The organism is Brevibacillus laterosporus, assembly GCA_007833815.1.
Taxonomy (GTDB): domain Bacteria; phylum Bacillota; class Bacilli; order Brevibacillales; family Brevibacillaceae; genus Brevibacillus_B; species Brevibacillus_B laterosporus_D.
Genome location: CP033464.1, coordinates 492,501 through 550,171, shown reverse-complemented (window position 1 = coordinate 550,171; position 57,671 = coordinate 492,501). Strand labels below are relative to the sequence as shown.

The 57,671-nt window shown below is 41.5% G+C and carries 55 protein-coding genes, 2 tRNA genes and 1 pseudogene (2 of these 58 cut by a window edge); 53 read left to right on the top strand and 5 right to left on the bottom strand.

Features of this window, described 5'->3' with window-relative positions; translation table 11 throughout:
• The 11 genes and pseudogenes from flgM to EEL30_03860 all read left to right on the top strand — a co-directional run.
• On the top strand, positions 1 to 173 hold the 3' portion of the coding sequence (flgM, locus tag EEL30_03910; protein ID QDX91586.1) for a flagellar biosynthesis anti-sigma factor FlgM. It extends 106 nt beyond the left edge of the window; only the last 173 of its 279 coding nucleotides appear in the window; its start codon lies beyond the left edge, outside the window; the stop codon is at positions 171 to 173.
• Between the two features lie 18 nt (positions 174 to 191).
• The gene (locus EEL30_03905) at positions 192 to 695 is read left to right on the top strand and encodes a flagellar protein FlgN (protein ID QDX91585.1); all 504 of its coding nucleotides are present in this window, start codon (positions 192 to 194) and stop codon (positions 693 to 695) included.
• A 13-nt stretch (positions 696 to 708) separates the two neighbouring features.
• Positions 709 to 2,184, top strand: a complete 1,476-nt coding sequence (gene flgK, locus EEL30_03900) for a flagellar hook-associated protein FlgK (protein QDX91584.1) — start codon at positions 709 to 711, stop codon at positions 2,182 to 2,184.
• Between the two features lie 135 nt (positions 2,185 to 2,319).
• Positions 2,320 to 3,197 (top strand): annotated as a pseudogene (gene flgL / locus EEL30_03895) (flagellar hook-associated protein FlgL).
• 21 nt (positions 3,198 to 3,218) lie between these two features.
• Complete coding sequence (locus tag EEL30_03890; GenBank protein ID QDX91583.1) at positions 3,219 to 3,797, top strand: hypothetical protein; 579 nt, start codon at positions 3,219 to 3,221, stop codon at positions 3,795 to 3,797.
• A gap of 13 nt (positions 3,798 to 3,810) precedes the next feature.
• Positions 3,811 to 4,230, top strand: coding sequence for a flagellar assembly protein FliW (locus EEL30_03885; protein QDX91582.1), 420 nt, complete (start codon positions 3,811 to 3,813; stop codon positions 4,228 to 4,230).
• Positions 4,231 to 4,239: 9 nt separating this feature from the next.
• A complete protein-coding gene (gene csrA, locus EEL30_03880; protein ID QDX91581.1) occupies positions 4,240 to 4,485 on the top strand; it encodes a carbon storage regulator in 246 nt (81 codons plus the stop codon).
• Between the two features lie 349 nt (positions 4,486 to 4,834).
• Positions 4,835 to 5,191, top strand: a complete 357-nt coding sequence (flaG, locus tag EEL30_03875; protein QDX91580.1) for a flagellar protein FlaG — start codon at positions 4,835 to 4,837, stop codon at positions 5,189 to 5,191.
• Between the two features lie 12 nt (positions 5,192 to 5,203).
• Positions 5,204 to 6,802, top strand: a complete 1,599-nt coding sequence (locus EEL30_03870; GenBank protein QDX91579.1) for a flagellar hook-associated protein — start codon at positions 5,204 to 5,206, stop codon at positions 6,800 to 6,802.
• A gap of 28 nt (positions 6,803 to 6,830) precedes the next feature.
• Positions 6,831 to 7,223 (top strand): flagellar export chaperone FliS, encoded by a 393-nt coding sequence (gene fliS, locus EEL30_03865; protein QDX91578.1) that lies wholly within the window; start codon positions 6,831 to 6,833, stop codon positions 7,221 to 7,223.
• A complete protein-coding gene (locus tag EEL30_03860; protein ID QDX91577.1) occupies positions 7,223 to 7,594 on the top strand; it encodes a flagellar protein FliT in 372 nt (123 codons plus the stop codon). Before fliS ends, EEL30_03860 begins: the two co-directional genes overlap by 1 nt.
• A gap of 54 nt (positions 7,595 to 7,648) precedes the next feature.
• Here the strand turns inward: EEL30_03860 and EEL30_03855 are convergent, their stop codons facing one another.
• Positions 7,649 to 8,209: an N-acetyltransferase gene (locus tag EEL30_03855; protein ID QDX91576.1), complete on the bottom strand. Its 561-nt coding sequence runs from the start codon at positions 8,207 to 8,209 to the stop codon at positions 7,649 to 7,651.
• Between EEL30_03855 and EEL30_03850 the strand changes: the two genes are divergently transcribed.
• From EEL30_03850 to cls, 9 genes are all read left to right on the top strand, one after another.
• Positions 8,174 to 8,314, top strand: a complete 141-nt coding sequence (locus EEL30_03850; protein QDX91575.1) for an acetyltransferase — start codon at positions 8,174 to 8,176, stop codon at positions 8,312 to 8,314. The two genes, EEL30_03855 and EEL30_03850, sit on opposite strands and share 36 nt — an antisense overlap.
• Before the next feature lie 31 nt (positions 8,315 to 8,345).
• Positions 8,346 to 9,464, top strand: coding sequence for a DegT/DnrJ/EryC1/StrS family aminotransferase (locus EEL30_03845; GenBank protein QDX91574.1), 1,119 nt, complete (start codon positions 8,346 to 8,348; stop codon positions 9,462 to 9,464).
• Positions 9,465 to 9,627: 163 nt separating this feature from the next.
• Positions 9,628 to 10,458, top strand: a complete 831-nt coding sequence (locus EEL30_03840) for a chemotaxis protein (protein QDX91573.1) — start codon at positions 9,628 to 9,630, stop codon at positions 10,456 to 10,458.
• Positions 10,448 to 11,206, top strand: a complete 759-nt coding sequence (locus EEL30_03835) for a chemotaxis protein (GenBank protein QDX91572.1) — start codon at positions 10,448 to 10,450, stop codon at positions 11,204 to 11,206. Before EEL30_03840 ends, EEL30_03835 begins: the two co-directional genes overlap by 11 nt.
• 762 nt (positions 11,207 to 11,968) lie before the next feature.
• Positions 11,969 to 12,157: a hypothetical protein gene (locus EEL30_03830; protein ID QDX91571.1), complete on the top strand. Its 189-nt coding sequence runs from the start codon at positions 11,969 to 11,971 to the stop codon at positions 12,155 to 12,157.
• 106 nt (positions 12,158 to 12,263) lie between these two features.
• Positions 12,264 to 12,461, top strand: coding sequence for a cold shock domain-containing protein (locus EEL30_03825; protein ID QDX91570.1), 198 nt, complete (start codon positions 12,264 to 12,266; stop codon positions 12,459 to 12,461).
• 266 nt (positions 12,462 to 12,727) lie between these two features.
• Positions 12,728 to 13,279, top strand: coding sequence for a ribosome-associated translation inhibitor RaiA (gene raiA / locus EEL30_03820; protein QDX91569.1), 552 nt, complete (start codon positions 12,728 to 12,730; stop codon positions 13,277 to 13,279).
• 152 nt (positions 13,280 to 13,431) lie between these two features.
• Positions 13,432 to 15,906 carry an accessory Sec system translocase SecA2 gene (gene secA2, locus EEL30_03815; protein QDX91568.1) on the top strand — a complete coding sequence of 825 codons (2,475 nt, stop codon included), beginning with the start codon at positions 13,432 to 13,434 and terminating at the stop codon, positions 15,904 to 15,906.
• A gap of 91 nt (positions 15,907 to 15,997) precedes the next feature.
• Positions 15,998 to 17,452 carry a cardiolipin synthase gene (cls, locus tag EEL30_03810; GenBank protein ID QDX91567.1) on the top strand — a complete coding sequence of 485 codons (1,455 nt, stop codon included), beginning with the start codon at positions 15,998 to 16,000 and terminating at the stop codon, positions 17,450 to 17,452.
• Positions 17,453 to 17,463: 11 nt separating this feature from the next.
• Here the strand turns inward: cls and EEL30_03805 are convergent, their stop codons facing one another.
• The gene (locus EEL30_03805) at positions 17,464 to 18,882 is read right to left on the bottom strand and encodes a sensor histidine kinase (GenBank protein QDX91566.1); all 1,419 of its coding nucleotides are present in this window, start codon (positions 18,880 to 18,882) and stop codon (positions 17,464 to 17,466) included.
• A complete protein-coding gene (locus EEL30_03800) occupies positions 18,872 to 19,621 on the bottom strand; it encodes a DNA-binding response regulator (GenBank protein QDX91565.1) in 750 nt (249 codons plus the stop codon). The genes EEL30_03805 and EEL30_03800 overlap by 11 nt, the downstream gene beginning before the upstream one ends.
• Before the next feature lie 188 nt (positions 19,622 to 19,809).
• Between EEL30_03800 and prfB the strand changes: the two genes are divergently transcribed.
• The 12 genes from prfB to argH all read left to right on the top strand — a co-directional run bounded on the left by prfB (position 19,810) and on the right by argH (position 33,456).
• Positions 19,810 to 20,920 (top strand): peptide chain release factor 2 gene (gene prfB, locus EEL30_03795; GenBank protein QDX91564.1). Its coding sequence is split into 2 segments (ribosomal slippage): positions 19,810 to 19,890 and positions 19,892 to 20,920, totalling 1,110 coding nucleotides; the frame shifts between segments, so codons are not numbered across the junction.
• A 148-nt stretch (positions 20,921 to 21,068) separates the two neighbouring features.
• A tRNA-Leu gene (locus tag EEL30_03790) sits at positions 21,069 to 21,151 on the top strand.
• Positions 21,152 to 21,168: 17 nt separating this feature from the next.
• Positions 21,169 to 21,255: transfer RNA gene (locus EEL30_03785), tRNA-Leu, on the top strand.
• A gap of 323 nt (positions 21,256 to 21,578) precedes the next feature.
• Complete coding sequence (locus EEL30_03780; GenBank protein QDX91563.1) at positions 21,579 to 21,926, top strand: cytochrome c; 348 nt, start codon at positions 21,579 to 21,581, stop codon at positions 21,924 to 21,926.
• Positions 21,927 to 22,048: 122 nt separating this feature from the next.
• Positions 22,049 to 23,101, top strand: a complete 1,053-nt coding sequence (locus tag EEL30_03775; protein ID QDX91562.1) for an N-acetyl-gamma-glutamyl-phosphate reductase — start codon at positions 22,049 to 22,051, stop codon at positions 23,099 to 23,101.
• A gap of 68 nt (positions 23,102 to 23,169) precedes the next feature.
• Positions 23,170 to 24,006: an acetylglutamate kinase gene (argB, locus tag EEL30_03770; protein ID QDX91561.1), complete on the top strand. Its 837-nt coding sequence runs from the start codon at positions 23,170 to 23,172 to the stop codon at positions 24,004 to 24,006.
• 22 nt (positions 24,007 to 24,028) lie between these two features.
• Positions 24,029 to 25,216, top strand: a complete 1,188-nt coding sequence (locus EEL30_03765) for an aspartate aminotransferase family protein (protein QDX91560.1) — start codon at positions 24,029 to 24,031, stop codon at positions 25,214 to 25,216.
• A 160-nt stretch (positions 25,217 to 25,376) separates the two neighbouring features.
• Positions 25,377 to 26,483, top strand: coding sequence for a carbamoyl phosphate synthase small subunit (locus EEL30_03760; protein QDX91559.1), 1,107 nt, complete (start codon positions 25,377 to 25,379; stop codon positions 26,481 to 26,483).
• The gene (gene carB / locus EEL30_03755; GenBank protein QDX91558.1) at positions 26,476 to 29,715 is read left to right on the top strand and encodes a carbamoyl-phosphate synthase (glutamine-hydrolyzing) large subunit; all 3,240 of its coding nucleotides are present in this window, start codon (positions 26,476 to 26,478) and stop codon (positions 29,713 to 29,715) included. The genes EEL30_03760 and carB overlap by 8 nt, the downstream gene beginning before the upstream one ends.
• Positions 29,660 to 30,631, top strand: a complete 972-nt coding sequence (gene argF / locus EEL30_03750) for an ornithine carbamoyltransferase (GenBank protein ID QDX91557.1) — start codon at positions 29,660 to 29,662, stop codon at positions 30,629 to 30,631. Before carB ends, argF begins: the two co-directional genes overlap by 56 nt.
• A gap of 90 nt (positions 30,632 to 30,721) precedes the next feature.
• Positions 30,722 to 32,011: an argininosuccinate synthase gene (locus EEL30_03745; protein ID QDX91556.1), complete on the top strand. Its 1,290-nt coding sequence runs from the start codon at positions 30,722 to 30,724 to the stop codon at positions 32,009 to 32,011.
• Positions 32,008 to 33,456, top strand: coding sequence for an argininosuccinate lyase (gene argH, locus EEL30_03740; protein QDX91555.1), 1,449 nt, complete (start codon positions 32,008 to 32,010; stop codon positions 33,454 to 33,456). Before EEL30_03745 ends, argH begins: the two co-directional genes overlap by 4 nt.
• 57 nt (positions 33,457 to 33,513) lie before the next feature.
• On the opposite strand, the gene EEL30_03735 is transcribed toward argH, so the two are convergent.
• On the bottom strand, positions 33,514 to 34,671 hold the full coding sequence (locus tag EEL30_03735; protein ID QDX91554.1) for an iron-containing alcohol dehydrogenase: 1,158 nt from the start codon (positions 34,669 to 34,671) through the stop codon (positions 33,514 to 33,516).
• Between the two features lie 313 nt (positions 34,672 to 34,984).
• Between EEL30_03735 and ftsE the strand changes: the two genes are divergently transcribed.
• The 10 genes from ftsE to EEL30_03685 all read left to right on the top strand — a co-directional run bounded on the left by ftsE (position 34,985) and on the right by EEL30_03685 (position 44,442).
• Entirely contained in the window at positions 34,985 to 35,671 is a 687-nt protein-coding gene (gene ftsE, locus EEL30_03730; protein ID QDX91553.1) for a cell division ATP-binding protein FtsE, read from the top strand.
• Positions 35,661 to 36,554 (top strand): ABC transporter permease, encoded by an 894-nt coding sequence (locus EEL30_03725; protein QDX91552.1) that lies wholly within the window; start codon positions 35,661 to 35,663, stop codon positions 36,552 to 36,554. The genes ftsE and EEL30_03725 overlap by 11 nt, the downstream gene beginning before the upstream one ends.
• A 46-nt stretch (positions 36,555 to 36,600) precedes the next feature.
• Positions 36,601 to 37,788 (top strand): metalloendopeptidase, encoded by a 1,188-nt coding sequence (locus tag EEL30_03720; GenBank protein QDX91551.1) that lies wholly within the window; start codon positions 36,601 to 36,603, stop codon positions 37,786 to 37,788.
• Between the two features lie 83 nt (positions 37,789 to 37,871).
• Entirely contained in the window at positions 37,872 to 39,353 is a 1,482-nt protein-coding gene (locus EEL30_03715; GenBank protein QDX91550.1) for a PDZ domain-containing protein, read from the top strand.
• 157 nt (positions 39,354 to 39,510) lie between these two features.
• On the top strand, positions 39,511 to 40,794 hold the full coding sequence (locus EEL30_03710; protein QDX91549.1) for a PDZ domain-containing protein: 1,284 nt from the start codon (positions 39,511 to 39,513) through the stop codon (positions 40,792 to 40,794).
• Between the two features lie 46 nt (positions 40,795 to 40,840).
• Entirely contained in the window at positions 40,841 to 41,221 is a 381-nt protein-coding gene (locus tag EEL30_03705; GenBank protein QDX91548.1) for a hypothetical protein, read from the top strand.
• 291 nt (positions 41,222 to 41,512) lie between these two features.
• Positions 41,513 to 41,914 carry an IS200/IS605 family transposase gene (gene tnpA / locus EEL30_03700; GenBank protein QDX91547.1) on the top strand — a complete coding sequence of 134 codons (402 nt, stop codon included), beginning with the start codon at positions 41,513 to 41,515 and terminating at the stop codon, positions 41,912 to 41,914.
• Between the two features lie 5 nt (positions 41,915 to 41,919).
• A complete protein-coding gene (locus tag EEL30_03695) occupies positions 41,920 to 43,023 on the top strand; it encodes a transposase (GenBank protein QDX91546.1) in 1,104 nt (367 codons plus the stop codon).
• A 74-nt stretch (positions 43,024 to 43,097) separates the two neighbouring features.
• Positions 43,098 to 43,865 carry a hypothetical protein gene (locus EEL30_03690; protein QDX91545.1) on the top strand — a complete coding sequence of 256 codons (768 nt, stop codon included), beginning with the start codon at positions 43,098 to 43,100 and terminating at the stop codon, positions 43,863 to 43,865.
• 31 nt (positions 43,866 to 43,896) lie between these two features.
• Complete coding sequence (locus tag EEL30_03685; protein ID QDX91544.1) at positions 43,897 to 44,442, top strand: hypothetical protein; 546 nt, start codon at positions 43,897 to 43,899, stop codon at positions 44,440 to 44,442.
• Between the two features lie 174 nt (positions 44,443 to 44,616).
• Here EEL30_03685 and EEL30_03680 read toward each other — a convergent pair whose 3' ends face one another.
• Positions 44,617 to 45,402 carry a flagellar hook capping family protein gene (locus EEL30_03680; GenBank protein QDX91543.1) on the bottom strand — a complete coding sequence of 262 codons (786 nt, stop codon included), beginning with the start codon at positions 45,400 to 45,402 and terminating at the stop codon, positions 44,617 to 44,619.
• A 174-nt stretch (positions 45,403 to 45,576) separates the two neighbouring features.
• Between EEL30_03680 and uvrB the strand changes: the two genes are divergently transcribed.
• The 11 genes from uvrB to hisF form a co-directional block, all read left to right on the top strand.
• The gene (gene uvrB / locus EEL30_03675; GenBank protein QDX91542.1) at positions 45,577 to 47,553 is read left to right on the top strand and encodes an excinuclease ABC subunit UvrB; all 1,977 of its coding nucleotides are present in this window, start codon (positions 45,577 to 45,579) and stop codon (positions 47,551 to 47,553) included.
• A gap of 12 nt (positions 47,554 to 47,565) precedes the next feature.
• Positions 47,566 to 50,454: an excinuclease ABC subunit UvrA gene (gene uvrA / locus EEL30_03670; protein ID QDX91541.1), complete on the top strand. Its 2,889-nt coding sequence runs from the start codon at positions 47,566 to 47,568 to the stop codon at positions 50,452 to 50,454.
• A gap of 232 nt (positions 50,455 to 50,686) precedes the next feature.
• Complete coding sequence (locus EEL30_03665) at positions 50,687 to 51,619, top strand: HPr kinase/phosphorylase (protein ID QDX91540.1); 933 nt, start codon at positions 50,687 to 50,689, stop codon at positions 51,617 to 51,619.
• A gap of 49 nt (positions 51,620 to 51,668) precedes the next feature.
• Positions 51,669 to 52,151 carry an acyltransferase gene (locus EEL30_03660; protein QDX91539.1) on the top strand — a complete coding sequence of 161 codons (483 nt, stop codon included), beginning with the start codon at positions 51,669 to 51,671 and terminating at the stop codon, positions 52,149 to 52,151.
• 263 nt (positions 52,152 to 52,414) lie between these two features.
• The gene (locus EEL30_03655; GenBank protein QDX91538.1) at positions 52,415 to 53,587 is read left to right on the top strand and encodes an ATP phosphoribosyltransferase regulatory subunit; all 1,173 of its coding nucleotides are present in this window, start codon (positions 52,415 to 52,417) and stop codon (positions 53,585 to 53,587) included.
• The gene (locus EEL30_03650; GenBank protein ID QDX91537.1) at positions 53,584 to 54,240 is read left to right on the top strand and encodes an ATP phosphoribosyltransferase; all 657 of its coding nucleotides are present in this window, start codon (positions 53,584 to 53,586) and stop codon (positions 54,238 to 54,240) included. Before EEL30_03655 ends, EEL30_03650 begins: the two co-directional genes overlap by 4 nt.
• A gap of 24 nt (positions 54,241 to 54,264) precedes the next feature.
• A complete protein-coding gene (hisD, locus tag EEL30_03645) occupies positions 54,265 to 55,548 on the top strand; it encodes a histidinol dehydrogenase (protein ID QDX91536.1) in 1,284 nt (427 codons plus the stop codon).
• Between the two features lie 50 nt (positions 55,549 to 55,598).
• Entirely contained in the window at positions 55,599 to 56,186 is a 588-nt protein-coding gene (gene hisB, locus EEL30_03640) for an imidazoleglycerol-phosphate dehydratase HisB (GenBank protein ID QDX95660.1), read from the top strand.
• A 2-nt stretch (positions 56,187 to 56,188) separates the two neighbouring features.
• On the top strand, positions 56,189 to 56,806 hold the full coding sequence (gene hisH, locus EEL30_03635; protein ID QDX91535.1) for an imidazole glycerol phosphate synthase subunit HisH: 618 nt from the start codon (positions 56,189 to 56,191) through the stop codon (positions 56,804 to 56,806).
• On the top strand, positions 56,803 to 57,549 hold the full coding sequence (gene hisA, locus EEL30_03630; protein QDX91534.1) for a 1-(5-phosphoribosyl)-5-[(5-phosphoribosylamino)methylideneamino]imidazole-4-carboxamide isomerase: 747 nt from the start codon (positions 56,803 to 56,805) through the stop codon (positions 57,547 to 57,549). The genes hisH and hisA overlap by 4 nt, the downstream gene beginning before the upstream one ends.
• A protein-coding gene (gene hisF / locus EEL30_03625) for an imidazole glycerol phosphate synthase subunit HisF (GenBank protein QDX91533.1) crosses the window boundary here: on the top strand, positions 57,543 to 57,671 show its 5' end (the start). 663 nt of this gene lie beyond the right edge of the window; only the first 129 of its 792 coding nucleotides appear in the window; it begins with the start codon at positions 57,543 to 57,545; the stop codon falls past the right edge of the window. The genes hisA and hisF overlap by 7 nt, the downstream gene beginning before the upstream one ends.

Here is a 57,671-nt window from a genome sequence, read left to right as displayed (position 1 = left end):
TTTCGATTTCCACGGAGGGAAGGGAACTTCTGAAGCTAGGGGAAGAACAAGAAATGGATTCAGCCCGTCTCGCTAAAATATCCGAACTAAAAAGCAAGGTAGAAAACGGTACATACCAAGTACCAAGCGATCAGATCGCTGAGAAATTCATTGCTTTTTGGAAAAAATCGTAGAGGAGCGACAGGGAGCTCATGACGAATGTAAACGAACTCTTTGCCGTGTTGGATAATTTGACAAAGCTTCATCAAGCGCTATATACACTGGCATTGGAGAAGCGAGAAGTATTGGTGAAAAACGATATGCAACAACTAACTGAACTTGTCAAAAAAGAACAGCAGTTGTTCAAGGCTATTCAGCAAACCGAGCTATTACGCGCAGAAATGACCAGCATGATCTTTAATGAAAAGGGTGTAGCTGTTACGAATGGGACCCTACAAGATGTAATTAGATTGTGTACCGACGTGGAAACGAAAAATCGGTTAGCTCAGTATCGTGAAGAATTACTCAGTGTTATTGGGCAATTGAAGGAAGAAAATGAACAGAACCAGCAACTATTGCAACATTCCCTTGATTTTGTCAACATGAGCCTCGACCTGTTTACAGATCGACCGGAAGAAGACTTTATTTATAAAAATCCAGTGAATCAACAGATACAATCTTCAATGAATCGTTCTATTTTTAACCATAAAGCTTAGAAAGGGTGTCTGTATGAGATCAACCTTCCATCTTCTTGAAGTAAGTAAGCGGGCTCTGTTCGCACAACAAGCCGCTCTAAACGTAACAGGACACAACGTTGCAAATGCAAATACCATTGGCTATACTCGTCAGCGTGTGAATTTGTCGGCTACAACTCCTATACCTGGACCTGGGATGAATGCCGATCGTGCACCTGGCTTGCTTGGAACAGGTGTGTACGCGACCGATATTCAACGTATTCGAGAAGATTACATAGATCGTCAGTATCGGACTGCTGCTATAAATACAGGTTATTGGAACGACAAGCTCAAAACGATTAATAACGTAGAAGATATTATGAATGAACCGTCTGATAGCAGTTTGCAGAAGGTCATGGATCAGATGTGGCAGGGATGGGAAGATTTATCCAGCGATCCAAAGAGCCAATCAAATCGTTCTGTTTTGCGGGAACGTGCGGTAGCGGTAGCTGATACATTTAATCACGTGTACAACCGCCTGACCCAACTACAGTCTGATTTAAACAATGAGGTAGCTATACAAACTGAATCTATTAATTCAATTGCCAATCAAATCGCATCCATTAATAAACAAATTGGTGATGTCACACCGCATGGCTACCAGCCTAATGATTTGTACGACCAACGAGATGTGTTAATTGACAAGCTTTCTTTAATGACAGATGTCAATGTTACGCCAACAGAGCGCGGTATGGTCAACATTACGATTGGTGGACAACCGCTTGTTACCAATACAACATCTACTGAAATGAAAGCAGAAAAAAATGCGGAAACTGGAAAGTATGAAATTACGTTAGGCGGAGCTGAGTTTAAACCACTTAAAGGTATGGGGACGCTGTCAGCAGCGATTGTTGGACGCGATGAAACCACAGCCGATATGCTACAAAAGGTTAATGCTCTCGCTGTCAATTTAGCTCGTGAAATCAACGAAGTTCATAAAACGGGATACAACTTGGATGATATTAAAAATAATACACAAGAAGGTCTTAATTTCTTCGTGATTGACGGGGGAACCGATAATCCAACAAGTGCAGCGAATATAAAAGTAAATCCTGCGATATTAAATAGCTTGGACAAGATTGCAGCAGCTAAAGCGGACGAAACTGGACAAATTAATGACGGAAACAACCAAAATGCATTGGCAATCGCCAAAATTAAAAATAAAGTAATCCCTGCGGGTAACAATCCAACTGATTTCCCGCAAGCTACAAGCATTGATGATTTTTATCGTCACACCATTGCTCAATTAGGGGTAGATGGTCAAGAAGCGATCCGTAATTATAAAAATGCAGAAACGACTTCTGACATGATCTTAATGAACCGTGAGTCTGTCTCAGGTGTATCACCGGACGAAGAAATGGTGAACATCATCAAATTTGAGAAGGCATACAGCGCAGCAGCTCGTGTCATGACCAGTATGGATGAGCTTTTGGACAAGATCATTAATGGCATGGGACGTGTAGGTTTGTAGATTACTAAAGAAAAGCGTCGTGTGTTGCGGCGCTTTTTTTGAAATAGCAAGAAAATATACACCTGTTCTCTTTAAACGAAAGACAGTAGGAATTGTAAACAATAGAGCTAGTCACTGTACGAGGAGGGTATTCCAATGGCGATTCGCATCACACAGAATATGATGAACAATACCATGGTACGCAACATTAACAATTCTATGGGACAAATGAGTAAGTCTTATCAACAGCTTTCTACGGGTAGATTAGTGTCTCGTCCGTCCGATGATCCAGTAATTGCTGCTAGGGGAATGTATTATCGAACAACTCTAATGGAGAATGAGCAGTTTCAACGCAATGCTGGTCAAGCTCAATCTTGGATGGATTCGTATGATACATCTATGAATGAAGTTGGGAGCGTATTTCACCGTATTCGGGAGCTATTGGGGGACTCAGGTAACGGTACTTATGGTATAGAAGAGAGAAAAAGCATTGCGGCTGAGATTGATCAACTGAAGCTGCATTTGGGAGATTTGGCTAACCAAACAGTAAATGGCAAGTATATTTACGGAGGCGATAACAATAATACCCCCCCTTTCAAAATGACAAATTTACATCCAACGAAGGTAAAGTAGAGATGGAGATGAGTCAAGGCGTCTTTTTCCAAGTAAATATAAGTGGGAAAAACATTTTTGATTCACCAGCCGGTGAAAATATTTTTAAAACATTAGAAGACATTATGGGAGTTCTAAACGCTGGAGATTCTGGAGCGGATTATTTAGATAAGATGGACGAGCACATTAATAATTTACTTGTCGAGCGTGCTGCTTTAGGGGCGCGTTCTAACCGTCTAGATTTAATGATTAGCCGTCTGGATACGGACAGCGTAAGCATTACATCCATGATGTCTAAAAATGAAGACGCAGATGAGGCAGAGGTTATTACCAACTTGAAAATGCAAGAAAATGTACATCGAGCTGCTTTAGGAGCAGGTGCACGAATCATTCAACCATCTTTACTTGATTTTCTGAGATAATAGTGAAAGGGGAGTAGCAAGATGCAACTAGCTTCCTTATCGATAAGATCTACTCCTCTCTTGCTAAACTGGCGTAGTCCACGCGGTGAGCAAGAGATCGAACAGCCAAGGGCAAACATGCAAATCAAACAAGAAGCGGCTATAGTAGAAATTAGACAGCCTCTTGGTGAATTGCAGATTGATTCTAATGAAGCACGTGAAAATATTGATATGAGAGGGCCGTTACGGCGGACTAGTGATAACGCCGAGTATGGCTACAACAAGGTGATGGAAGCGATTGAGCAAGCAGGGATCGAAGGGGATCAGCTGCGTGCATTTGAACGTGGGGGAAATGCTATTGCTGATATAGCCTTTGAGAATAGTATCATGTTTTCAGGTGAGGGAGTGGTAGCCGCTGGTTCTCTTATTGGAGATGGTATTGAAATACGTTATGAAGCCAAGCCGGTAGAGATCAATATTACTCCGCGAGGGACAAAAATTGAGACAACCATCCAACCACCTGTTCACAAATATACGCCTGCCAAGGTAGATGCGTACGTAAAACAGTGGAATCGGTTGGATATCGAAGTCGTTGGTTTAAATGTGAACGTAGCTAGATAAGAGGTGTTGTCTAATGATGTATCAACAGGAAAAAATGGGAAAACTTTATATCATAGAGGGTATGATTGGTTTTACGCATTTGCATGAGTTTCAATTAACGCAAGAGAATCCGGAAATGCCCTTTTTCTCTCTTCAATCATTGGAGGAACAGGGTATTAGTTTTTGGGTGATAGATCCATTTCTGTTCTTTAAGGATTATGAATTCGATCTACCCCTTTCAGTAAAAGAAGCCTTGGAGATTACGGAAGAGTCTCAGGTGGTGATTTTGTCTGTCATGACAGTACGAGGAAAAGGCCAAATCACAGTTAATTTGAAATCACCTCTTGTCATTAATGTGAAAAACGGAAAAGCTAAACAATTCATTCTCCAAGGGGACCACTATAATTTACGGCAGCCCCTCCTTTTACAAAAAGAGAAGCCAGTGACAAAGTAGGTGATAAGTATGTTGGTATTAGCGCGTAAAAAAGATGAGTCCATCATGATTGGCGATCAGATCGAGATTAAAGTGATTGCAGTCGAAAAAGACTTTGTCCGTATCGGCATATCGGCTCCACGCGATATTAACGTTCATCGAAAAGAAGTATATGTAGCCATTCAAGAAGAGAATCAGTTGGCAGTACAAACAAAAGTGGATTGGGCACAATTGGCTCAATGGTTAGGAACAGGAGAAAAACTTGAAGATGAATAAGCTTCAAGTTTTTTTGTTTTTGCCATATTACGTAAGATAGCGTCAATGCATGTAATCAGCTAGAACAGTCGATAGAGTTAATATCACCTGATCTCCTAAGTGATTATTCTGCTATCAAATTATGTTGTAGCAATTCTTACACCTAACGGTTCCGCCCCACCTGTTGAGGCAAACCGTAACGCAGGACTACTGATTACTATTTCTGATTACTCTTTCTCACAAACCAAGGGACCCCAATTGTACGAGGTCTCTTTTTTAATTTTTAATTGGAAAAGAGTCCTATCACTCAATTTCTCTCAGCATTATGCCGATACTTTAGATAGAAGATGATGATGACGGAGGGATTACTGTGGAAATTCGTCAAAATGGAAATGCAGGTTCAAATCCTCAAGAGCTAACCAAGCCACCATCAGATGCTACTATTAAACCGATGCCTTCGAAAGAAAAAGATGTGCCCCAAGCTAGTGAGCATAAGGATGCTTTTAAAAAAGAATTACAAGATGAAGTAGCCGCTTTAAATAAATTTATGCAAGCAAAAGAAACACATTTAAAATTCAATCTACACGAAAAATTAGGCGAGTATTATGTACAGGTTATAGACAACAAGACAGATGAAGTGGTCAGGGAAATCCCATCTAAAAAGATGATGGATACAGTTGCTCAAATGTATGAACTAATTGGTATTATGGTTGATCGAAAAATGTAGGAGGGATTAAATATGGCAAGTCCAATAAGATTATCTGGTTTGAGTTCGGGTATTGATACCGAGACAATGATTAACAAATTGATGAAAGTGGAAAGATCACCGCTTGAGAAATTATATCGTAAACGTCAAAAGGAAGAGTGGGTACGTGACAGCTATCGAGAGCAGAATGCATTGTTATTGGAATTGAATACAAAGATAGATAAATTACGCTTGACTTCTGCCTTTACAAAGCAAAAACTATCTTCTTCCGATGATTCTAAAGTAACAGCTGATATTAAAGGTAAAAACTCTAATACTCAATATGATGTAACGAATGTACAACTGGCGAAACCAGGCTCTGGGGTCTCCGTAAAATTTACGATGAGTGATGAGATTAAAGACAAAAATACGGAAATTAAAAGTGCTTTTAATTTTACATTAAAAGGTAATGATGGATCAGAAGAGGTTAGTATTGAGGTAAAAGAAACAGATACAATTGATTCTATTTTGTCTAAAATTAATAATGAATCAAGCAAAACTGGTGTTAAAGCTTTTTATTCCAGTACTGATAATTCCATCATTTTTACATCTCAAGTGCCTCCAAGTCAGGAAAATCCTTCACAGGAATCAGCAATTAAAATTACTGTTAACGATTCAGGAAGTAATAACCTTAATATTACTGATGGGGAGGTTAAACAAAGTGTTGATGCTGGAGCACAAACTGATAATTTTGATGGGGCAAAAATTTTTGAAGGCATCGTAAAACAGGCCGGAAAGGCAACAGTAAACGGTGTAGAGTTTACTTTAGATTCTAAAAACACCCTTGATTTTGATGGTATCAATTTTACTTTTAAGGATAATATTACCATGAGTGATAAAAAGGTGGTCATATCTGCATCGAATGACACGGAACATGTTATGTCTGCCATCAAAGACTTCGTTGAAACCTACAACAAGGTAATTGATCAATTTAACCAAAAGATGACTGAAAAGGTGTACCGAGATTTCCATCCACTTCTTGATGAAGAAAAAGACGCAATGAAAGAAAAACAAATCGAGAATTGGGAAGAGAAAGCGAAGAGTGGTCTATTAAAGAGTGACAGTATTTTATCTAATGTGCTCACACAGATGCGTAGTGCGTTCTCCACTCCTGTAGAAGGAATAGAACCTCCTAAAAATACACTGGCTAGCATTGGAATTGGTCCGAAGAAGTCAGACGGTACTGGAAGTAAATTTGATTATATGGAAAACGGTAAGATATATCTTGATGAAGAAAAGCTGAAAGACGCATTGCTAAATGATCAGGATAAGGTGATTAATCTCTTTACAAGTGGAAGTGGGATTAGCACGGGATCCGATGAGTTCAAATCCCAAGGTCTTGCTCAACGTATCTATAGTCAGACGAATGCTGCTATGAAAAAGATTGCGGACAAAGCGGGTAAGACAGGTACAACAAGTGATAACAGTTTTATTGCAAGAGATATCCGCGACCTCAACACTCGTATTAAAGATTGGGAGAGGAAACTAAAGGATAAAGAAACTAGTCTTTGGAAGAAGTTCTCCGCAATGGAGCAAGCGATTAATAAGCTAAATGCTCAAAGCTCCAGTATTTTATCAAATTTCGGTGGGTAATGGTTTCGAGGAATGAGGAGGGGAATGCATGAATCAGACGGCTGCACAGATCTATCAACAGAACCAAGTGAAGACTGCCTCGCCAGGGGATTTGACGTTAATGCTGTACAACGGAGGCATCCGTTTTAGTAAAGAAGCCAAGATGGCTTTGGAAAAACAGGATGTTCAAAAAGCTCATCTAAGCATTATTAAGATACAGGATATCATTCGAGAGCTAATGGTCACGTTAGATCAAAATGTACCAATTTCTGAGCAGTTTATGCTGATGTATGACTATATGCATAATCGTACCATCGAAGCTAATTTGAAAAAGGACGGCACCATTATTGCGGAAGTAGAGGAGTTTTTTGTTCAATTCCGTGATACTTGGAAACAGGCGATGTTGATCGCGAAAAGGCAACCGGAAGGAACACAATCGTAATGCTGAATGTTTCTGCGATGGATGTAGCGACCAATATCCTTATCCTAACTGAAAAATTAATAGAGATTTTGAAATGTGATGAAGCCGATCCTAATCCTGATGAGTGGAATTCCGTCCTTGCGCAAAGAGAAGAACAAATTACACAACTCAGCAAACTGCAAGCACTAGGAGCAAAATTAAATGAACAGGAAAAGGAATTATTGAAAAAGAGCCATCAGCTTGATCAAGAAATCCTTTCCCTGATGAAACAACAGCAGTCTCATGTCGAAGAGCAGTTACAACAGGTAAACAAAGCGAAAACAGCAAGCAAACAGTACGCTGGTGAAACGACTCAGGTTGCCTATGGAGCTTTCTTTGATAAAAAAAAGTAAGTATACTCTATACTTTTGCAAGAGAAAAAATGGTCGAGCAATCGACCATTTTATTTATAGCAGTACATCTTCAGGAATACTTTGACCACAAGCATGACAAGGCTTTCGGTGTTCGATCCTCTCACCACAATAACAAACAAGACCAATCATCCGAGCAGGGTTTCCTACTACTAGCTGATGCGCCCCCACGTTGTGGATGACTACAGAGCCAGCTCCTACCATGGAATAGGCACCTATAGTCGTTCCACATACGATGGTAGCATGTGCCCCTATGGAAGCCCCCATCTCTACTTTGGTCGGTACCACCTTCCATGCATTAGTAAAGGCTCGTGGAAACAAATCATTGGTAAATGTCATGTGGGGTCCGAGAAACACGTTATCGTCAATCTCGACCCCGTGATAAACAGAAACACCATTCTGAATTTTGACGTTATTTCCGATTTTTACTCCTTGATCAATATAAACATCCTTGCTTATGATACATTGGCTACCAATGTTACTTTGCTCCCGAACCTGTGCGTTGTTCCAGATTTTTGTTCCGGCCCCAATACAGGCTTGCTTAGACACTTCAGCTGTTGGATGAATAAAGACACTTTCGTTTGTCTGGTGAGACATAGTTTGCCCCCCTCGTTATTTTGCTCATCTTGTGTAAAGGATCACTTTTTCTTTCCCAAATTACTCAGATGTTGCACGATGCTTCTCTTCTTAACGTATTACTAATGGAGGGATTTAATTACGGATACGAGGGGGAATGAACGTGAGGATACCTATAATTGACTTGACGGATGAAGTGGAATTACTCTGGGATGAGATCAACAGTGCTGTCCAGGAAGTGCTACGTTCGGGCCATTTCGTACTTGGAGCCGAGGGAAAAGCGTTTGAGGAAGAGGCAGCTGCTTATTTGGGCTGCAAACATGCTATTGCGCTAAATTCGGGTACAGATGCCTTATTTATTGCGATGAGGGCCTTGGGGATTGGAGCAGGAGATGAAGTGATTGTTCCCTCTTTTACTTTTTATGCAACGGCTGAAGCGGTGGAACTAGTTGGAGCTAAGCCTGTGTTTGCTGAGATTAATCAAGATACCTTTAACGTAGAGCCAGCCGATATAGAATCGAAAATTACGGAGCGGACCAAAGCGATTATCCCTGTTCATCTATATGGACATGCGGCAAAAATAGAGCCGATGATTCAGATCGCCCAAAAATATGGGTTAGGGCTTATTGAGGACACAGCACAGGCATTTGGTGGAGAGTACTGTGGTAAAAAACTAGGGACCTTTGGACATTTTGGATGTTTTTCTTTTTATCCAACCAAGAATCTAGGAGCATACGGCGATGCAGGTATGTTAACCACTGATAACGACGAACTGGCAGAGCTAGCTCGCAAATTACGCACCCACGGCTCATTGATCCCTTACCAGAATGAACTAACAGGTTACAATTCGCGTTTAGATGAGTTGCAGGCCTGTATTTTGCGTGTAAAGCTGCCTTATGTTACTCAATGGAATGAAGCAAGACGAGAAGCCGCCCAGCAGTACAATCAGATGTTAAAAGACGTACCAGGCATTATTACGCCAAAGGTCGCAGGATATGCCAAACATGTGTACCATCAATACACCATTCGAGTGGAACACGGTCAAAGGGATGATTTGCACCGTTATCTACAGCAAGAAGGGATTGGTGCTATGCTGTACTATCCGACTCCTGTACATCAGCTGCCGGTGTATCAGACAATTCAACAAACCACGTTAGCTATTACGGAGCAGATGGCAACTGAGGCGTTGAGTCTGCCTATGTGGCCACGCATTACCTTAGAGAAGCAACAGAAGGTTGTGCATGCGATTCAGTCCTTCATGGCCAAAGTGGTGTAGGGCAAAGGGGCGAAACTTGCTGGTGATAGCAGGGATTCGCTTTTTTCTTTTCCACTTTTTGGGCCCGCAAATATTTTTTTCTTTTTCATCAAACTCTGGATATTCATTTGCTATAATGAATTCGTTCAGAAATACATGCTTTAGCAAGTGAGGTTATACTAAAATGAATGTAAAAACATTTTTTTCGGGAAGAAATCGTTCGCTGTTACTTGTTCTACTTGTTATGTTGATTTTAATACATACTATTTATTTACATGGAAGTGTAAGTCAATTGCTTCATCCGGCGGCTATTGAATTAGTGGGATTATCTGTTATTATCTCGTACGCCATTAAGCGCAAACATATTAAAATCAAACATTTAATTCGGCTATTGGTTCATGGTAGAGAAAATAACATTGAAGAGACGATCAAGCGTTTCTATCAATACTCGCTTGTTTTAAAAGAGAAAGGCTATCTGCCCTTGGAGAAAGAGTTAATGGACGAGCCAGATTCATTTGTTCAGAGGGGAGCCTTGCTGGCAATTGAAGGTGTATCGGAAGAAGAACTGCGCATGATTTTAGAGAATGAGTGCAAGGGTGAGCAGCATCGCTATCAGCAGATGGGCGGAATGTTTCGACTGGTTGCATTACTAGCACCTGGAATGGGGCTTGTTGGTACATTATTGGGTATGACAGGGGTATTACAAACCTTATCTGATTTTACGCAGACAGGACAAAGTCTGAGCACTGCAGTGGTAGCTACCTTGTACGGGGCCTTGTTAGCTAATTTGTTGGCATTGCCTTGTTATTATCGATTGATGGATATCCATGACCAGGAAATGTTCGAGAAGCGGCTTTATATAGAAGGATGCGTAGGGTTACAACGTATGGAGACTCCGCGAATATTGTTTGAAAAACTAAATTCCTTTTTACCTGCCGACCAAAAGCTAGTGCTCTTAAAAGTGCCAGGTAGCATGAAAGGAATTATTGAAAGGCAGAGCGAGTATGCAGGATGATCGTCTGTATGATGAAAAGGAGCTTGAGAAGAGTTGGCTATTAAGCTATAGCGATTTAATTACCTTGTTGTTTATTATCGTCATAATCGTTGCAGCTATGTACACAGCTCAGGTCAAACAACAACAACAAGAGCTACAGCAAAAGGCAACTCAAACCACGGAAAAAGCTGAGATAGCAAAAGCCGAGCAAGCCGTAGCAGAAATGAAAAAGAAAACGTTGGAAGCAGAAATTCGTGAGTTGTCTGCAAAACGAGATGTAGTAGCTATCGGTGCTGGGCAGCAACCTGAACAAGATGTGGATAGTAATATGCAGGTGGTGAAGGAAAAAGTAGGGGAAGCCTTGCAAGAGTTCCATATCCCTTTTGCAGAAGAGAGCGATGGGGTGATGATACGTTTGCCGGAAAATTTGCTGTTTGCTAGTGGATCAGCTGAGTTAGCTCCAGACGGTTTAAAAATCGTGGACAAGCTGGCTGATGTATTGCAGAAATTTCCTCATCAAGTACGAATCGAGGGACACACAGATGACACCCCAATTACCAGAAGTCAGTATGTAGCAAACTGGGATCTATCTCTGACGCGTGCAAAGGCTGTTATGCAGGAGTTTGTACAAGAACGGGGATTATCCCCATCACGCTTCACTGTCGCAGGTTATGGAGAAACAAAGCCTCTTGTAGCGAATACATCAGAAAAGAATCGTGCTCAAAATCGCCGTGTGGAAATTACTGTATTAAGTGAACAGACAGAATAACAGATGAAGAGCTTGTTTGAGTAGGGAGGGGAGCTGTCCCTTCTCTATTTTTTCAATCACCCCATTTTAATTTTACTGACATAGCTATAGTAATACTTTCACACATTCTGAAAAGGACCTCCTCAATTGCTCAATATTGTGGGGTCTTTTATTTGTACTGTCAGACAGCAAAATGATGTGAAAAAGATGGAAGCGCTTATTTAGAGTTATACACAAAAATGATGGGCTTGTGCACAACTTCCTGTGTATAATGTGGACAACTCTGTGGAAATGCGCAATTATGGGTATAAGTTATCCACAGACAACAAAAAACCTAAGGATTTATACAAAAAGACATTTCCTACATGAGCGGTCACGATCGGACATAGTTTCGTGTAGTTAGCTGTGGACAGGCATGACGGTAAGAACAAATTCATGAGGATAGAGCTAAGATAGGTGCAGGTCAAGTTATTATGGGAAAGGTACCATTTTGAGGCTCTTCTTAGAACTAAAATAAAGTCTGAAAGAGCATTTATTTTAGTATGCCTGAGCCTATTTATCTGGGATTATTTGGAGATTAATATATGTGTCCAAAATGTGTCGTAATTTTATTTATTTTATTGAAGAAATTTTTCGAGCTAGAATACGATTAATCGACAAGGGATAAATGGAAGTAGCACATTCTTTGGAGAGGAGCAATTCTCTTTATTATGAGACTAGTAATTTTGCCTCAAGAAGTTACCAGAAAGCCGCTCTCCGCATAGAAATGAGTTCATTGTTTTAATGCTAGATTCCTTTCCTGTAGCGGTTATTGCTACTTCAGAGCTCGATTATGCAGGGGTGAGTATTGGTAAAAATAAGTGGGAGCGCTTTCCTGCTTTTACTACGGTAGTAATGGCTTACTTGCTACTAACATCGTTGCTTTCTAAGGTCGTTGTTAGAAGTTTAGAAAAAAAATATAGCCCAAGTTGAAATTTGTCGATAATCCAGCATTTGACTTTACCATAGGCAAGGTGTATAGTCAGATCATGGATTAACAAATAGTCCACAGTTTTCTTATGAAAGGAATGTTTAATACATGCAAGGAAAAGTTAAATGGTTTAATGCAGAAAAAGGTTTTGGTTTTATCGAGCGCGACGGAGGCGACGATGTATTCGTACATTTCTCCGCTATCCAAACTGATGGTTTCAAAAGCTTGGATGAAGGTCAAACTGTAGAGTTTGACATCGTTGAAGGAGATCGTGGTCCTCAAGCGGCTAACGTATCTAAAATCTAATTGATTCTATAATCAATACCCCCTAGGGCAACTTAGGGGGTTTTTGGTGTATATTCCCTTAAAATCTCCTGTTTCCAAAAAATCGAAATAGGTTTAAAATAGAGACAAGCCTTACTGCTATGTTGATAAAGGATTAAAAGCAAGTGAAAGTTTTTAAAATTTTTGTTTGTTTTTCACGCTTTTTGTTGAAACAAAAAGAAGCAACAGCAGGTTTTATTTACGTCTATGCAGAATACAAATAGCATAGACGGAAGGAGGTTGTGTCCATGAACTACAATATTCGTGGCGAAAACATTCAAGTTACAGAAGCTCTGCGGGAGTATGTAGAGAAAAAGATAAGCCGTCTCGACCGCTATTTTGACAATCTCAGTCATGTAGATGTACATGTAACGATGCGCGTGCTTCGTGGTGAAGGAACCATTGAGGTAACCATCCCGATGACCGGAGTTATTCTTCGAGCAGAGGAAACCCACGATGACATGTACGCAGCAATTGATTTGGTGGTCGAAAAATTAGAACGTCAAATGCGTAAGTACAAAACAAAAATCAACCGTAAACAGCGTCATGAAACAGGGAATAAAACCATGCCAAATATGGAAACTTCCTCTGTGGCTGTAGCGGATGAAGAGGATGATGTACAGTTTGATATCGTAAGAACCAAGCGATTCAACTTAAAACCGATGGATTCAGAAGAGGCCGTAATGCAAATGGAACTTCTGGGTCACAACTTCTTCGTCTTTGAAAACAGTGAAAGCAATGATGTAAGTGTAGTCTATCGTCGTAATGATGGACGATACGGTTTAATAGAGCCAAAATAAACGTATAAAACCATTAAAAATTAAAAAAATATACAAAAAAATGGTAAAGGGGTTGTCGATTGGCAACTCCTTTACTTGTGTTTACTGACATAGATTTGGTAAAATAGGTTGTTAGAAAGTACCCTTAGGGGAACGGTGGAAGGGGTGTCCCTATGTTAGGGCTTGTGAAAAAGCTTTTTGGCGATACGAATGAGCGTGAAATAAAGAAATTAATTAAGCGTGTAGAAAAAATTAATGCGTTAGAACCCCAAGTAGCAGGACTCAGCGATGACCAATTAAAGGAAAAGACGACGGAATTCCGTGCGCGTTTGGAAAAGGGAGAAACGCTGGATGATATATTAACCGAAGCTTTTGCTGTAGTGCGTGAAGCGTCCAAGCGTGTATTGGGTATGCGTCACTTCGATGTACAGCTAATCGGTGGGATGGTCCTACAAGAAGGCCGTATTGCTGAAATGAAGACTGGGGAGGGTAAAACCCTTGTAGCAACCCTAGCTACGTACTTGAATGCTTTGGCAGGTAAAGGCGTTCACATCGTAACGGTAAACGAATACTTAGCAGATCGTGACTCCAAGATTATGGGTGAACTCTATCAATTTCTTGGGATGACGGTAGGTTTGAACATAAATGGCATGAGTGCTGAGCAAAAGCGTGAAGCTTACTACTGTGATATCACGTATGGCACAAACAACGAATTTGGATTTGACTACCTGCGTGACAACATGGTGCTATACAAAGAACAAATGACGCAACGTCCCCTGCACTTTGCCATCATTGATGAAGTGGATAGTATTTTGGTCGACGAAGCGCGTACTCCATTGATTATCTCTGGATCAGCAAATAAATCTACCGAACTATATTATATTTGCTCCCATTTTGTGAAACGTTTAGAGCCGGAAACGGATTTTAGCATTGATGAAAAATTAAAAATTGCTACCTTAACAGATGAGGGTGTAGTTAAGGTTGAAAAAGCGTTTAACGTGGATAATTTGTACGACACCAACCATGTTACGTTGAATCACCATGTTACATCCGCTCTGAAGGCCCAGGTTCTGTTTAAACGCGATGTTGACTATGTTGTGCAGGATGGCGAGGTTGTAATCGTAGACGAGTTCACAGGGCGTCTGATGGTGGGTCGTCGTTACAGTGATGGTTTGCACCAAGCGATTGAAGCGAAGGAAGGGCTAAAGGTACAGAGCGAGAGCATGACCTTGGCAACAATTACGCTACAAAACTACTTCCGTATGTATCAAAAACTGAGTGGTATGACTGGTACAGCCAAGACAGAGGAAGAAGAATTCAAAAAGATCTATGGACTGGATGTTGTGGTTATTCCTACGAACCGCCCAATCCAGCGTATAGATATGGCAGATGCGATATATAAATCCGAGGATGCTAAATATCGTGCGGTTGTAAAAGAGATCGTGGAGCGGCATAAAAAAGGACAACCTATCCTGGTCGGAACCATCTCCATCGAAAACTCAGAAAAATTGTCTAACTTATTACGCCAAAAAGGTGTACCACATAACGTACTAAACGCAAAACAACATGAACGCGAGGCAGAGATTGTAGCGCGTGCAGGTCAATATGGAGCGGTAACCATCGCTACAAACATGGCTGGTCGTGGTACAGACATTCAATTGGGCGAAGGAGTATCTGAAGTAGGTGGTCTTCACATTATTGGTACAGAACGCCATGAGAGCCGTCGTATTGATAACCAGCTACGTGGTCGTGCAGGTCGTCAAGGGGACCCGGGTTCTTCTCAGTTCTTCTTGTCCCTACAGGATGAGCTAATGCGCCGTTTCGGGGCTGATAACATCATGAATATGATGGACAAGCTAGGAATGGAAGAGGATATGCCAATTGAAAGCGGTCTGGTATCCCGTGCGGTTGAATCTGCCCAAAAACGAGTAGAGGGTAGCAACTTTGACGCTCGTAAAGTTGTCTTGCAATATGATGACGTAATGAATAAACAGCGTGAAGTTATTTATAAGCAACGTAAAGAGATTCTGGAACGCGATAACCTGCATGATATTGTCGAGGGCATGGTAAACAGTATAATTGAACGTACGGTTCTTGCTTATTGCCCAAAAGAACAGATTCCTGAAGAATGGGATCTAGAAGGACTATTGGAAACATGCCTAAATACATTCATGTTCGAAGATGCTATTACGCTTTCTAATCTGAAAGGAAAAGAAGCGGAAGAGATTGAGGAAATGTTGAAAGAGGTTGCTGATAAGCAATTGAAACAACGCCAGGAAGAAATTGGCGATATGATGGCTGAGTTCGAAAAAGTAGTCGTTCTACGTGCTGTTGATAGCAAATGGATGGATCACATCGATGCAATGGAACAATTGCGTCAAGGTATTCACCTACGTGCTTATGCACAAACAGATCCATTACGCGAGTATCAGTTTGAAGGTTATGAGATGTTCCAAGGAATGGTTGCAAGCATTGAAGAAGAAGTATCCTTGTACATCATGAAATCAGAAGTAGGACAAAACCTGGAGCGTCAGGAAGTTATTGACGCAGAAAAATTAAAAACGTCTGGGCCGTCTGATGAGGCTGTAGCATCTGATAATGAACAAAAAAACAGAGCGCAACGCCGTGCGAACAAAAAGAAAAAATAAGCAGTAACCTGAGACGAAAGCTGCCGTTCAGTTGAATGGCGGCTTTTTTCGCATATAATAAGAGCAATAAAGATAGGAAAGGGGGGAGACAGTGGAAACAGTAGAGGTAACGTCTTGGTTCCTAAAAATTTTATTTTTATTAAACTTTCTGTTTGCCATCGTTGTTGTTTTTTTAGAGAGGCGTACCCCTGTATCCACATGGGCATGGTTAATGATTTTATGGTTTATTCCTGTTCTTGGATTTGTCTTATACATCGTGTTAGGTCAAAATTTAAGCCGAAAGAAAATTTTTAAGTGGGATAAACATGTCTATGCTTATGTAAAACGGGAAGTCGTCAAACAGATGGAACAGCTAAAAGCCAAGAAGCTTCTCTTTCTTGATCCTGTCGGTAAAGAATATCAGGATGTAGTGTATTTGCATCTAAATAACGATGAAGCGCTACTGACCCAAGATAATCAGGTGCAAATTATTACGGATGGTGTACATAAATTTGATTGCTTGTTTGAAGATATTCGCCAAGCCAAAAAACATATTCATTTGCTCTATTACATTTTAAAAAGTGATGAGCTTGGCAATCGCTTAGCTAATATATTATGCGAAAAGATACGAGAGGGAATAGAGGTACGTGTCCTATACGATGAGAGTGGGTCGCGATGGCTGTCTAAGAGATTTGTGCGTCGAATCAGGCATGCAGGTGGACAGATTGAGCCTTTCTTTCCTGCAAAAATTCCTCTATTAAATCTGCGCGCTAATAACCGTAATCACCGTAAGATTGCTGTCATTGACGGTGAGATTGGCTACATTGGGGGTTTTAACATTGGGGACGAATATTTGGGCAAAAATCCTGGTTTCGGCTATTGGCGGGATACACATCTAAGAATAGAAGGATCTGCTGTCGATGATTTGCAATCACGCTTTATGTTAGACTGGACGCAAGCATCTGGTCGAGATATGGCCTTTCGAAATTATTATCAAATTCTGTCTGCTCCACGTGGTGATGTTCCGCTGCAGATTGTTTCAAGTGGTCCTGATTCGCAGTGGGAGCAAATTAAAAATGGATATATGAAACTAATTCTAACAGCGAAAGAATACGTGTATATTCAGACCCCATATTTAATTCCTGATGATAGTATTTTGGATGCCTTGCGCATTGCTGCCTTATCTGGAGTCGATGTCCGCATTATGATTCCAAATAAACCGGACCATCCCTTTGTTTATTGGGCTACTTATTCAAATGCGGGTGAGTTGCTACGAGCTGGGGCCAAGGTGTATACCTATGAGAATGGCTTTCTGCACGCTAAAACCATTGTTGTGGATGATAAGCTTTCCACTGTAGGAACTGCTAATATAGACGTGAGAAGTTTCCGTCTAAATTTCGAAGTAAATGCCTTTCTCTATCATCCCCCTACGGCTATACAACTGGCTAATCATTTCATAGCTGACATGGAGCTATCCACTGAGTTAACCCTCGAAAAATACAAACAACGTCCACTATCCATTCGATTAAAAGAATCCGTGTCGCGGTTGCTGTCCGCTATTTTATAGGAGCCCATTTGCTACTTTGGGCTCCTTTTCTGTTTGTGCAGAGTAATGCGAAAAACAGTTTTTTCTAAAGGGGTTTCATCGAGTTCCAGTAGACCGCCATGTAATTTGACAATCTTATGAGCGATTGACAAGCCTAAGCCTGTACCCCCATCAGTTTGGCGCGAGCGATCTCCTCTCACGAAGGGATCAAAAATATGACGTTGAACATGAGGGGGAATACCTGTACCATTGTCAGCAATCTCAATGATAATGCAATCACTTTGCTCCTGAACAGAAATTCGAACGTTTGTGCCTACAGGGTTATATTTAATCGTATTAGAGAGTAGGTTGCTGATTACTCTACTCATGTGACGATAATCAAAATCGTACTTAATTTCGTCTTCGGGAACCTGAACATGCAATTGAAATTGTTTATCTTCCATGTCATCCAAAAAATCCACAATAATCTCTCTGATGAACTCACACAGATCATAGGTACGAATTGAAAGAGGATATTGGCAATCATCCAGAGTCAGAAATTCAAATAATGAATTAATCAAAGATGTTACGCTTTGTGACTTGTTATAAATGAGCTGTAAATAACGTCTTTTTTTCTCTTCATCCACCACCATATCATCCTGTAAGGCTGAGGCATATCCCTGAATGCTAGTAATAGGTGTTTTTAGATCATGTGAAATATCCACGAGCATACGCTGTTTGCTTTCTTCCAACTTTTCCTTTTCAGCACGGGTTGCTTCAAGTTTATCTGCCAAAAAGTTAAACGCATCACGGATTTTTCCAAATTCACTTTCAGCCTTTAAATGAATACGAGCTTGATAATCACCGTCGATCATTTTTTTTATTGCAATGGTGATGACATGAAGAGGAACGCTGATTTTTCTAGCTGTCCATCGACTATATAGAAAAATGATGATGATGATAGGCACAAATAAAAGTAAACAAGATTTTAGAATGATCTTGCTGACTTGAGATACAGTGTGATCAAAATTTTTGAAATACTGGATATCAATATTAATGCTATCTCGTGGAATTTTTACTAGACATATGTATTTCTTATTACTATCGGTAGTAAATGGTGAAATAGAGTAATAATAGGGTTGGTCCTCAGCATTATCTAAATACTGATAGAGATCCTCTTCTGAATAATTGTAGACGGCATCCGTTTTCAGGCCGATTACATGGATGATCTGTCGATTAGCATTGAGGATTTCTACCCAACCCCCGTTTTCCAAAATAGCATTAGCTCTGATATTTTCATAATCATCCGATACGATGTCCTTTGCCCGATATATGGGAGATAAGCCTTGTTCAACACTTGAGTTTATTTGATAGACTAAATAACCTAGAGCTATTATTAAAATGGAGCTAATAATAAAAATGAATATGCTATAATTCCATAATAAGGTAGAATGAATTTTTTTATGTTTCATTGTTGTTCGATCCTCTTTGTTTGGATGAGAGGGAAGTAGAATTAACCAGTTTGTAGCCTAGACCTCGTACTGTCTTTAAATAAAGTGGTTTTTTGGGATCTGGCTCTATTTTATCCCGCAATTTGCTCATATGGACCATAATGGTGTTATCGTCGCTGTAAAAGGGATCGCCCCACACTTTTTCGAAAATTTGGCGTTTGGTAAACACGCGATTTGGCTGTTCCATAAACATTTGAAGCATTTTATACTCCGTTGATGTCAGAGGAATCTCGATCTGATTCCGACATAGCACGCATTGCTGTTTATGCAAGGTTAAGTCTCCCACGGTGAGCGTTGACAAAGCTTGAGTCATTTCATCGTTCCATGGATTCAGATGATAGGAACGACGTAGCTGGGCTTTGATTCGAGCTACGACCTCTAAGGGATTAAAAGGCTTTGTGATATAATCATCTGCACCCATACCCAGCCCTAAAATAATATCGTGATCTTGACTGCGAGCTGACAAGAAAATTACAGGGAGTGTGTGATCCTGACGTATTTGGGTAAGGACATGCAAGCCGTTAAGCTTAGGCATCATGATATCAATTAAGGCTAGGTCTATTGATTGATTCTGAATACAGAGAAGGGCTTCTTCTCCGTCTGAGGCTCCAATGACTCGCAAGTTTTCTTTTTCTAAATATAGTCGTAGTAATTCGACTATCTCTTGTTCATCATCGGCAATCAAGATTGTCCGATTCATTCTGTTTTCCCTCCGCTAAATCTATAAGTAAAACACTACTCACTATTCTACACGTTTTGGAAAATCGTGGTGATACTTTTAGGAATTAGATAAAAATTTTACCCTTAGCGAAACCCGGGAAGTTTGCACCTGTCTTATTTTCAGCTACAATAAACAATAAGAAAATTAGTTTTAAAGGAGTAGATAGAATGGCATTGATCGACGTGGCTGATGTAAAGCAAGAAATGGCTAGTCTGTCCAAACGACTGGCGGATATTAGGGGGTCTCTTTGACCTCCCAGAAAAGCTAGAACGTATTGGTGAATTGGAAGAGCGGATGCTGGCCCCTGATTTTTGGGACGATAATGATACTGCTCAAAAAACGATTGGAGAACTAAATGGAATCAAAAGCCTGACAGATACGATGGCCCGTCTGGATGCCTCCTATGACGATTTACAGATGATGCTAGAGCTAGTGATTGAAGAAGGCGATTTGTCCTTGGTATCAGATCTGTATGAGAGTACACAGGAGTTAAGAAAGAGCTTTGAGGATTTTGAACTAGAATTGCTGTTGAGCGATCAATATGATAAAAATAATGCCATTTTGGAATTGCATCCAGGAGCCGGTGGAACAGAGTCTCAGGATTGGGGTTCTATGCTATTGCGTATGTACACTCGTTGGGCAGAACGTAAAGGCTTCAAAGTAGAAACATTGGATTATCTGCCGGGTGATGAGGCAGGGATTAAGAGTGTGACGCTGTTAATTAAAGGACATAATGCGTACGGATATTTAAAGGCGGAGAAAGGGGTACACCGATTAGTGCGTATCTCGCCGTTTGACTCTTCAGGGCGTCGCCATACCTCTTTTGTTTCGTGTAATGTGTTACCAGAGATTGAGAACGATAAAGAAGTCGATATCCGAACTGAAGATTTAAAAATTGATACCTATCGTGCTAGTGGTGCAGGCGGACAGCATATCAACACTACGGATTCAGCGGTGCGAATTACTCATTTGCCTACTGGTGTGGTTGTAACATGTCAAGCAGAGCGTTCGCAGATTAAAAACCGTGATCGTGCTATGAAGATGTTATTAGGGAAGTTGTTCGAACTGCAAAAGCAGGAACAAGAGAAGACACTTGCTTCGATTCAGGGCGAACAAAAAGATATTGCTTGGGGCAGTCAAATTCGCTCATATGTCTTCCATCCGTATAGCATGGTGAAGGATCATCGCACCAATATGGAGATAGGAAATGTGCAAGCAGTGATGGATGGAGAACTTGATTCGTTTATAGATGCCTATCTTCGCTCGCAATTACAATAAAAAATAGTTACTAGGTTATCAGCAGAGAGGGCTGAAGAATGCTAGATTTTTTCAGCCTCTCTCTTACTAGATAAGCAGAATAAAAAAGAAAACAGAAAAAGTATTGCATTTCCTAGATTGCTATGTTAGACTATAGAAGTCATACGATGCGGGTGTGGCGGAATTGGCAGACGCACCAGATTTAGGTTCTGGCGGGCGACCGTGGGGGTTCAAGTCCCTCCACCCGCACCAATTATTCTTACTTTTGTGCCGGAGTGGCGGAATAGGCAGACGCAACAGACTTAAAATCTGTCGGGAGCATTCCCGTACCGGTTCAAGTCCGGTCTTCGGCACCATATAAGAACAGCGAACGCTTTTGCAAATATGCAAAAGCGTTTTTTCATGTCTTTTTGTAGATTCTTTTTAATTTGACAGTTTTGATATATTGCTCTTTTCTAAAATGTTTTACAATCTTATGAACACTGATATAGAATTCTTAGAAAACGCATACTACTATGATATACTACATTTAGCAAATTACACCAATTGGATGTAGCTTAGCTAATGGTAAAAACAGAGATGCAAGTGAAGTAACACAGGTACAAACGGTAATGACTATATAGTCTGCTGATCGTTTGTACCTATTTTTAGTTGCAAAGAAAGGGAGGCAATCAAAAAAATGAAACGTTTAGTAACTGTATTGATGGTAGGAGCACTTGCTGTTGGCTTAACCGCCTGTGGTGGACAACAGTCGCAACCAGCACCTGACAAACCAGCAGAGCAGGCAAGTGGAGACACAGCGACAGCATCAGCAGGAGAAGAAAAATTTAAACAAAGTAGCTGTATTGGCTGCCATGGTGTGGACTTAAAAGGGGCAACTGGTCCTTCCTTGGAAACAATAGGTAGTATATACAGTAAAGATGAAATTTTGGAGATCATTAAAAGTGGAAAAGGTAGCATGCCAGCCAATATGGCTAAAGGTGAAGATGCAGAAAGTATTGCAGCTTGGTTAGCAGAAAAGAAATAGACAGAAGAATTGGATGAGGTCCTGTGGGTCTCATCCTTTTTATACAAAAAAATATTTGTAATCTGTTTGAACTTTTATTATTATAAATGTATATTTATACATAAAATCTAGGAGTGAGAGCGATGAAACGTATTGGGATTATTGGAGCTACTGGATATAGTGGTATTGAACTCATTCGTATCTTATTGCAACATCCTGAGATAAACATACATAGTCTATATTCTAGTTCAGCAGAAGGAAAGTCGTTAACGGATTATTTTCCTCATTTGCAGGGTGCAGATTTACCTGCTTTAAAGGGCATTCAACCAGAGGAAATTGCTCAGGAGAATGATTTAGTGTTTTTAGCGACGCCTGCTGGGGTTAGTGCTGAAATAACACCTGCTTTAATTAAGGAAGGAGTGAAGGTTATCGATTTATCTGGTGATCTCAGGCTACACTCTCCTCAAGCTTACAAAGAGTGGTATAAAAAATCGCCAGCAGCGGAAAGTGTTTTACAACAGGCTGTCTATGGTTTGCCAGAATGGAACAAATCAAAATTGAGGGAAGCTTCGGTAGTTGCTAATCCAGGCTGCTATCCTACTGCTACCTTACTTGCACTTCTACCCATTCTTCAAACGGAGTGGATTAAACCCGACAGCATTATTGTTGATGCTAAATCAGGAGTATCGGGTGCTGGGCGTGGGGCTTCACTAGGTGTACATTTCAGTGAATTAAACGATAGCTTTCATGCTTATAAAGTAGGACAGCATCAGCATACGCCAGAGATCGAACAGGAAATTTTGCATATGACGAAGAAGGAAATAACCATTCAATTTACCCCGCATCTTGTACCGATGACAAGAGGGATTTTAGCTACTAGTTATGTTAGTTTAGATAAAAGTAAGGATGTCGCTCACATAGTGGAAAGCTTGCAAGAGCTTTATGAAAATGCATATCAGCATGCCCCTTTTGTTCGGGTTAGACCTTTTGGTTCCTATCCACGTACGAAAGAGGTACTTGGGACAAATTACTGCGATGTAGCCCTTCATTTGGATGAAAGAACGGGGCGCATTGTCATTTTATCTGTTATAGATAACATGGTTAAAGGTGCCGCAGGGCAGGCAGTCCAGAATATGAATTTGTTGTTTGGGTTTGAAGAGACGTTGGGTTTACCTGTACATGCTCTATATCCGTAATGATGATCAATGACCTTGAATGAAGTAAGGCATTCTAGGTCGACTACATATGAATAGGAGACTATTAGATGCTAAATGAGGTTATGGTAATCAAATGTGGTGGAAGTATGCTGGAGCAATTGCCTGAATCTTTCTACAACAAGCTTGCTAGAATGCAAGCTGAAGGCAGGTCTATTGTGATTGTACATGGGGGTGGCCCTGCGATAAATCAGTTGCTAGACCAATTGCAGATTGAAGCTATCTTTTCTAACGGATTACGAGTTACCGATGAACCTACCATGATAGCGGCCGAAATGGTGCTAAGTGGTATAACGAATAAAGCGGTGGTTCGGAAGCTATTGCATGCAGGTGGAAAAGCGTGGGGATTGAGTGGGGTAGATGGTTCCTTGTTGCAAGCCGAACAGAAAGCTGATGGATTAGGATTGGTAGGCAAAATTACAGAGGTAAACCAAGCCCCACTTCAACTGTTACTTTCAAACGGGTATATCCCAGTGGTGTCACCAATTGCTGTATCAGAGGATGGTGGAACGCGATATAACTGCAATGCAGATACAGTGGCAGGGGCAATCGCATCTGCTCTAGGTGCGAAACAATTACTGATGTTAACGGATGTTCCAGGAATTTGGGCAGAGAATGAGCTAGGAGAAAAACAACTGATGCCAACCGTCACGACTGAGGATATCCATGTAATGATGAAGAACCAAATCATTACAGGTGGAATGATTCCGAAAGTTCAAGCAGCTTTGGATGCACTTGCACAGGGAGTCCAGGAAGTTGTGATTTGTAAGGGAGAGGTAGAGACACTAGATGGTTTGGCAAACGGAATGGTAGTGGGTACTTCCATTTCAGAAGAAAATTCACGAGGAAAGGATTCACAGAACCTAGCTTCAGAAGAATTTTTATAGATAAAAAGGAGAGAGATGAGTTATGACAGTTTATACAGAAAAAACGCATGTTATGAATACTTATGCACGTTGGGATGTCACGATTGCTAAAGGAAGCGGTACCACGGTCTGGGATCATACAGGTAAAATGTACTTAGATTGTACCTCAGGCATCGGCGTAACATCGTTGGGGCATTGTCCTCCCGCAGTAACAGCCAAATTACATCAACAGCTAGATACCTTATGGCATAGTTCTAATTTAACGCAACAGCCGTTGCAAGAAGAGTTAGGGCAAAAACTAGCTGAGCTGTCTGGATTGGATCAAGTCTTCTTTTGTAATAGCGGTGCGGAAGCAAATGAAGCAGCGATTAAAGTGGCTCGACGTTATGCACAAAAAAGTAAGGGTGAGGATCGTTTTGAAATCATTACGTTTGGACAGTCCTTTCATGGCAGAACGCTAGCCACATTAACGGCTACTGGTCAGCAAAAGGTGAAAGAGGGCTTCTCCCCTTTACCCGCTGGTTTTATCACTGTGCCATATGGGGATGTAGAGGCAGTGAAAAAAGCAGCTACAAACCGGACGTGTGCGGTATTGCTAGAACTGGTACAAGGGGAAGGTGGTGTACATCCAGCATCAGCGGACTTTGTGACTGAATTATACGATTGGTGCAAGCAGAATGAGATCTTGTTCATGATAGATGAAGTACAAACAGGTATTGGTCGAACCGGGGAATGGTTTAGCTATCAGCATTATGGAATCATCCCTGATGTGGTTACATTGGCTAAAGGTTTAGGGAGTGGATTTCCTATTGGGGCAATGATAGCAACGGAAGCGGTAGCAGCTGCCTTTTCTCCGGGCTCGCATGGAACTACTTTTGGTGGCAATCAGCTAGCTACAACAGCTGGAATGGCAACACTTTTGGAGATGGAACAACAGAATATTTTACCCCACGTAAAAGAGCTGAGCCAGTATTTGCTTGGTGCTCTTGGAGAATTAGCAAAGCAATATTCCGATCAAATAAAAGGGGTACGCGGGCTAGGATTGATGGTTGGTATAGAAATGAATGGTGAGGTAGGCACTTATTTAAAAACGGCTCAGCAAAAAGGAGTATTACTATTACAAGCGGGTCCAAATGTCATACGGTTATTGCCAGCGCTTGTCATACAAAAAGCAGAAATCGATCAATTAATTATCGTGCTGAAAGAGATTCTGGAATTAACAAAAGCTTGATACAATCGCATATTAGAAACGCAAATGCAATGATTTTTGATTTAATTCAGAAAAGTCGTTGCATTTTTTTTGGAGTGAATGTATTATTATACAAAAATAACGAATATATATTCATGAAAATAGATTGATCGGAATTTAATCAGGATAGGAGATGACTGTGGTGGATAAGTGTTTACAGAGTAATAATAAAGGGTTTCTTACGTTAGAGAACGGAGAAGTATACACGGGACAATTATACGGAGCCCCACTCGCTTCATACGGAGAAGTGGTTTTTCATACAGGAATGACCGGTTATCAGGAAGTGATGAGCGACCCTTCCTTTTGTGGTCAGATCGTCACCTTTACCTATCCATTGATTGGCAATTATGGGGTTAATGAATTAGATCATGAGTCCATTCAGCCTGCTCTGTCAGGCATGGTTGTCAGCCAACTTTGTCAAAAGCCTAGTCATTTCCGTTCACAGCTATCTTTAGATGCTGCTGCTAAACAGTTTGGTTTTCCTATTTTAGCTGGAGTGGACACCAGATCTATTACACAAAAGGTGCGTCAGGGTGGCCTACTTTATGGAGTGCTCGCTGATCAACCTATGACAACGGAAGAAATTGTCCAGCACAAGCTTCGTCATGAGGAACGAATCTCGGTAGCTAATGTTTCCAGAACCCGCTCCATTACCTATCGAGGAGAAGGTGAGCATATTGTTGTCATTGATTTGGGCATGAAACACTCCATCCTGCAATCCCTGCTAAAGCTTGGTTGCAAGGTAACGGTGGTACCATATCAGACTTGTGTCGAGGAGATTAAAACAATGCAACCAGATGGCATCGTCTTCTCCAATGGTCCTGGTAATCCAGAGCAATTGCGACAATACTGTCCGCAATGGCGTAAACTAGCGGGAACATTGCCGACGCTAGGTATTTGCTTGGGCCATCAAGTGTTGTCGCTGATGTTTGGTGGACAGACGGAACGGCTTACCTTTGGCCATCGAGGAAGTAATCACCCTGTGAAAGAACTGTTAAGTGGCAAAGTATATATGACTTCTCAGAATCACGGCTATGTGGTGAAGGAAGAGGGGTTAGATAAACAAAACCTAATTGTAACCTACCGCAATGTTAATGATGGCAGTGTGGAAGGTATGCGACATACTTACCTGCCAATAATGAGTGTCCAATTCCATCCAGAAGCTCATCCGGGACCAGATGATACCTCGCATATTATTACGTCCTTCGTGGAGTCCGTACAATCGATAGGAGCGAAGCATTATGCCTAAGCAGAAACACATTCATAAAGTACTAGTCATCGGTTCAGGGCCGATTGTGATTGGGCAGGCAGCAGAGTTTGATTATTCAGGTGCACAGGCGTGTCTTTCTCTAAAGGAAGAGGGCGTGGAAGTTGTGCTGGTGAATAATAATCCAGCTACCATCATGACCGATGAACAGATTGCAGATAAAGTCTTTCTGGAGCCGTTAACAGTGGCTTCTGTAACGAAAATCATTCAACAGGAACAACCAGATGGATTGTTGCCAACACTAGGCGGTCAGACTGGACTCAATCTAGCTGTGGAATTGGCCGAGGCAGGTGTATTAGATCGTTATGGGGTGGCTTTACTAGGGACACCCTTGACTGCTATTCAAAATGGTGAAGATCGCGAGTTATTTAAACGCATGATGCAACAAATTAATGAACCTGTTCCTGAAAGTATAACAGTGAGTACTGTGGAGGAAGCCTTACATTTTGCTAATCAGATTGGCTATCCAGTGATTGTACGTCCTGCCTACACACTCGGAGGTGCTGGGGGCGGAATTGCTGCTGATCAACAGGCTCTAGGACAGATTGCCGAGCAAGGACTAGCGGCAAGTCCTATCCAACAGGTGTTAGTGGAACGAAGTGTAAAGGGATGGAAAGAAATTGAATATGAAGTCATGCGAGATGAGAATGATACCTGCATTATCGTTTGTAATATGGAAAATATGGACCCAGTTGGTGTACATACGGGAGACAGTATCGTTGTAGCACCTTCTCAAACCTTAACAGATCGTCAGTATCAAATGTTGCGTAGTGTTTCAACTAAGGTGATTCGGGCGTTAGGCGTAGTGGGTGGTTGCAATATTCAATTTGCGTTGGATCCGTATTCAGATCGTTATTATTTGATTGAAGTAAATCCACGGGTCAGCCGTTCCTCTGCCTTGGCTTCTAAAGCGACTGGCTATCCGATTGCGAGAATTGCCGCAAAATTGGCGTTAGGCTATCACTTGGATGAGGTGCTAAACCCAATCACCGGCTATACCTATGCTAGCTTTGAACCAGCACTGGACTATGTGGTGGTCAAAATTCCACGTTGGCCGTTTGATAAATTCCCATTAGCTGATCGTAATCTAGGAACACAAATGAAGGCAACGGGCGAGGTGATGGCAATCGCTCGAACCTTTGAAGCCGCTTTGTTAAAGGCCGTTCGTTCTTTAGAGATTGGCTGTCACTACCTGTACAGAAAAGATGTTGCGTCCCTATCCGCAAAAGAGTTGGAGAAGGCTCTGGATACCGCTACTGATATTCGTTTATTTGCTTTAGCAGAAGCCATGCGCCGAGGTATGAGTGTACAGGAGATTCACACTAAAACAGAGATTGACTCTTTCTTTTTAGATCATATCGAGCACATTATTCATTGGGAGAAAAGATTGGAGAAATCATGCTTTGAAACGTTGAGCATAGAGGAATTGAGCGATTGTAAGGCGCTTGGATTCACGGATCAGACTATCGCTTGGATGATGAATGTTCCTGTAAGTGAAATCTGGAAAAAACGTGAGAAATGGGGCCTCATGCCTGTCTATAACATGGTTGATACGTGTGCGGGAGAATTTGAGGCAGAGACAGCTTATTATTATTCCACCTGGCAAGGCAAGAATGAAGTGGCACCGTTACCCTCTAAAAAATTATTGGTGCTAGGCTCTGGCCCCATCCGTATCGGGCAAGGCATCGAATTTGATTATTGCTCTGTTCATGCAGCTAAGGCTTTGCAAAAACAGCAACTGAAAGCCATCGTAGTCAACAATAATCCAGAGACAGTGAGTACCGATTACGAGACTGCCGATCATCTTTACTTTGAACCTTTGCATGTAGAAGATGTGCTACATGTAGCTAAGCAAGAAGCAGTAGCTGGTGTACTTGTTCAATTTGGTGGGCAGACTGCTATTAATTTGGCTGGTGCTTTGGAAGAAGCGGGGCTGATAGTTTTGGGAACTTCTTTGGAACAAATGAAGCGAGTTGAGGATCGAGAGCTATTTTATCAGATGCTTCAAACGCTAAACATTCCTCACATACCGGGGAAAGGTGTCTATTCCACTGAAGAGGCGATTCATGTAGCTAATGGCATCGGCTATCCTGTGCTACTTCGTCCTTCGTATGTCATTGGCGGTCAGGGAATGACGGTTGTGCATAATGAGAACGAGCTACGTGCAGCTATGCAAAGCTGGATTCATGAACAAGTTGATAGAAGTTGCTTTCCGTTGTTGATAGATCAATTTATCTCGGGTATGGAAGTGGAGCTTGATGCGGTATGTGATGGCTATGACGTGTTAATCCCAGGAATTTTTGAACACGTTGAGAAAGCAGGGGTACATTCTGGAGATAGTATTGCGTTGTTTCCTGCTCAGCATCTCACAGACCAACAGAAGCGGATTATGGTGCATTATACCAAGAGGATCGCTAAGGAAATGCAAGCCATTGGATTAATCAATATCCAATTCGTACTAAAGGATTCCACCATTTATGTATTAGAAGTAAATCCGCGTGCATCACGGACAGTGCCGATTACGAGCAAGGTGACCAACATTCCGATGGTGGAACTGGCGGTGAGAGCTTCTCTTGGGGAGCGTTTGGCAGAGATGGGGTATCTGCTAGGACTTTCACAAGACATTGACTTTTTTGTTGTCAAAGCACCTGTATTTTCCTCTACTAAGCTAGTTGGTGTAGATCCTTCACTTGGACCTGAAATGAAATCAACAGGTGAGATACTAGGTCTTGGTAGAACATTATCAGAAGCATTTGGCAAGGCCTTTGCCTACAAGGAACAAACAAATAAATGGCTAACTAGTGGGGATGGGATATTTCTTTCGCTTAACGATGCTGACAAAGCAAGCGTACTACCTTATCTCAAGGAACGAAAAGAGATGGGCATTCACATCTATGCCACAGAAGGAACGGCACATTATTTGACCAACCATGGCATTGAAATTACACAAATAAGTGAAGGAGTACGTGATTATACGGCATTGGTGAAAGCAGGACTAATCCAGACGGCATTAATCACCGCCACAAAAGGAAATCAAGCAGAGCGCAAAGGGTTTCAATTGCGTAGCTTATCTGTTCAACATAGCATTACGTTGTTCACGGTTGTTGAGACGTTTGTGGCCTATCTACAAATAAGCCAAGAAAAGGGGAGCGAAAGTAATGAAGCCTGTGAAGACCTTGGATCTCTATGCAGACATTCAGCTATCTCACTATAAAGGAAAAAGTACGCTACAGATTGATGAGTGGAATAGAGAAGAGATACTTGGCCTACTACATTATGCCAGCCAAATCAAGGCCATGCAAAAAAGCGGTAAGGTATATCAGCCATTAGCTGGGAAAACGTTAGCGATGATTTTTACTAAATCCTCCACGCGTACTCGTGTCTCTTTTGAAGTTGGTATGTATCAATTAGGAGGGAGCAGTCTATTTTTGACTGATAAAGATCTACAGTTAGGCCGTGGTGAAACGATTTCAGATACAGCTAAGATTTTATCTAGTTATGTAGATGGTATCATGATTCGAACCCATGCCCACGAAGATGTGATAGAACTGGCAAAGCACGCCAGCGTACCTGTTATTAATGGGCTAACCGACCTGTATCATCCTTGTCAGGCTTTGGCTGATCTTTTAACTATACAAGAACACAAAGGCAAGTTGCAGGGAATGAAACTGGCTTTCATCGGGGACGGAAATAATGTGGCGAATTCACTTGTATTAGCAGCGGTTATCCTTGGATTAGATGTACGTGTCGCTACTCCTCCAGGCTACGAGATGCAAGAAGCTATTGTTCAAAAGGCACAAGAATATGCTGTACAGTATGGTGGAAAATTTTTAATGACTCATGATGCAAGTGTGGCTGTTGATCAGGCTGACGTTATTTACACAGATGTATGGACCAGTATGGGTTTTGAAGAAGAAAATGAGCAACGATTAAAAGATTTTGCGGCATATCAGGTAAATAAAGCACTGGTAGCCAAAGCTGATTCTGCCTATATCTTTATGCACTGCCTACCTGTGCACCGAGGTGAAGAGGTGACAGCAGAGATTATTGATGGCCCTCATTCTGTTGTGTTTGAGGAAGCGGAAAATCGTCTTCATGCACAAAAAGCATTACTAGCATCTGTGATGTAGATTGTTTGTAATTAATATGAAAATACTGTAATTATATAGTACAATATGTATAATTACCCAGAAAATCACTACGAAATGGAGAGACATACGATGGCAAACGAGAAAATTGTATTAGCGTATTCTGGTGGTTTAGACACTTCTGTAGCAATAAAATGGTTGCAAGATACTTATAACTATGACGTAATCGCGGTAGCCCTCGATGTAGGAGAAGGAAAAGATCTAGAGTTTGTCCAAAAAAAAGCGATGCAAGTCGGTGCATATAAATCCATTGTAGTAGACGCGAAGGAAGCTTTCGCAAATGAATATGTTTTACCAGCCTTACAAGCAAATGCAATGTATGAAGGCAAATATCCGCTGGTTTCGGCTCTATCTCGGTACTTGATTTCTAAAATATTGATTGAGATTGCTGAACAGGAAGGTGCAGTAGCTGTGGCTCATGGTTGCACCGGTAAAGGAAACGATCAAGTGCGTTTCGATATTTCCTTTACTGCTTTGAATCCAAATATTCAAATTGTTGCTCCGGTTCGTGAATGGGGCTGGACACGTGATGAAGAAATTGAGTATGCACAGAAGAATAACATTCCAATCCCGATCAATCTGGATAATCCCTATTCAATCGATCAAAACCTTTGGGGTAGAAGCTGCGAATGCGGTGTTCTAGAAGATCCGTGGGCTGCACCACCTGAGGGAGCTTATGAATTAACTGCCTCGATTGACAATGCGCCAGATCAAGCGGAAGAGATTGAGATCAGTTTTACAAAAGGTGTTCCAACTGCTTTAAATGGGGAAGCAATGACGTTAGCTGAGCTCATTCTAGCTTTAAATAAGATCGCAGGCAAACATGGAGTCGGCCGGATTGATCACGTGGAAAATCGCTTAGTAGGTATTAAATCTCGTGAGGTGTATGAGACGCCTGCTGCTACTACGCTAATTTTAGCACATCGGGAACTGGAATTTTTGACGCAACCGCGTGAAGTGGCTCAATTCAAACCAATCGTGGAGCAAAAAATGGCTCAGGTGATTTATGAGGGCCTCTGGTATTCACCGATCCGTCCCGCTTTGCAAGCGTTCATTAAAGAAACCCAGCAAAATGTAACAGGCGTTGTTCGTGTCAAGTTGCATAAAGGCCATGCTATCGTCGTCGGACGTAAATCAGAGGCGTCACTGTACAGTCACGAATTGGCTACCTATAATTCTGGGGATCAATTCGATCATAAGGCAGCACTTGGATTTATCAAATTGTGGGGATTGCCAACAAAAGTATATTCACAGATTAATGGTACTTCTATAAACCTGAGCAATACCGAGCTTGAAAGTCACTCTGTTAATGACGCTTCTACGTCTACGACGAAAACAGCAAAGGAAGCGATCATGCCATGAAGCTCTGGGGAGGACGTTTTACTAAACCAACCAATCAACTTGTAGATGAATATACAGCCTCTATTTCTTTCGATCAAAAGCTATGGCGTCAGGACATTGTAGGTAGCTCGGCGCATGTAGCGATGCTTGGGAAATGTGGCATTCTTTCTATGGATGAGGTACGTCAGATTATTGCTGGACTGAAGCAGGTAAAAGAAAAAATCGAGCGGAAGCAGGTTCAATTTGAAATAGTGCATGAAGATATTCATATGAATATTGAGAAACTATTAATTGAAGAAATTGGTCCTTTAGGTGGCAAGTTGCACACAGGTAGAAGCCGTAATGATCAGGTAGCGCTAGATATGCATTTGTATCTACGCGAAAGATTGATGGAAATAATCGAGCTAAGCATGTATTTACAAGAAGCTTTATTGGAACAGGCTCAGAATCATTTGGAGACCGTTATGCCTGGGTACACTCATTTGCAGCGTGCGCAGCCTGTGCTGTTTGGCTACCATTTGATGGCATACGTGTCCATGCTACAACGTGATTTAGAACGGATGCAGGATTCATTTAAAAGGGTAAATATATTACCCCTTGGAGCAGGGGCACTTGCTGGAACTACCTTCCCGATAGATCGACAATTTGTTGCTTCTATGCTTCAGTTTGACGGGATTTATCAAAATAGCATGGATGCAGTAAGCGACCGAGATTTTATTGTAGAGTTTTTAGCGAATGCCTCCTTATTAATGACGCATCTCTCTCGGTTGTGCGAAGAACTAGTTATTTGGAGCAGTCAGGAGTTTTCCTTCATTGAATTAGATGATGCGTTTTGCACTGGTTCAAGCATTATGCCGCAAAAGAAGAACCCTGATGTAGCAGAGCTTGTCCGCGGAAAGACTGGACGTGTCTATGGTAATCTAATGGGAATGTTAACGGTACTAAAAGGATTACCACTCGCTTATAACAAAGACATGCAAGAAGATAAAGAGGGCATGTTTGATACAGTGGAGACTTTACACGGTGCATTGGCTCTGTTAACGCCGATGATTGCCAGCATGCAGGTAAAAACAGAGAAGATGCGAAAGGCGGTCACGCAGGATTTCTCCAATGCGACTGACTTGGCAGATTATCTGGTAACGAAACAAATTCCGTTCAGACAGGCACATGAGATTGTGGGGAATGCGGTTCTCTATTGCATCGAGCGTCAAAAGTATCTGCTCGATCTTTCCTTAGAGGAATTTCAGGAATTTTCCCCACTTATCGAGCAGGATGTGTACCAAGCACTAGATATTGATACGGTAGTAAATGCACGTAATGTATTAGGTGGAACTGCCAAGCAACAGGTCGAACAGCAGATTCAATATTATCAGCAGCAAGGAAAAGAAAACAAAGCTTGGGTGGCAACACATAGTCAGAAGGTTATGGTGGAAGCCCTGGTGGACATTAAATCACCTGTAGTGTAGTTGAGATAGTCCCCTGCTTTCCAACGAATGAGCGGAAGCAGGGGACTTATTTCATCTTTACAAACTCATGCGCAAAATTTCCCGCACGTCCTCTTTTTGAAGTGGTTTAAAAGCGCCAATTGGTCCAAAAGGCACAGCTTTTTCTGCCATGAGATCAAGGAGTTCATCGGTAATCTTATAATCAGCCAAGCGACGAGGTGCTCCGATTTGAGTAAAGAAGGCTTCTAATTTCGAGATACCCTCTAAGGCAATCTCCTCGTCTGTTTTTCCTGACGGATTTACGTCCCATACTTCTGTTGCGAAACGCTTGAATCGGTCTAGATTTTCTTTATATACATATCTCATCCAGTTAGGGAAGATGATTGCAAGTCCCCCACCGTGTGGAATATCATACACGGCACTGACGGCATGCTCGATGCCATGTGTAGCCCAGTCAGTTGTAACGCCCATCGCTAACGTACCATTTAAAGCCATGGTACCAGCGTAAAGTAATTGTGATCTGGCATCAAAATCTTCAGGATGCTGTAAGACACGTTCTGCATTTTCGATGACTGTCTTTAAAATGGATTCAGCAATGCGTGTTTGCAATGGAATTTCAGGCGTATGTGAGAAATACTGTTCAAATACATGTGACATGATATCGCATATGCCGTAAATAGTTTGATCACGCGGAACGCTAAAGGTATGCTCAGGATCTAAAATAGAGAAGTGTGGGAACGTTGTACCTGCCCCGTGCTTCTCTTTTGTGTCCCAATTGGTGATGACGCTACCCATGTTCATTTCAGAGCCGGTAGCAGCTAAGGTGAGGACCGTACCAAGAGGAAGGGCCTTCTTTGCTCTGGCTTTTTGCGTATAGAAATCCCAGACATCGCCATCATAGACAGCACCTACTGCTATTGCTTTGGCAGCATCAATCACGCTTCCGCCGCCTACTGCTAAAATCCAATCAATTTGATTACTGTGACAAAGATCAATACCCTTTTTGACGGTATGGAGTCGAGGATTTGGCTCAACGCCGAATAACTCCGTGACGTTACTACCTTGCTCGGCACAGATGGCTATAATCTTATCGTATAAACCCGTCTTTTTAATGCTCCCGCCACCGTATACCAGCAGAATATTTTTTCCTAGTGTCTCAATCTTCTTAGATAATTGGCTTAGTTGACCTTTTCCAAAAATAAGCTGAGTGGGATTGTGATACACAAAATTATTCATGTAGCAAAAGCCTCCTTACATAAGTGGCAAAGTGTTATACATTCTTATTCTACAGAAATGGAGGAGAGAGGACTAGTTTTCACTTAACACTACCATATGTCAAAAAAGTAAAAAAATAGATGTCAATATAAAAATGTGGGTACAAGCTCACATTTTTTTGTTGTTTTTTTCCATTTTGACGACAAGAAATGCGATAATTAGGGGATAACAACAAAGAAACTCAGTGGTATAATAGAAAAAGTGATCAGATGCTAGTATTTTTTGTCTTTTTCTGATGCCTCAAGAACATAACCGATAGTAGGGTGTGATTTAGATGATCGAGATGTATGATGTCTGGAAAACATATCCCAATGGCACTAATGCGCTAAAGGGGATTAATGTAAAAATTGATAAGGGTGAATTTGTCTATGTTGTAGGACCGAGTGGTGCAGGTAAATCTACCTTTATTAAATTAATGTATCGCGAAGAGCGGCCGACAAAAGGGCAAATCTTTTTAAACGGATTTAATGTAAGTCGTATTAAAGAGAAACAGATACCAAATGTGCGCCGAAGTATCGGTGTTGTTTTTCAGGATTTTAAACTATTGCCAACTTTAACGGTATTTGAAAATGTTGCATTTGCGATGGAAGTAATAGAGGCGAATAAGAAAGCTATCAAGCCTCGCGTTCTAGATGTGCTTGGTCTTGTGAAATTAAAGCATAAAGCAAAAATGCTACCAGGAGAATTATCGGGTGGGGAGCAACAACGTGTGGCATTGGCGCGGGCTATCGTTAACAATCCAAGTATTATTATTGCGGACGAGCCTACTGGTAACCTTGATCCCGAGACCTCTTGGGATATTATGCGTTTGTTTGAAGAGATCAATCAGCGTGGAACTACCGTTGTAATGGCAACACATAACCGTGAGATTGTTAATACGATTCGCCGCCGTGTCATCGCGATTGAAGCTGGTGAAATTGCCCGCGATGAACAGAGAGGGGAATACGGTTATGAAGATTAGTACATATGGTCGCCATGTGCGTGAAGGGGTAAAGAATCTGGGGCGGAATGGTTGGATGACTTTTGCTTCGGTCAGTGCCGTAACCATTACTTTATTGATATTAGGTGTATTCTTATTACTCGCTTTAAACGTAAACCACATGGCAAAATTGGTTGAAAATCAAGTTGAAATACGTGTATTCATGGATGTTACTTCTGATAAAGCGGTAGCAGAGAACTTACAAAAACAAGTGAAGGTACTACCTGCTGTAGATACCGTTACATATGTTCCTAAAGATCAGGGGTTAAAGGATTTACGGGAACAACTAGGTGAGAATGGCAAGCTTCTGGATGGCTTGGAAAAAGAAAACCCACTACCAGATACACTGGTTGTTAAAACCAAAGAACCAAAAGATGTAGATTTTGTCGCTCAACAAGTCAAAGAGATGGAACATATTGAAGATGTCGACTATGGGGCAGATACGGTCAACAATTTGTTTGTTGCTACCAATATTATGCGCAACGTGGGGATTTTCTTTATTATTGGGTTAGCTTTCACAGCAATGTTCCTCATTGCTAATACCATTAAATTAACGATTGTTGCACGTCGTCGCGAAATTGAGATTATGAAGTTAGTTGGAGCAACCAACTGGTTTATTCGTTGGCCTTTCTTTGTTGAAGGTCTGTTTATGGGTGTGATGGGAGCGATTATTCCTATTACCATACTTTCAATAGGTTACTACTATCTGTTGCAAGAAATACATGCCAGTATGTATAGCTCGATGCTTCCGTTATTGCCAATGGACCCGTTTGCTTATCAGGTAGGATTGCTGTTGATGGGAATTGGTGCCTTCATTGGAATTTGGGGAAGTATGCTTTCCGTTCGCAAATTCTTGAAAGTGTAAATGTTAGAGCAATTGATAGAATAAGGCTATGGGAGGTCACAATGGAATGAAAAAGAATAACCTCATTCTTACTGTTTTAGCGACCAGTATGCTGGCATGGGGATTATCGCCTGCTCCTGCGGGGTATGCCAGCAAGAAATCTTTACAAACGATTAATCGTGAGCTAGAACAAATCAGATCAGAGAAAAAGAAACAACAAAATCAGGTCAATAATATTAAGAGTCAAATTAATACAGTGAGAAGCGAGCAGAAAAATTTAGATCATGAGTTATTCTCCATCGATCTGAAGCGGGAAGAAACACAACAAAAGCTGGACAAGCTGGATAAAGATATCAACGTGACCGCTAAGAAAGCAGTGGTAGCACAGGAAGACTTAGATTCTGCTGTAGATCGGGTGGCAAAGCGTGATGATTTATTAAAGACACGTGTCAAAGCGATGTATAAGCGAGGGAAAGTATCCTATCTGGACGTTTTGATGGGTTCTTCTGATTTTGGTGATTTGTTAACACGTATGCATGGAATGAAGTTAATCGTGGAACAGGATAACCGTATTTTGGAAGAGAACAAAAAGGATAAACAAACCATTGAAAAACGGAAGAAAGACGTGGATAATTTACTTGCTTCCTATAAAAATATGTTTTCAAAAAGCGAAGATTTAAAAGAGGAACTGGATCGACAATATAATCGCAGTGTCGTCGTTAAAGCAGAACTTAAGAAGAAAGAATCGACTCTCTTGGAAATCGAAGCGGAAGCACAGGAAGAAATGAGAGCGATGATTCAAGCAGAATCTGCTAAACTATTAGAAAAGAGCAACTTAAGCAGTGTAAGTAATTACACAGGTGGAAAATTGGGAGTTCCGCTTGATTCGTTTGTTCTTACTTCCTCGTTTGGTTATCGAGCAGATCCATTCACAGGTAAAACCGCGGGACACGATGGATTAGACATGGCGGCGCCGAGAGGAACAACGATTAAAGCGGCCGAAGATGGCATCGTTATTGTTGCTGGAACCATGCGTGGATATGGTAATGCAGTCGTTATTCAGCACAATAATGAAATCAGTACGTTATATGGACATATTCGTGAGGGCGGAATTATGGTTAGGCTTGGTCAGGCGGTAAAACGTGGTGAAAAGATTGCAGAAGTAGGCTCCACTGGACGTTCAACTGGTAACCATTTGCATTTCACTGTGTACAAAAATAACCGACCGGTTGATCCAGCACCTTACATCCGCTAGGATTCCCACAAATATTGTAGGTCCACTTTGCATACACTAGTTGCATAGCTTTTCCATGGCAGACAAAAAGGATGGTGTATAGTATGAAATGGAACGGACGCAAGGTGCTTGCTCTTGTGCTAGCTGGTATGTTGACCAGCAGTCTCTTAACTGTAATTGCTGTGAAGACAGTTCCGTTAAGCTCTGCAACAAATGCAGCGGTGGCCGGCGGAAGCAACGGTCTTTTCTCCCTTGGTAATGGACAAGGTTCATCAAAAGACTTTGCCAAGCTACAGGAAGTATATAAAATAATTAAATCGCGTTACGTGCATGAGGTAGCTGATGACAAACTCATGGAGGGTGCCATCAATGGCATGATCTCTGCGTTGGATGATCCGTATTCAGACTATATGGATCCTAAGGCAGCAGAAGAATTCAATGCCTCTCTCAATTCCTCTTTTGAAGGAATTGGTGCAGAAGTAACAATGAAAGATGGTAAGCTTACCATTGTGTCACCTATAAAAACCTCCCCGGCGGAAAAGGCGGGACTACGTCCAAACGATCAGGTGCTTAGTGTTAATGGCGAATCTTTGGAAGGCTTAGATTTGCATAAAGCGGTTAGCAAAATTCGTGGTCCTAAAGGTACGAAGGCTACCCTTAAAATCTTCCGTGCAGGGCATCCAGAGCCGATTACTGTCGTGATTGTTCGAGATGATATTCCAATCGAGACAGTCTATAGCTCTATGCTAGAGAGCAACGGTAAAAAGATCGGTAAATTGGAGATTACCTCCTTCGCTAGTGCTACAGCTGACGATTTTAATAGAGAATTGGCTGAACTAGAGAAAAAGGGAATTCAAGGACTAATTATTGATGTTCGTGGTAACCCAGGTGGCTATCTAAAGGCGACAACAAGTATCAGTGAAGGCTTGATTCCTAACAAGGGAAAAATTGTTGAAATCTCTTATGGAAACAATAATGAGCAAGTAGAAACGTTCTACTCCAAAGCAGATAAAGGAAAACCATATCCTATTACTGTTTTAATTGATGGAGGGTCAGCTAGTGCTTCTGAAATTTTAGCGGGTGCTCTTTCTGAGAGTGCAGATGCAAAATTGGTGGGTGAAAAAACGTTTGGTAAAGGTACCGTTCAGAACACAATGGAAATGAACGATAAGAGCCAATTAAAGCTCACTATTGCTAAATGGCTAACACCAAAAGGGGAATGGATTCATAAAAAAGGAATTCAACCAAATGTAGCTGTCACTCAGCCAGATTATTTCAAAGCAACACAGCTTCCGCATGATAAGGTATTATCACGGGATATGAACGGTTTGGAAGTCAAGAACCTACAGTTAATTCTTGAAGGTTTGCAATTAAAACCAGATCGCATGGATGGCTACTATGACGCTTCAACAGAAACAGCTGTGAAAAAGTTCCAACAGACGCACAATCTAGAAGCTACAGGAAAAGTGGATCAAAACACCGGTGTTGTGATGCAAACAGCTTTAATTAAAGTGATGAAAGATCCGAAAAATGATCGCCAATTGCAACAAGCAATGGAAATAACTTCACAGTCTAAGGGAAAATAATCCACATAAGAAAAGCAGGGAAACCTTTCTATTCTGTAGAAAGTAAGAACCACGAACAAAACGGTCGTGGTTCTTTTTTACGTGGTTATAGCACTTGCCGGCACTAGAGGCTTGGGAGTCGCCGAGAGCTCTATATATTTTTTGAGGGGGGAGAAAATTGACTGTGCTCTGGGACCTTATAAGTAACTATTTGTACGCATTGGTACATTTTCTGTTAAATCCGCTCTTATATGCGTTTCTCATATTTATCTATTTGCATTATCGCAAACAAATGCTATGGGAGCGTCAACTGTTTTCCGTACGAATTCAATCGCCATTAGCACAGACCCTTCGTTCCGTTGGCCTGGGGGTTATAGGTGGTTTATTTGTGAGTGTAGTAGCTGGATTACTAGGGATTTTCATTCAGGTATCTGATATGTGGATCGTCTGGGGTATTGCCCTATTACTTGCCTTTGTTAGATTTCGATTTCTCTGTTTGGCATATGGAACAGCTATTTTTACTGGTTTACATGGGATTGCAAAATTATTTCCTATCGCAGGTGAGATTTCCGGTGTTGACAAAGTTTGGGGATGGTTCGCTCACGCTAATCCAGCACCGATCTTAGCTTTAGTAGCCCTATTACATATCGTAGAAGCATGGTTTATTAGAAGCCATGGAGGTAGACATGCATCTCCGCTGTTTGTAGAAGGTAAACGCGGACGAGTTGTAGGTGCCTATCAACTTCACTCTTTTTGGTTAACACCTGTGATTGTACTGACCCCTGTGACAGAAGGGGTATATACTATACCTGCTTTATTTTCAGGTTGGCCCTTATTTTCCCTAGATTGGGCAATGGCTTCACTAGGGATGCTACTTTTGCCAGCAGTTACGGGCTTTTCTGCCATTACTAAAACGAGAACACCTCAAGCAAAAGCGGACTCTCTATCCAAGCATTTACTTCTCTACTCATTCATTTTGCTTGGAATAAGCTATGCAGCTGTAGTCGTACCTCCTCTTGTTTATGGAGCTGCTTTATTCGCGTTTTTTGGACATGAATGGTTGGGATGGTTAAGTTCACGGCAAGAAGAAAAGCTACCTCCTTACTATGTTCCTGCTAGTAAAGGATTGAAAGTGATGGCTGTTCTTCCAGGGACACCAGCAGAGGTAATGGGCATCAGGATTGGCGAAGTGATCATCAAGGTAAATGGGCATCCAATCTCTAGTAAGGAAGATTTATATCCAGCGCTACAGGCCAATCCTGCCTTTTGTAAAATGGAAGTACTGACGCTAGATAATGAAATCAAATTTACGCAGAGTGCCATCTATGCTGGACAACACCATCAGCTTGGCATTATTGTGGTACCAGATGAGCGGACAACACATTTTGTTTCAATGCAAGAGATTGGTTTACATGGAGGTAAGAAGAATAAGTCTAAAGGAGAGCACGAGCTTGGAATTTAGAAGATAGAAGTTAGAACATCATGTATTACCCGAGTAAAGGACAAGTATGGCAGTCCTTTACTCGGTTTTTTTGTATTGGTCAGTTCCATTAATTGGATTTGAAAGTGACCCTTTTACAGTTTGGTTGGTTTCTTATCTCATTTGTTTTCTTGCAATTATTCCGTGGCAATTAGAAAGGGAGGAGCAAAGATATGAGGGGTTCATGGAAAGAAAGCCTTTTTGGAATACGGAATCCACTATGATTCTACAAATTCTAGCAATAGCTGAAAACAGAAAAGGTTATATCACACCATCTGATATAGCGGCCCAAACTGAATTAACTATTAAACAGGCAATAGAAGCGTTACAGAAACTACAAAAGCAAGGATATGCAGAACTAAGTGTGGCTCAGACAGGAGATATTATTTTTTTATTTTCCTGGGTTTGAATAATAAAGAGGTGAATGGGATCATTGGCGATCTATACAAGAGACGTAGAATCAGAAAGAACGAAGCAACAGAGAGAGGATTTATTTGTACTTGGTTTTATATTTTTATGAATTAGCTGAGAACACTCGTGATTTTAATCATGAGATGAATCGGCTTCGGGCAAAGCGTGTCTTCTGACATGTTAATTGTCCGACATATGTTGACTTGGTGATCAATAAAAACGCTGATATTTAAACAGAATAATTTGAAAAAATTTTGACATGTGCTATCCTATCATTGAGGTGAATAACATGGCAGAAGTTAAACATGGTAGGGGAAATGTGTACTCTATCCAATACCATATTGTATGGTGTGTAAAATATCGCCATAAAGTGTTGCTTGGAGATGTAGATACAAGATTAAAAGAAATACTGAATCAGCTTGCTACAGACAATGATTTCACGATTTCAGAAATCGAAAGTGATTGTGATCATGTTCATCTCATGATTGATTGTAGTCCGCAACATTCAATTCCGAGTATCATCAAAGCGTTAAAAGGCGTTTCGGCAAGGTTGCTATTTAAAGAGTTTCCCCAGCTTAAAAAGAAGCTATGGGGTGGGAATCTTTGGAATCCTTCTTATTTTGTGGCAACGGTTAGCGAACACACAGAAGCACAAATACGACAATACATTCAAAATCAGAAAGTGAGGTGAGATCAATGGTAGTGAACAAAGCATACAAATTCCGTATATTTCCCAACAAGGCACAAGAAGTTCTCATTGCTAAAACGATTGGATGTAGTCGATTCGTTTTCAATCACTTTTTGGCTAAGTGGAACGATACGTACAATGAGACAGGTAATAGATTGTCATATGGAACGTGTTCTTCCGAACTACCTAATCTGAAAAAAGAATTAACTTGGCTCAAAGAAGTAGATAGCATAGCTATTCAATCGTCTTTAAAGAATCTTGCAGACGCCTTTTCACGATTTTTCAAAAAACAAAATGATGCACCATGTTTCAAAAGCAAAAAGAACAAGGTTCAATCCTATACAACCAAACACACGAACGGAAATATGGCGATTGTAGAAAATAAAATCAAACTCCCAAAACTTGGTCTTGTTCGCTTTGCAAAATCAAGAGAAGTGGAAGGGCGTATTTTAAACGCTACAATCAGACGTAATCCTTCTGGCAAATACTTTGTTTCGTTGTTAGTAGAAACAGATGTACAACAATTGCCGAAAACAAACAAAGAAGTCGGGATTGACGTTGGACTTAAAGATTTCGCTATTCTATCCAATGGAGAAGTATTTAAAAATCCAAAATTCCTGCGGAATATGGAACAAAAACTAATTCGTGAACAACGCATCCTTTCCAGACGTGTGAAAGGTTCCTCAAATTGGAATAAGCAACGGATTAAGGTTTCTCGAATCCATGAACGGATTGCAAATGCACGAACAGACTATTTGCAAAAGATTTCAACGCATATTGTCAAAAACCACGACATCATTGCGATTGAAGATTTGCAGGTATCAAACATGATGAAGAATCACAAGTTAGCCAAAGCCATTAGCGAAGTGTCTTGGTATCAGTTCAGAACCATGCTTGAATACAAAGCATCCTGGTATGGTCGCACTGTCGTTGCAGTAGGAAAAACATTTGCTTCCTCTCAGATTTGTTCGTGCTGTGGATACCAAAACAAAGAGGTTAAAAACCTGAATTTGCGTAAATGGACGTGCCCAAGTTGCCACAGCGAATGGGACAGAGACGTAAACGCAAGTTTGAACATTCTAGCCGAAGGCAAAAGACTATTGACTGCATAATCGCATTAACCACAGGAACTGTGGGGATCGCCTAATCAATTAGAAACCGTTAGGTTTCCGTACTTAGGAATCTCGTGGCTTCAGCCGTGAGAGGTTCAAATCTTTCTACCATACTAGCAATTGTCTATACGTTTAGAAAAATCCAAGAAAATGCTATTTTTATCGCCGTCCTTATCGGTATAATAACCATAGTTTTCCTAGCTTTCTCTATTCGAAAAAAACGTTTACTTAAAAGAGAATATCGATCTAGTTGTGAAGCATTAGCCTTGTCTATTGCAGGTAGGCATAATGGGAGATTATCTATCCCGTTATTTTCTTTAGAATCTTCGTTACGTCTAGATGAATGTGACAGAATAGTAAGGGATTTAGAGGAAAAGGGAGTATTTATGAGTGTTATTAATACTGAGAGTGGAACTATATATCATTTAGACCCTTACATATTACAATCGTTGGAGCGATCTAATCAGGATAGTGATCAGGAGAATGATGATGAATGTGACAATGAATGGGATGAAGAAGATGAAGACGAAGACGATGATTGGGATGATGAAGATAACTGGAACGAAAATCAGAAGCAGATGACTAAAAAGAATCATGCTCAGCTGTTAAACGTCATAGTACCTGAATCTATACGTGAAAACAAAGTGGTTCGTTTTTTTACAGCAGGAAATATTCTTGTTAAGGTATTACTTGTGTTGCTCATTGTACTATTTGATCTTGTAGATAAACATTATATCCTTGAACATGCAAAAATATATATTGTAGCTACGTCTGTTTCCCTTAGCTTTTTTATTCTGCTGGGCATTTCTAGCTATGTTCAGAGTAACAAGACCATGAAGTGAATGAGAGAGATAGATATCATGGGTTACATTTTTGAAAAAGAAGGATATCTTTATCAAAAATAGATATGCATCTATTCATACGTTAGATGATGGCTCTATACTATATTATTTTCCAGAGATAACAGATCAATCGGTTATTAATCAGAATCATTCCTTTTTCTCACCTATGGAACACAGTAATAAACTGATCATTCAATTTATGCAATACACCAGGCTAGCCTGTCTACTAAGTGGGGTGGGAGGTTATGTTGCTGATAGGTATGGTATGTGGATGTTTGGAATTGCATGGGGGATCATTTTCTTACTTGCTCTTGGCACGATCGCTTCTCGAGTATCGACCGAGTCAGAACGAATGGAGAGAATGGGCTTTCAGGTAGCAGAGCAAAAGGGCGGAGCGTTGACCATACATGAATTTGCTTACGGGGCAGGAATTAGAATGGAAGAGGCTGCGCAGATATTAAGAAAATGGGAGCAGGAAGAGCTGGCCAGAAGCATGGAACACCCAGATCAGATTCCTTATTACAAAATTAATGGTGTTCTTAGTATGGAGCAGCGACTAACCGCAGAACATGTATAGAAGACTATTGGGATAGATAAGACTTCATTGAAGCAAGCATGAAAAACAAAAGATGACCTCAAGCTACTTAGTGAGGTCATCTTTGTCTTTTGAAAAGAAGTTTTTTGTTGTTCTTATCAATTCTTAGGTAGTGAGTTTTTCTTGTTCATCAGGAGTTTCAGAACCATCAGGATTTTAGGAGCCATCCGTTTCGCCGCTTCCATCTGTTTCACCAGTACCATCTGTATCCCCTGGCTCAGAAGGCGGTTTTACTTCTTCCTCTGGTTCTGGTTCTAGTTCTGGTTTTACTACTTCAAGCCCAACGATATCCGTAGACTTAATCTTTTTGCCGTCAGTTAAAATAAATTCAACTAAGCCATTTTTCATGCTGATTGCTTGAATGACGCCTGTTGCTTCTTTTGACGTTTCTTTGCCGTCTTCGTCTTTTACCTGTTCCATATAAGTAGCTTTATAACCGATCATATTGGCATATTTTAGAGTTTGGTCAACGCCAGATTGAGAAACTAGCGATTCTAAGCCGTGAATTTGCTGTTGGGAGATAATATCGTCGCCCACCAAGAACCGAATTTTACCATCAACCATTTTTACACCGTCAATTACACCAGAAGCTGTTGTTACGTACTGTCTTCCAGTATCCGGATCTTTACGAGCCACTTCATAGGTCGCTTTTTTACCGATTATTTGCTCGTACTCTTTTACGTTTAATAAGCTACTATTTGATTCCTTCATGAGCTTTTCTATATTCGACACTTTTTCTACCATCGTCATCATAGCGGTTTGCATCATGAATTGTGAGTTGTCCATTGGTGACATCGGGTCCTGATTTTTTAGCTGGGCAATCATCAGCTTCATAAAAGCCTCGCTATCTAAACCAGTAGAGAATTCACGTTTATCGCCATAACTATATTCCTGTTGTACTGAGGACTTAGGTGTCGCGTTTTGTATGTTGTTGGTCGGCATTCATTTTCCTCCCAAATGGGTAAAAATTATCAGATAGATAGACTTGCTATCTTTCTTTATTATCGGTAAAATCACTTATAACGAATAGACAAACAAACGTTCGATTTTTTGCTTGGATGTTAAATGATTGTGCTATAATGAAGGATAGGATATATAAAGGAGGATGAGGGGACCGTGGATCGTTTTGAGTTAGTTTCGGAGTATACGCCATCAGGTGATCAGCCTGTTGCTATTGCGGAGTTGGTGGAAGGGATAAAGGCAGGCAAGCGCCATCAAACCCTGCTGGGTGCTACCGGAACAGGTAAAACTTTTACAGCTGCTCATATGATTGCTCAGGTGAACAAACCTACGCTAGTCATGGCTCATAATAAAACGTTGGCTGCTCAGCTGGCAGCAGAATTTCGTGAATTTTTCCCAAATAATGCGGTAGAATACTTCGTTAGTTACTACGATTACTATCAACCGGAAGCCTACATTCCTCATTCGGATACGTACATTGAAAAGGATTCAAGTGTAAATGATGAGATCGATAAATTACGTCACTCAGCAACTAGTTCGTTATTAGAGAGACGGGATGTTATCATTGTAGCTTCCGTTTCTTGCATATATGGTTTAGGTTCCCCGATTGAATATAGAGAAATGGTGCTTTCTCTGCGTGCGGGCATGGAAAAAAGCAGAGATGAGGTTTTGCATCGTTTGGTAGATATTCAATATGATCGCAATGATATTAACTTTACTCGTGGGACGTTTCGTGTTCGAGGAGACGTGCTGGAGATATTCCCGGCGTCGCGCAGTGAACAGGCAATACGAGTAGAGTTTTTTGGTGATGAAATTGAGCGCATTACGGAGATTGATGTATTAACTGGTGAGATTATGGGCAATCGAGATCACGTAGCGATTTTTCCTGCCTCCCACTTTGTTACCCGTGAGGAAAAATTGAAGAAGGCTGTTGAGAATATTGAACAGGAGCTAGAATTACGCTTGCTAGAATTTCAGGCAGCAGGCAAACTGTTGGAAGCCCAACGGCTAGAACAGCGTACGAGATACGATATAGAGATGATGCTTGAAATGGGCTTTTGCTCAGGAATTGAAAACTATTCCCGTCATTTGACTGGGTTACCAGAAGGTCATCCCCCATATACATTGCTTGATTACTTCCCAGACGATTTCTTGATGGTTATAGATGAGTCGCATATGACTCTGCCGCAAATACGCGGGATGTACAATGGCGATAGAGCGCGCAAAGACGTACTGGTGGAGCATGGTTTCCGCTTGCCGTCAGCACGTGATAACCGCCCACTTAAGTTCGAGGAATTTGAAAAGAAACTAACGCAAGCCGTCTATATTTCGGCTACACCGGGAGTATATGAACTGGAACATACACCTAAAATGGCGGAGCAAGTCATTCGTCCGACGGGTCTAGTTGACCCAACTATTACAGTTCGTCCGATAAAAGGTCAAATTGATGATTTAATCGGTGAAATTCAGGCAACCATTGCTAAAGACGAGCGTGTTTTGGTAACGACGCTTACGAAGAAAATGTCAGAAGACCTAACCGATTACTTGAAGGAGATTGGTATTAAAGTCCGTTACCTTCACTCTGATATCAAGACGATTGAGCGCATGCAGATTTTACGCTCCTTACGATTGGGTGAATTTGATGTGTTGGTGGGTATTAACTTGTTGCGGGAAGGGTTGGATTTACCGGAAGTCTCGTTAGTTACGATTTTAGACGCTGATAAAGAAGGCTTTCTGCGCAATGAACGGTCATTAATTCAAACAATTGGGCGTGCTGCGCGGAATTCAGAGGGTCGCGTTATTATGTACGCTGACAAAATGACTGATTCTATGACGAAAGCCATTCAAGAAACAGAACGTCGTCGTAACATCCAGATTGCTTATAACGAAAAACACGGTATCACGCCACAAACGATTCAAAAAGCGGTTCGAGGAGTTATTGAAGCAACAAGAGTGGCAGAGGAGAAAGCTGATTATCTACCACACTTGGATGTAAAGAAGATGCCGAAAAAAGATCGCATTTTAGTCATCGAACGAATGGAAGAGGAAATGAAGGAAGCGGCACGCAATCTTATGTTCGAACGTGCAGCAGAGCTTCGTGATTTGATATTGGAGCTGAAAGCAGACCTGTAGGGAGTGAAATACATGCCATTAGATCGGATCGTGGTGAAAGGTGCACGCGCTCATAATTTAAAAAACATAGATGTCGTCATCCCACGAGATAAATTTGTTGTTTTAACGGGACTATCTGGTTCTGGAAAATCGTCACTTGCTTTTGATACGATCTACGCAGAAGGACAACGTCGCTATGTCGAGTCATTGTCTGCTTATGCTCGTCAATTCTTAGGACAAATGGATAAGCCTGATGTAGATTCAATCGATGGTCTTTCACCGGCTATTTCTATTGATCAGAAGACCACAAGTCGCAATCCACGTTCTACTGTAGGAACAGTGACGGAGATCTATGATTATTTGCGTCTGTTATATGCACGTATTGGTAAAGCCGTTTGCCCTACTCACGGAATAGAAATCAGTTCACAAACGATCGAACAAATGGTAGATCGTGTGATGGAATTTCCGGAACGAACACGTATGCAAATTCTCGCTCCTTTAGTTCAAGGACGTAAAGGAGAGCATGTAAAGCTATTAGAAGATATCCGCAAACAAGGGTATGTACGCGTGCGTGTAGATGGGGAAGTTCGAGATTTATCAGAAGAGATTAGTTTGGAAAAAAACAAGAAGCATAGTATTGAAGTTGTAATAGATCGGATTGTTGTTAAACCTGACTCACAGACACGTATTGCTGATTCCTTGGAAACAGCTTTGCGTTTGGCGGACGGCAAGGTAATTGTCGATGTAATTGATCAGGAAGAACTATTGTTTAGTGAGAAGCATGCTTGCCCAATCTGTGGATTCTCTATTGGCGAGTTGGAACCACGAATTTTCTCTTTTAATAGTCCGTATGGAGCCTGCTCGGAATGTGATGGATTGGGAGTGCGGATGGAAGTTGATTCTGATCTCGTCGTTCCCGATTCTACTAAAACATTATCAGAGGGTGCTATAGCAGCATGGGAGCCTAAGTCTTCCACCTATTACCCGCAATTGTTAGAATCAGCTTGCCGCCACTTTAGCATTCCTACAGATGTGCCAGTGGAAGAGTTGCCAGAAGAACAAATGCAGATCGTTTTATATGGTAGCAAAGGTGAAAAAATTCAATTTCGCTATGAGAATGAATTTGGTCAAGTGCGTGAGGCAACAGTGGCATTTGAAGGTGTGATTCCTAACTTACAGAGACGTCATCTAGAAACTAGCTCTGATTATATACGAGAACAAATTGAAGAGTTCATGGGGCAAAAGGCTTGTCCAGTATGTAGGGGTCAACGATTGCGCCAAGAAAGTCTTGCTGTTTTGATCGGAAAACGTAATATATCAGAGCTAACCGGTCTATCTATTGTCGATGCTCATCAATTTTTTGATCAAGTTGAATTAAGCGAGAAGGATGTAAAGATCGCTCATATGATCCTAAAAGAGATTAAAGCAAGACTGAATTTCCTCATTGATGTAGGTCTTGACTATTTGACATTAAGTCGAGCCGCAGGAACTTTATCAGGTGGAGAAGCTCAACGGATACGATTAGCTACACAAATTGGTTCTAGTCTAATGGGAGTATTGTATATCTTGGACGAGCCAAGTATTGGTCTACATCAGCGTGACAATGCTCGCTTGATCAAAACGCTGGAGCATATGACAAGCCTCGGAAATACACTTATCGTAGTAGAGCATGACGAGGATACGATGCTAGCCTGCGATTACATTATTGATATTGGTCCTGGAGCTGGGATTCATGGTGGGCAGATTGTGGCGGAAGGAACCCCGCAAGAGGTGATGGAAAACCCTGATTCTCTAACAGGAGCTTATTTAAGTGGGCGCAAATTCATCCCTGTTCCTCTTGAAAGACGTCAGCCTGCTCAAAATGGAGAGGCTTGCGACAAATGGGTGGTTATTGAAGGGGCAAAAGAAAACAACTTAAAAAATGTAAACGTCAAGATTCCTTTAGGTGTGTTCGTTGCTGTGACGGGTGTCTCTGGTTCAGGAAAAAGTACCTTAATCAATGAGATTCTACAAAAAGCTTTGGCACGTGAACTAAATCGAGCAAAAGCCAAGCCTGGTGATTTTAAACGAATTAATGGCCTGGAGTATTTGGACAAGGTAATTGATATTGACCAGTCACCAATTGGACGTACACCACGCTCTAACCCAGCTACGTATACAGGTGTGTTTGATGATATTCGTGACCTGTTTGCCTCCACCAATGAAGCAAAAGTACGTGGATATAAAAAAGGGCGATTTAGCTTTAACGTAAAGGGCGGGCGTTGCGAGGCTTGCACAGGAGACGGCATTATCAAGATCGAAATGCATTTCCTACCTGATGTATATGTTCCTTGTGAGGTTTGTCATGGTAAACGATACAATCGTGAAACCTTAGAGGTTAAATATAAAGGCAAAAGCATTTCTGATATTCTGGAAACAACAGTGGAAGATGCGGTGGAGTTTTTCAAAAATGTACCGAAAATCCAACGTAAGGTTCAAACCTTGCTTGATGTTGGTTTAGGCTACATGAAGTTAGGGCAACCGGCTACCACGTTATCAGGCGGGGAAGCTCAACGTGTTAAATTAGCATCTGAACTACATCGCCGAAGTACGGGGCGCACCATGTACATCCTAGATGAGCCTACGACAGGATTGCATACCTACGACATTGATCGTTTGTTAAAAGTATTGCAGCGATTAGTAGAGAATGGGGACACTGTTTTGGTTATTGAACATAATCTAGATGTTATTAAGACAGCAGACCATATAATCGACCTCGGTCCTGAGGGGGGTACACGTGGAGGGAATATTGTAGCCACTGGCACTCCAGAAGAGGTAGCTAAGGTTAAAGGGTCGTATACGGGTGAATTCTTGGGACCTGTCCTTGAACGTGATCGTAAGCGGACACAAGAACGGATTCAAGAACTAGTTAATCAGACGTAAACAAAAAAAGTAACGTGCAACAATGTAAAGGCATCCTTTTCAGAGGGTGTCTTTTCTCTTCCTTTTCCGCATTCAATAACAGAGACCAGACTTAGCTCTAGCTTTTGATTTATATCATACCTGAAAAATAAAAGACGTTTCACTAAGAGAGTTGTTTGCACAAGATGGGTTCGTTACAATAGGGATAAGAAATTACGGAAAACAGCAATCTCGGCTGGGAAAGTGGTGTTTGATGCAAATGGTTAATGTCAGTCATCTTGTCGAACATTTTCAACTAAAAATAGTAAGTGGTGAGCAAGGGTTAAGTCGCCCGATTAGCGTTACTGATTTAAGTCGTCCTGGATTACAGCTAGCGGGTTATAAATCCCATTATCCTGGGGAACGCATCCAAATTCTTGGAATGACAGAGATGGAATTTTTACATACATTGCCTAAAGAAGCCATAGTTGATAGACTCAGCTTCTTGATGAGTGAGGAGACGCCTTGCTTATGTGTAGCACGTAATCTGGAGCTACCCCAAGAGGTTTTAGATGTGTCTAATCACAGAGGGGTACCTGTGATTCAGTCTCCTCTTCCAACGACGAGTTTGGTAAGTAAACTAACCAATTATTTAGAAGATCGCCTTGCTCCAACTGCTACTATTCATGGGGTTCTTACGGATGTGTATGGAGTGGGTGTTTTTATTCTGGGTGCAAGTGGAATTGGAAAAAGTGAGACAGCCCTAGAGCTGGTTAAGCGTGGACATCGTCTCGTAGCCGATGATGCTGTAGAGATTCGTCAAACACAAGAAGGTCATTTAACAGGAATGGCACCTGATTTAATTCAACATCTACTGGAAATCCGTGGAGTAGGTATTATCAATGTTATGACGATGTTCGGTGCGGGAGCTGTGCGTAATACGAAGAACATTGATATGGTAGTAAAGCTGGAGCTATGGGATCAGCATAAGCACTATGAGCGTCTGGGTCTAGACGAAGAAAAAATGAAAGTAATGGATACAGATGTGCCAGTTATTACCGTCCCTGTGCGTCCGGGCCGAAATTTAGCTGTTATCATCGAGGTAGCAGCGATGAACTATCGCTTGAAGCGTATGGGCTACAATGCGGCCGTACATTTCTCGAAGCGTTTGACGGATACAATTGAAGATCATGATTCATTTATCTAAGAAGTCGATGTATCTCCATGGAGAGAGGTAAAGGAGCAATCTGACGCGTATGCGTAACACTAAGCGATATCCCGTAGCGGGAGGAGTAAATCCGTTATGGCATATGTATAAAACCGTGAGTTTTTGGAAAGTGTGCAGAAACTTTTCTGTTATCCAACTGGCGCGTTATTGTCCGTTTGTATTTGTGAAGAATTGGATGTACCGTACCTTTCTTGGCATAAAAGTAGGCGATCAATCTGCTGTAGCATTGATGGTCATGATGGATATTATGTTTCCTGAACTAATTACGATTGGACGCAATTGTGTAATTGGCTATAATACTACAATTTTAGCCCATGAATATTTAGTTGATGAATATCGACTAGGGGAAGTTATCATTGGTGACCGTGTATTAATTGGTGCAAACACTACAATTTTACCGGGGGTAGTTATTGGTGATAATGCAGTGATTGCAGCAGGTAGTGTTGTTCACCGTGATGTGCCAGCAGGAGCATTTGTTGGTGGAAATCCGCTACAAACCATTCGAGAGTGAAATAGAGGACCTTTGTCTCGTATAGAGACGAAGGTTTTTGCTTTTTAATCAGAGTTAATAAAAATGCAACAGAGAGTCTGCTTGTGTCAAAGGCTTGAGCGAAATACTTTTCATTAAACCAGTAAGCAAAGATTATGCTACAAAGACAAGATGTTGCAAAAAAATGTTGACCTCTCCGTGAATTAGTAGTATATTTTCTACTAATTCAAACGCTTTAGTTTATTAGCAGAGTAAAGTGTTTAGGCGAGCAGGAGGGACTGATGATGGCTACACCTTTGGTTTTTGAAAAACCATTGGGCATGCGAGATGTATTGCCCGAGCTGTTGCAAAAACAACGTGGAATTGAACGGATTTTGCGCCAATGCATATCTAGGTGGGGCTATGACGAAATTGCCACGCCTTCACTGGAGTACTTTGAAACAGTTGGAGCAGCGAGTGCGACCCTGACCGACCATATGTTTAAGCTGCTGGATAAACAAGGACATACTGTCATTTTACGTCCTGAGCTAACGGCACCTATAGCACGTGTCGTATCTTCCTTGTATAAGCACGTTCCGTATCCCATCCGGTTATTTTATCAAGCCAATGTATTTCGTGCGCAAGAGAAAGAGGCTGGACGCCATGCTGAATTTTATCAAACAGGAGTGGAACTAATTGGGGAGGCTAGTGTAGATGCTGATGCTGAGGTGATCGCTCTAGCAATTTCCTGTTTGCAAGCAGCGGGTGTACCTGCTTTTAAAATAACAGTTGGCCATGTGGATGTGGTATCAGGTTTGTTAGAAGAAATCGTGATGGATAAGCAAGAGAGGCTTATGTTAGGGAAATGTCTACAACATAGAGATTATGTGGGGTATCGTCAAGTTGTGAGTACATTATCTCTCAACGCGGAAGAGAAGGATAGATTGCTCCACTTACTTCAATTACGTGGAGGTAGGGAGATGATTGAGGAAGGAATACAGCTCACCCATACTCCAAAAGCCATAGCAGCTATGCAAACCATCTTACATTTGTGGGATGCGTTGGAAGCTTATGGTGTGGAAGAGCATATCTTGTTGGATTTTACTCTTATTGGCCACTTTGATTACTATACAGGCATTGTTTTTGAAGGGTATGCAGCAGACCTGGGATCGCCTTTATTAAGTGGGGGGCGATATGATCGGTTGTTAGAGAGATTTGGACGACCGTCAGCTGCAACAGGGTTTGCACTCGAGATTGATCGTCTATTACAGGTAGCTAACATAGTAACTCCGTCTAAACAAAAACGATATGTGATTTTATATGAGCAACATAATCGAGAAGAGGCTCTTCGATATGCGCAGGAAAAACGCAATGAACAATATATCGTTATTACAGCTAGATGGTCAGTAGAGGTAGAGTGTGCTTTTGTAAATTGCCAACAAAATCATGTTGTCATCTGGGGAGGTGGGACAGCTTGAGGGGGGCAGAATCATTGCAAAAATTAACAATAGCGATGCCGAAAGGTCGCATATTTGAAGAGTCATTAGTCTTTTTACGAGAAGCAGGAGTCGTGATCGAAGAAAATTCGAAAGATTCCCGCAAGTTAATTATCCCTGTGCCTCATTTTCAGATGGAATTTATTTTAGCAAAACCAGCAGATGTACCGACTTATGTGGAGTATGGTGTAGCAGATGTTGGCGTGGTAGGAAAAGACGTTTTATTAGAAGAAGATAGGGACGTTTATGAATTGCTTGATCTTGAGATTGGAAGATGTCGTATGGTGGTCGCTGGTTTAGCTGAATATCAGCCAGCAGTTCATCCAAGAGTAGCTACAAAGTATCCAGCGATCGCATCTCGCTATTTTCGAAAGCAAGGCCAACAGGTCGAAGTCATTAAGTTAAATGGTTCCGTAGAATTGGCTCCCTTGATCGGATTGGCAGAACGAATTGTTGATATTGTCTCTACTGGTCAGACGTTGCGAGAGAATGGTCTCGTGGAGCTTGAACATATATGCGATATTACCACGAGATTAATCGCCAACCGTTCTAGTTATCGGATGAAAAGTGAAGCGGTAGACAACATTGCCCAAAAATTTATGCAGGTGATTCCAAAAACAGGAGTACCAGGATGATAAGGAGAGGAGGAACTAGGCACGATGCTAACGATCACAAATGCTCACGAACTAAAAATGAAACGCAGTATCGACAGTGGCACAAATGAACAGCAATGTGCAGTACGGGAGATTTTACAAGCGGTTAAAGAGTTTGGAGATGAAGCTGTTCGTGCATGTACGCAAAAGTTTGATGGGGTAGTAGTAGATGAGCTTCGAGTAACAGAAGCAGAGTATGTAACCGCAAAGGCTTTAGTCTCACAGGAAGTTCAGGAAGCCTTGCGAGAAGCAGCCGAGAATATTCGTGCATACCATCAGCATCAGGCTCGTACGTCTTGGTTTACCACAAAGGAGTCAGGAACCATGTTAGGTCAAATGATACGTCCTTTGCACAGCGTAGGGCTTTATGTTCCGGGTGGTTCAGCTTCCTATCCTTCCTCTGTCCTAATGAATGCCATTCCGGCCCAAATCGCAGGGGTTGAGAGAATTGTTATGGTCACACCGCCGGATCGAGAAGGGAATATCGCTCCAGCCGTAGTAGTAGCTGCCGAGATCGCAGGTGTGACGGAGATTTATAAAGTTGGAGGAGCACAAGCAATCGGGGCGCTTACGTATGGAACCAAGACCATTCCTTCCGTAGATAAGATTGTGGGGCCGGGTAATATCTATGTAGCGTTAGCCAAACGTGAAGTTTTTGGAGTGGTGAGTATTGATATGATAGCAGGTCCTAGTGAGATTGTAGTGTTAGCAGATGAAACAGCTCCACCCAGCTACATTGCAGCTGATCTTTTGTCACAAGCGGAACATGATCCACTAGCATCAGCTATCTTGGTCACAACATCTCAAAAAATAGCTGAGGAAGTAGCTTTTGAATTGGAGCGGCAAGTAGCGAGCTTGCCACGAAAAAAGATTGCTGAAGCCTCCCTACTCTCTTATGGAGCTATCTGTGTGGTAAATGATCTGGAAGAAGGTTTTGCAGTAGTCAATCGTTTAGCTCCTGAGCACTTGGAGTTACTTGTGGAAGACGCCTTTAGCCATTTAGGAAAAGTAAAAAATGCAGGAGCTGTTTTTTTAGGTAGCTACAGCTCCGAGCCTGTAGGAGATTATTTTGCGGGAACCAATCATGTCTTACCGACAAATGGAACGGCACGTTTCTCCTCGCCTTTGTCTGTGGATGATTTTATCAAAAAGATGAGCGTTATCTCATATAGTAAGGCTGATTTAATGGAGCATGGAGAAAAAATTGTGAGGTTGGCAGAGGCAGAGGGGTTAACGGCGCATGCCAGAGCCATCCAAGTAAGACTAGCTAGTGATAATGATAAATCCTGATGACAGAATGTGATCAACTACCCGAAAAGGAGAAAGAGATGGAACAGGTAATGAATCGAACAGCATCTATAAAGCGCAAAACCAACGAGACAAATGTATCTTTGCAATTTGTAGTAGACGGAGATGGAGAGAGCAAGCTGAACACAGGCGTTCCTTTTTTGTCCCATATGCTTGATTTATTTACACGCCATGGCCATTTTCAATTACAGGTGGAAGCGGTAGGAGACATCGAGATTGATTACCATCATACGGTTGAGGATATCGGGATTTGTTTGGGGCAAGCCGTCCGTAAAGCGCTGGGTGATAAAAAGGGGATAAAACGATATGGGAATGCATTTGTTCCCATGGATGATGCTTTGGCTCAAGTGGTGATTGATGTAAGTAATCGGCCACACTTGGAATACCGGGCCACTTATCCTTCTCAACAAGTCGGACAATTTCCTACTGAATTGGTTCATGAATTTTTGTGGAAATTTGCACTAGAATCACGGATGAACGTGCATGTCATTTTGCATTATGGCCAAAATACCCATCACATGATTGAAGGGATCTTTAAAGCATTTGGACGTGCGCTTGATGAAGCTACACAACTTGACCCACGAGTAAAAGGAGTCCCCTCTACGAAAGGAATGCTGTAGGCATGATTGGAATTATTGACTATGGGATGGGTAACTTGTTTAGTTTACGCAAAGCCTTGGAACGTTTAGGGTACGCACATGAGATCGTCAGTCAACCAGAACGGTTAAATAACTATAGTGGATTGTTATTACCAGGTGTGGGTGCTTTTGGAGATGCCATGAAATATATAAGGGCAACAAATCTAGATCAAGGGATCCGAGAATACGTACGGACAGATCGCCCGCTATTGGGGATATGTTTAGGTATGCAACTTTTATTTAGTGAGAGTGAAGAGAATGGGGTGCATAAAGGCTTAGATATACTACCAGGTCGGGTCGTTCGGTTTCAAGGAGATTTTAAAATCCCTCATATGGGGTGGAATGAACTTTCTCTAAGTAATCATCATCCTTTAATAGAGGGTTTAATGGAAGGGGAATATGCATATTTCGTGCACTCCTATTATGTACAGGTACAAAATCATAATCATTTGCTAGCTACTACAGACTACCATCATGATGTAGCAGCGATCGTTTCGTCTGGAAAAATTGCCGGCATGCAGTTTCATCCGGAGAAGAGCGGGTTAACAGGCATTCGCTTACTAGCTAATTTCGTAAAGCAATGCGAGGGGGTTCTGCAATGAATTTTACTATCTATCCTGCTATTGATATTCGTGGAGGAAAATGTGTTCGTTTATTCCAAGGGGATTACAATCAAGAGACAGTATACGGGGATTCGCCAGTTGATATTGCACGAATGTGGTCGAGTGCAGGAGCATCTTGGTTGCATGTGGTAGATCTAGATGGAGCAAAAGAAGGCACCCCTGTACATCTTGATTTAATTGGAGAACTGGCTAAAACGGTATCTGTGCCTATCCAAATAGGTGGCGGTATTCGTACCCTACAGGATATCGAAGCGTATGTGGAGCGTGGGATAGCGAGGATTATCCTAGGGACAGCGGCAATGGAGGACTCTTTCTTTACAGAGGAGGCATTACGTCGCTATGGGGCTCAAATTGCTATTGGTCTGGATTGCCGTGATGGGTATGTCGCAACTAGAGGGTGGTTAAACACAACGGAAATGAAGGCAACAGAATTAGCCAAGCAATTGGTAGAGTTTGGCGCTGAATTGTTCATTTATACAGATATTGCACGTGATGGAACATTAACAGGTCCTAATATAGAAGAGATTGTCCAAATAGCAGTGACTACTGGCAAAAAAGTTATAGCTTCAGGAGGAGTTAGTCATTTAGATGATTTGCTTGCGTTGGCAAAACAGAGAAAGAGTGGTGTGGAGGGAGCTATTGTTGGAAAGGCTCTTTACACGGAAGCTATTTCCCTCACCGATGCTTTCATTAAAATTGGGGAGGCCGAGCAAACATGTTAACCAAGAGAATCATTCCTTGTCTGGATGTTAAAGAGGGGCGTGTGGTGAAAGGTGTTCAGTTTGTAGGCTTACGCGATGCAGGAGATCCCGTTGAACTTGCAACAAAATACTGTCAGGAGGGT

Bases quoted from the DNA above. Each gene is read 5' to 3' on its own strand.
- EEL30_03905 (QDX91585.1), top strand. From the start codon at position 192: ATGACGAATGTAAACGAACTCTTTGCCGTGTTGGATAATTTGACAAAG.
- flgK (QDX91584.1), top strand. From the start codon at position 709: ATGAGATCAACCTTCCATCTTCTTGAAGTAAGTAAGCGGGCTCTGTTC.
- EEL30_03890 (QDX91583.1), top strand. From the start codon at position 3,219: ATGCAACTAGCTTCCTTATCGATAAGATCTACTCCTCTCTTGCTAAAC.
- EEL30_03885 (QDX91582.1), top strand. From the start codon at position 3,811: ATGATGTATCAACAGGAAAAAATGGGAAAACTTTATATCATAGAGGGT.
- csrA (QDX91581.1), top strand. From the start codon at position 4,240: ATGTTGGTATTAGCGCGTAAAAAAGATGAGTCCATCATGATTGGCGAT.
- EEL30_03870 (QDX91579.1), top strand. From the start codon at position 5,204: ATGGCAAGTCCAATAAGATTATCTGGTTTGAGTTCGGGTATTGATACC.
- fliS (QDX91578.1), top strand. From the start codon at position 6,831: ATGAATCAGACGGCTGCACAGATCTATCAACAGAACCAAGTGAAGACT.
- EEL30_03860 (QDX91577.1), top strand. From the start codon at position 7,223: ATGCTGAATGTTTCTGCGATGGATGTAGCGACCAATATCCTTATCCTA.
- EEL30_03850 (QDX91575.1), top strand. From the start codon at position 8,174: ATGAATAAAGACACTTTCGTTTGTCTGGTGAGACATAGTTTGCCCCCC.
- EEL30_03855 (QDX91576.1), bottom strand. From the start codon at position 8,209: ATGTCTCACCAGACAAACGAAAGTGTCTTTATTCATCCAACAGCTGAA.
- EEL30_03845 (QDX91574.1), top strand. From the start codon at position 8,346: ATGAACGTGAGGATACCTATAATTGACTTGACGGATGAAGTGGAATTA.
- EEL30_03840 (QDX91573.1), top strand. From the start codon at position 9,628: ATGAATGTAAAAACATTTTTTTCGGGAAGAAATCGTTCGCTGTTACTT.
- EEL30_03835 (QDX91572.1), top strand. From the start codon at position 10,448: ATGCAGGATGATCGTCTGTATGATGAAAAGGAGCTTGAGAAGAGTTGG.
- EEL30_03830 (QDX91571.1), top strand. From the start codon at position 11,969: ATGCTAGATTCCTTTCCTGTAGCGGTTATTGCTACTTCAGAGCTCGAT.
- EEL30_03825 (QDX91570.1), top strand. From the start codon at position 12,264: ATGCAAGGAAAAGTTAAATGGTTTAATGCAGAAAAAGGTTTTGGTTTT.
- raiA (QDX91569.1), top strand. From the start codon at position 12,728: ATGAACTACAATATTCGTGGCGAAAACATTCAAGTTACAGAAGCTCTG.
- secA2 (QDX91568.1), top strand. From the start codon at position 13,432: ATGTTAGGGCTTGTGAAAAAGCTTTTTGGCGATACGAATGAGCGTGAA.
- EEL30_03805 (QDX91566.1), bottom strand. From the start codon at position 18,882: ATGAAACATAAAAAAATTCATTCTACCTTATTATGGAATTATAGCATA.
- EEL30_03800 (QDX91565.1), bottom strand. From the start codon at position 19,621: ATGAATCGGACAATCTTGATTGCCGATGATGAACAAGAGATAGTCGAA.
- EEL30_03780 (QDX91563.1), top strand. From the start codon at position 21,579: ATGAAACGTTTAGTAACTGTATTGATGGTAGGAGCACTTGCTGTTGGC.
- EEL30_03775 (QDX91562.1), top strand. From the start codon at position 22,049: ATGAAACGTATTGGGATTATTGGAGCTACTGGATATAGTGGTATTGAA.
- argB (QDX91561.1), top strand. From the start codon at position 23,170: ATGCTAAATGAGGTTATGGTAATCAAATGTGGTGGAAGTATGCTGGAG.
- EEL30_03765 (QDX91560.1), top strand. From the start codon at position 24,029: ATGACAGTTTATACAGAAAAAACGCATGTTATGAATACTTATGCACGT.
- carB (QDX91558.1), top strand. From the start codon at position 26,476: ATGCCTAAGCAGAAACACATTCATAAAGTACTAGTCATCGGTTCAGGG.
- argF (QDX91557.1), top strand. From the start codon at position 29,660: ATGAAGCCTGTGAAGACCTTGGATCTCTATGCAGACATTCAGCTATCT.
- EEL30_03745 (QDX91556.1), top strand. From the start codon at position 30,722: ATGGCAAACGAGAAAATTGTATTAGCGTATTCTGGTGGTTTAGACACT.
- argH (QDX91555.1), top strand. From the start codon at position 32,008: ATGAAGCTCTGGGGAGGACGTTTTACTAAACCAACCAATCAACTTGTA.
- EEL30_03735 (QDX91554.1), bottom strand. From the start codon at position 34,671: ATGAATAATTTTGTGTATCACAATCCCACTCAGCTTATTTTTGGAAAA.
- ftsE (QDX91553.1), top strand. From the start codon at position 34,985: ATGATCGAGATGTATGATGTCTGGAAAACATATCCCAATGGCACTAAT.
- EEL30_03725 (QDX91552.1), top strand. From the start codon at position 35,661: ATGAAGATTAGTACATATGGTCGCCATGTGCGTGAAGGGGTAAAGAAT.
- EEL30_03720 (QDX91551.1), top strand. From the start codon at position 36,601: ATGAAAAAGAATAACCTCATTCTTACTGTTTTAGCGACCAGTATGCTG.
- EEL30_03715 (QDX91550.1), top strand. From the start codon at position 37,872: ATGAAATGGAACGGACGCAAGGTGCTTGCTCTTGTGCTAGCTGGTATG.
- EEL30_03705 (QDX91548.1), top strand. From the start codon at position 40,841: ATGGCAGTCCTTTACTCGGTTTTTTTGTATTGGTCAGTTCCATTAATT.
- tnpA (QDX91547.1), top strand. From the start codon at position 41,513: ATGGCAGAAGTTAAACATGGTAGGGGAAATGTGTACTCTATCCAATAC.
- EEL30_03695 (QDX91546.1), top strand. From the start codon at position 41,920: ATGGTAGTGAACAAAGCATACAAATTCCGTATATTTCCCAACAAGGCA.
- EEL30_03680 (QDX91543.1), bottom strand. From the start codon at position 45,402: ATGCCGACCAACAACATACAAAACGCGACACCTAAGTCCTCAGTACAA.
- uvrA (QDX91541.1), top strand. From the start codon at position 47,566: ATGCCATTAGATCGGATCGTGGTGAAAGGTGCACGCGCTCATAATTTA.
- EEL30_03665 (QDX91540.1), top strand. From the start codon at position 50,687: ATGCAAATGGTTAATGTCAGTCATCTTGTCGAACATTTTCAACTAAAA.
- EEL30_03660 (QDX91539.1), top strand. From the start codon at position 51,669: ATGCGTAACACTAAGCGATATCCCGTAGCGGGAGGAGTAAATCCGTTA.
- EEL30_03655 (QDX91538.1), top strand. From the start codon at position 52,415: ATGGCTACACCTTTGGTTTTTGAAAAACCATTGGGCATGCGAGATGTA.
- hisD (QDX91536.1), top strand. From the start codon at position 54,265: ATGCTAACGATCACAAATGCTCACGAACTAAAAATGAAACGCAGTATC.
- hisB (QDX95660.1), top strand. From the start codon at position 55,599: ATGAATCGAACAGCATCTATAAAGCGCAAAACCAACGAGACAAATGTA.
- hisH (QDX91535.1), top strand. From the start codon at position 56,189: ATGATTGGAATTATTGACTATGGGATGGGTAACTTGTTTAGTTTACGC.
- hisA (QDX91534.1), top strand. From the start codon at position 56,803: ATGAATTTTACTATCTATCCTGCTATTGATATTCGTGGAGGAAAATGT.